The organism is Pseudomonas fluvialis, from assembly GCF_002835605.1.
GTDB lineage: Bacteria > Pseudomonadota > Gammaproteobacteria > Pseudomonadales > Pseudomonadaceae > Aquipseudomonas > Aquipseudomonas fluvialis.
This window is the reverse complement of sequence record NZ_PIYS01000018.1, coordinates 275,602-330,565: the sequence shown is the minus strand read 5'-3', so window position 1 is coordinate 330,565 and position 54,964 is coordinate 275,602. Positions and strand designations below refer to the sequence as shown.

55 protein-coding genes (1 of these 55 cut by a window edge) are annotated in these 54,964 nt (G+C 65.6%); 35 read left to right on the top strand and 20 right to left on the bottom strand.

Going from position 1 to position 54,964, the window contains the following annotated elements:
• The 4 genes from argB to coaBC form a co-directional block, all read right to left on the bottom strand.
• Positions 1-667: the 5' portion of an acetylglutamate kinase gene (argB, locus tag CW360_RS11305; RefSeq protein WP_093986489.1), read on the bottom strand. 236 nt of this gene lie to the left of the window's left edge; 667 of the gene's 903 nt are visible here — the first part of the coding sequence; the start codon lies at positions 665-667; the stop codon falls past the left edge of the window.
• Positions 668-721: 54 nt separating this feature from the next.
• On the bottom strand, positions 722-2,101 hold the full coding sequence (algC, locus tag CW360_RS16965; RefSeq protein WP_425439765.1) for a phosphomannomutase/phosphoglucomutase: 1,380 nt from the start codon (positions 2,099-2,101) through the stop codon (positions 722-724).
• 1,258 nt (positions 2,102-3,359) lie between these two features.
• Complete coding sequence (gene dut, locus CW360_RS11295) at positions 3,360-3,815, bottom strand: dUTP diphosphatase (RefSeq protein WP_101193760.1); 456 nt, start codon at positions 3,813-3,815, stop codon at positions 3,360-3,362.
• Position 3,816: 1 nt separating this feature from the next.
• Positions 3,817-5,025 (bottom strand): bifunctional phosphopantothenoylcysteine decarboxylase/phosphopantothenate--cysteine ligase CoaBC, encoded by a 1,209-nt coding sequence (coaBC, locus tag CW360_RS11290; protein WP_101193759.1) that lies wholly within the window; start codon positions 5,023-5,025, stop codon positions 3,817-3,819.
• A gap of 160 nt (positions 5,026-5,185) precedes the next feature.
• Here coaBC and radC point away from each other — a divergent pair, with 160 nt between their 5' ends.
• Positions 5,186-5,860, top strand: coding sequence for a RadC family protein (radC, locus tag CW360_RS11285; protein WP_093986492.1), 675 nt, complete (start codon positions 5,186-5,188; stop codon positions 5,858-5,860).
• Here radC and CW360_RS11280 read toward each other — a convergent pair whose 3' ends face one another.
• Positions 5,861-6,220: a DUF4870 domain-containing protein gene (locus tag CW360_RS11280; protein ID WP_101193758.1), complete on the bottom strand. Its 360-nt coding sequence runs from the start codon at positions 6,218-6,220 to the stop codon at positions 5,861-5,863.
• A gap of 24 nt (positions 6,221-6,244) precedes the next feature.
• A complete protein-coding gene (rph, locus tag CW360_RS11275) occupies positions 6,245-6,967 on the bottom strand; it encodes a ribonuclease PH (RefSeq protein WP_101193757.1) in 723 nt (240 codons plus the stop codon).
• A gap of 135 nt (positions 6,968-7,102) precedes the next feature.
• Here rph and CW360_RS11270 point away from each other — a divergent pair, with 135 nt between their 5' ends.
• The 6 genes from CW360_RS11270 (at position 7,103) to CW360_RS11245 (ending at position 12,417) form a co-directional block, all read left to right on the top strand.
• Complete coding sequence (locus CW360_RS11270; RefSeq protein ID WP_093986495.1) at positions 7,103-7,966, top strand: YicC/YloC family endoribonuclease; 864 nt, start codon at positions 7,103-7,105, stop codon at positions 7,964-7,966.
• A 42-nt stretch (positions 7,967-8,008) separates the two neighbouring features.
• Positions 8,009-8,626: a guanylate kinase gene (gene gmk / locus CW360_RS11265; protein ID WP_093986496.1), complete on the top strand. Its 618-nt coding sequence runs from the start codon at positions 8,009-8,011 to the stop codon at positions 8,624-8,626.
• Between the two features lie 108 nt (positions 8,627-8,734).
• Positions 8,735-8,998: a DNA-directed RNA polymerase subunit omega gene (gene rpoZ / locus CW360_RS11260; protein WP_093986497.1), complete on the top strand. Its 264-nt coding sequence runs from the start codon at positions 8,735-8,737 to the stop codon at positions 8,996-8,998.
• A gap of 59 nt (positions 8,999-9,057) precedes the next feature.
• Complete coding sequence (spoT, locus tag CW360_RS11255; protein ID WP_101193756.1) at positions 9,058-11,172, top strand: bifunctional GTP diphosphokinase/guanosine-3',5'-bis pyrophosphate 3'-pyrophosphohydrolase; 2,115 nt, start codon at positions 9,058-9,060, stop codon at positions 11,170-11,172.
• Between the two features lie 128 nt (positions 11,173-11,300).
• Positions 11,301-11,684: a RidA family protein gene (locus tag CW360_RS11250; protein ID WP_093986499.1), complete on the top strand. Its 384-nt coding sequence runs from the start codon at positions 11,301-11,303 to the stop codon at positions 11,682-11,684.
• Positions 11,662-12,417 (top strand): hypothetical protein, encoded by a 756-nt coding sequence (locus tag CW360_RS11245; protein WP_245874702.1) that lies wholly within the window; start codon positions 11,662-11,664, stop codon positions 12,415-12,417. Before CW360_RS11250 ends, CW360_RS11245 begins: the two co-directional genes overlap by 23 nt.
• 1 nt (position 12,418) lies before the next feature.
• Here the strand turns inward: CW360_RS11245 and CW360_RS11240 are convergent, their stop codons facing one another.
• The gene (locus CW360_RS11240) at positions 12,419-13,270 is read right to left on the bottom strand and encodes an NAD-dependent epimerase/dehydratase family protein (protein WP_101193755.1); all 852 of its coding nucleotides are present in this window, start codon (positions 13,268-13,270) and stop codon (positions 12,419-12,421) included.
• A gap of 190 nt (positions 13,271-13,460) precedes the next feature.
• On the opposite strand from CW360_RS11240, the gene exbB reads away from it, so the two are divergent.
• The 6 genes from exbB (at position 13,461) to CW360_RS11210 (ending at position 20,316) form a co-directional block, all read left to right on the top strand.
• On the top strand, positions 13,461-14,564 hold the full coding sequence (gene exbB, locus CW360_RS11235; protein WP_245874701.1) for a tonB-system energizer ExbB: 1,104 nt from the start codon (positions 13,461-13,463) through the stop codon (positions 14,562-14,564).
• Between the two features lie 6 nt (positions 14,565-14,570).
• Positions 14,571-14,996: a TonB system transport protein ExbD gene (exbD, locus tag CW360_RS11230; RefSeq protein ID WP_093986501.1), complete on the top strand. Its 426-nt coding sequence runs from the start codon at positions 14,571-14,573 to the stop codon at positions 14,994-14,996.
• Complete coding sequence (locus CW360_RS11225) at positions 14,993-15,766, top strand: energy transducer TonB (protein ID WP_101193754.1); 774 nt, start codon at positions 14,993-14,995, stop codon at positions 15,764-15,766. The genes exbD and CW360_RS11225 overlap by 4 nt, the downstream gene beginning before the upstream one ends.
• 74 nt (positions 15,767-15,840) lie before the next feature.
• Positions 15,841-16,767 carry a hydrogen peroxide-inducible genes activator gene (locus CW360_RS11220; protein WP_093986503.1) on the top strand — a complete coding sequence of 309 codons (927 nt, stop codon included), beginning with the start codon at positions 15,841-15,843 and terminating at the stop codon, positions 16,765-16,767.
• Positions 16,764-18,839, top strand: a complete 2,076-nt coding sequence (gene recG / locus CW360_RS11215) for an ATP-dependent DNA helicase RecG (RefSeq protein ID WP_101193753.1) — start codon at positions 16,764-16,766, stop codon at positions 18,837-18,839. Before CW360_RS11220 ends, recG begins: the two co-directional genes overlap by 4 nt.
• Positions 18,840-18,918: 79 nt before the next feature.
• On the top strand, positions 18,919-20,316 hold the full coding sequence (locus CW360_RS11210; RefSeq protein WP_093986505.1) for an aminoacyl-tRNA deacylase and HDOD domain-containing protein: 1,398 nt from the start codon (positions 18,919-18,921) through the stop codon (positions 20,314-20,316).
• Between the two features lie 28 nt (positions 20,317-20,344).
• On the opposite strand, the gene CW360_RS11205 is transcribed toward CW360_RS11210, so the two are convergent.
• The 5 genes from CW360_RS11205 to CW360_RS11185 all read right to left on the bottom strand — a co-directional run bounded on the left by CW360_RS11205 (position 20,345) and on the right by CW360_RS11185 (position 23,412).
• Positions 20,345-21,067, bottom strand: coding sequence for a hypothetical protein (locus tag CW360_RS11205; RefSeq protein WP_101193752.1), 723 nt, complete (start codon positions 21,065-21,067; stop codon positions 20,345-20,347).
• 25 nt (positions 21,068-21,092) lie between these two features.
• Positions 21,093-21,485, bottom strand: coding sequence for a helicase (locus tag CW360_RS11200; RefSeq protein WP_101193802.1), 393 nt, complete (start codon positions 21,483-21,485; stop codon positions 21,093-21,095).
• A gap of 138 nt (positions 21,486-21,623) precedes the next feature.
• Positions 21,624-21,896 carry an HU family DNA-binding protein gene (locus CW360_RS11195; protein WP_093986507.1) on the bottom strand — a complete coding sequence of 91 codons (273 nt, stop codon included), beginning with the start codon at positions 21,894-21,896 and terminating at the stop codon, positions 21,624-21,626.
• 185 nt (positions 21,897-22,081) lie between these two features.
• Positions 22,082-23,248, bottom strand: coding sequence for an NAD(P)/FAD-dependent oxidoreductase (locus tag CW360_RS11190; RefSeq protein WP_170307384.1), 1,167 nt, complete (start codon positions 23,246-23,248; stop codon positions 22,082-22,084).
• Complete coding sequence (locus tag CW360_RS11185) at positions 23,245-23,412, bottom strand: rubredoxin (RefSeq protein ID WP_093986509.1); 168 nt, start codon at positions 23,410-23,412, stop codon at positions 23,245-23,247. The genes CW360_RS11190 and CW360_RS11185 overlap by 4 nt, the downstream gene beginning before the upstream one ends.
• Before the next feature lie 147 nt (positions 23,413-23,559).
• On the opposite strand from CW360_RS11185, the gene CW360_RS11180 reads away from it, so the two are divergent.
• Together CW360_RS11180 and ubiA are read left to right on the top strand one after the other, a co-directional pair.
• Positions 23,560-24,081, top strand: a complete 522-nt coding sequence (locus CW360_RS11180; RefSeq protein WP_371870516.1) for a chorismate--pyruvate lyase family protein — start codon at positions 23,560-23,562, stop codon at positions 24,079-24,081.
• A 25-nt stretch (positions 24,082-24,106) separates the two neighbouring features.
• Positions 24,107-25,012, top strand: coding sequence for a 4-hydroxybenzoate octaprenyltransferase (gene ubiA, locus CW360_RS11175; protein WP_101193751.1), 906 nt, complete (start codon positions 24,107-24,109; stop codon positions 25,010-25,012).
• A 27-nt stretch (positions 25,013-25,039) separates the two neighbouring features.
• Here the strand turns inward: ubiA and znuA are convergent, their stop codons facing one another.
• Positions 25,040-26,023: a zinc ABC transporter substrate-binding protein ZnuA gene (gene znuA, locus CW360_RS11170; protein WP_425439764.1), complete on the bottom strand. Its 984-nt coding sequence runs from the start codon at positions 26,021-26,023 to the stop codon at positions 25,040-25,042.
• 68 nt (positions 26,024-26,091) lie between these two features.
• On the opposite strand from znuA, the gene CW360_RS11165 reads away from it, so the two are divergent.
• The 13 genes from CW360_RS11165 (at position 26,092) to CW360_RS11105 (ending at position 39,176) form a co-directional block, all read left to right on the top strand.
• Positions 26,092-26,598: a Fur family transcriptional regulator gene (locus CW360_RS11165; RefSeq protein WP_093986512.1), complete on the top strand. Its 507-nt coding sequence runs from the start codon at positions 26,092-26,094 to the stop codon at positions 26,596-26,598.
• Entirely contained in the window at positions 26,583-27,350 is a 768-nt protein-coding gene (znuC, locus tag CW360_RS11160; RefSeq protein ID WP_093986513.1) for a zinc ABC transporter ATP-binding protein ZnuC, read from the top strand. The genes CW360_RS11165 and znuC overlap by 16 nt, the downstream gene beginning before the upstream one ends.
• Positions 27,351-27,355: 5 nt before the next feature.
• Entirely contained in the window at positions 27,356-28,144 is a 789-nt protein-coding gene (znuB, locus tag CW360_RS11155) for a zinc ABC transporter permease subunit ZnuB (RefSeq protein WP_101193800.1), read from the top strand.
• A 102-nt stretch (positions 28,145-28,246) separates the two neighbouring features.
• Complete coding sequence (locus CW360_RS11150) at positions 28,247-29,068, top strand: hypothetical protein (RefSeq protein WP_101193799.1); 822 nt, start codon at positions 28,247-28,249, stop codon at positions 29,066-29,068.
• A 159-nt stretch (positions 29,069-29,227) separates the two neighbouring features.
• Positions 29,228-30,235 (top strand): methionine ABC transporter ATP-binding protein, encoded by a 1,008-nt coding sequence (locus tag CW360_RS11145; RefSeq protein WP_093986515.1) that lies wholly within the window; start codon positions 29,228-29,230, stop codon positions 30,233-30,235.
• Positions 30,235-30,900: a methionine ABC transporter permease gene (locus CW360_RS11140; RefSeq protein WP_093986516.1), complete on the top strand. Its 666-nt coding sequence runs from the start codon at positions 30,235-30,237 to the stop codon at positions 30,898-30,900. The genes CW360_RS11145 and CW360_RS11140 overlap by 1 nt, the downstream gene beginning before the upstream one ends.
• Positions 30,901-30,949: 49 nt before the next feature.
• The gene (locus CW360_RS11135; RefSeq protein ID WP_093986517.1) at positions 30,950-31,720 is read left to right on the top strand and encodes a MetQ/NlpA family ABC transporter substrate-binding protein; all 771 of its coding nucleotides are present in this window, start codon (positions 30,950-30,952) and stop codon (positions 31,718-31,720) included.
• 145 nt (positions 31,721-31,865) lie between these two features.
• Positions 31,866-33,896 carry a TonB-dependent receptor plug domain-containing protein gene (locus tag CW360_RS11130; protein WP_101193749.1) on the top strand — a complete coding sequence of 677 codons (2,031 nt, stop codon included), beginning with the start codon at positions 31,866-31,868 and terminating at the stop codon, positions 33,894-33,896.
• A 179-nt stretch (positions 33,897-34,075) separates the two neighbouring features.
• A complete protein-coding gene (locus CW360_RS11125) occupies positions 34,076-35,173 on the top strand; it encodes an NADH:flavin oxidoreductase/NADH oxidase (RefSeq protein ID WP_101193748.1) in 1,098 nt (365 codons plus the stop codon).
• 127 nt (positions 35,174-35,300) lie between these two features.
• Entirely contained in the window at positions 35,301-36,302 is a 1,002-nt protein-coding gene (locus CW360_RS11120) for an ABC transporter substrate-binding protein (protein WP_101193747.1), read from the top strand.
• The gene (locus CW360_RS11115; protein ID WP_101193746.1) at positions 36,299-37,090 is read left to right on the top strand and encodes an ABC transporter permease; all 792 of its coding nucleotides are present in this window, start codon (positions 36,299-36,301) and stop codon (positions 37,088-37,090) included. Before CW360_RS11120 ends, CW360_RS11115 begins: the two co-directional genes overlap by 4 nt.
• On the top strand, positions 37,087-37,932 hold the full coding sequence (locus CW360_RS11110) for an ABC transporter ATP-binding protein (protein WP_101193745.1): 846 nt from the start codon (positions 37,087-37,089) through the stop codon (positions 37,930-37,932). The genes CW360_RS11115 and CW360_RS11110 overlap by 4 nt, the downstream gene beginning before the upstream one ends.
• A complete protein-coding gene (locus CW360_RS11105) occupies positions 37,926-39,176 on the top strand; it encodes an NnrS family protein (RefSeq protein WP_101193744.1) in 1,251 nt (416 codons plus the stop codon). Before CW360_RS11110 ends, CW360_RS11105 begins: the two co-directional genes overlap by 7 nt.
• On the opposite strand, the gene CW360_RS11100 is transcribed toward CW360_RS11105, so the two are convergent.
• The 4 genes from CW360_RS11100 to CW360_RS11085 all read right to left on the bottom strand — a co-directional run bounded on the left by CW360_RS11100 (position 39,173) and on the right by CW360_RS11085 (position 43,223).
• Positions 39,173-41,215, bottom strand: a complete 2,043-nt coding sequence (locus tag CW360_RS11100) for a site-specific recombinase (protein WP_212633294.1) — start codon at positions 41,213-41,215, stop codon at positions 39,173-39,175. The two genes, CW360_RS11105 and CW360_RS11100, sit on opposite strands and share 4 nt — an antisense overlap.
• 88 nt (positions 41,216-41,303) lie before the next feature.
• Complete coding sequence (locus CW360_RS11095) at positions 41,304-42,191, bottom strand: D-hexose-6-phosphate mutarotase (RefSeq protein WP_101193743.1); 888 nt, start codon at positions 42,189-42,191, stop codon at positions 41,304-41,306.
• A gap of 1 nt (position 42,192) precedes the next feature.
• Positions 42,193-42,594 carry an acyl-CoA thioesterase gene (locus tag CW360_RS11090; protein ID WP_093986526.1) on the bottom strand — a complete coding sequence of 134 codons (402 nt, stop codon included), beginning with the start codon at positions 42,592-42,594 and terminating at the stop codon, positions 42,193-42,195.
• A gap of 110 nt (positions 42,595-42,704) precedes the next feature.
• Positions 42,705-43,223 carry a lipocalin family protein gene (locus CW360_RS11085; RefSeq protein WP_101193742.1) on the bottom strand — a complete coding sequence of 173 codons (519 nt, stop codon included), beginning with the start codon at positions 43,221-43,223 and terminating at the stop codon, positions 42,705-42,707.
• Between the two features lie 137 nt (positions 43,224-43,360).
• Here CW360_RS11085 and CW360_RS11080 point away from each other — a divergent pair, with 137 nt between their 5' ends.
• The 6 genes from CW360_RS11080 to CW360_RS11055 all read left to right on the top strand — a co-directional run bounded on the left by CW360_RS11080 (position 43,361) and on the right by CW360_RS11055 (position 51,246).
• Complete coding sequence (locus tag CW360_RS11080; protein ID WP_093986528.1) at positions 43,361-44,329, top strand: PstS family phosphate ABC transporter substrate-binding protein; 969 nt, start codon at positions 43,361-43,363, stop codon at positions 44,327-44,329.
• Between the two features lie 208 nt (positions 44,330-44,537).
• Positions 44,538-46,823 carry an ABC transporter permease subunit gene (locus tag CW360_RS11075; RefSeq protein WP_101193741.1) on the top strand — a complete coding sequence of 762 codons (2,286 nt, stop codon included), beginning with the start codon at positions 44,538-44,540 and terminating at the stop codon, positions 46,821-46,823.
• 15 nt (positions 46,824-46,838) lie between these two features.
• Complete coding sequence (gene pstA / locus CW360_RS11070) at positions 46,839-48,515, top strand: phosphate ABC transporter permease PstA (protein WP_165765325.1); 1,677 nt, start codon at positions 46,839-46,841, stop codon at positions 48,513-48,515.
• An 86-nt stretch (positions 48,516-48,601) separates the two neighbouring features.
• Complete coding sequence (gene pstB, locus CW360_RS11065) at positions 48,602-49,435, top strand: phosphate ABC transporter ATP-binding protein PstB (RefSeq protein ID WP_093986530.1); 834 nt, start codon at positions 48,602-48,604, stop codon at positions 49,433-49,435.
• 98 nt (positions 49,436-49,533) lie between these two features.
• Positions 49,534-50,250, top strand: a complete 717-nt coding sequence (phoU, locus tag CW360_RS11060) for a phosphate signaling complex protein PhoU (RefSeq protein WP_093986531.1) — start codon at positions 49,534-49,536, stop codon at positions 50,248-50,250.
• A gap of 90 nt (positions 50,251-50,340) precedes the next feature.
• Positions 50,341-51,246, top strand: a complete 906-nt coding sequence (locus tag CW360_RS11055; RefSeq protein WP_101193740.1) for a response regulator — start codon at positions 50,341-50,343, stop codon at positions 51,244-51,246.
• Between the two features lies 1 nt (position 51,247).
• On the opposite strand, the gene CW360_RS11050 is transcribed toward CW360_RS11055, so the two are convergent.
• Entirely contained in the window at positions 51,248-51,436 is a 189-nt protein-coding gene (locus CW360_RS11050) for a PA3496 family putative envelope integrity protein (protein WP_245874699.1), read from the bottom strand.
• Between the two features lie 98 nt (positions 51,437-51,534).
• On the bottom strand, positions 51,535-52,401 hold the full coding sequence (hexR, locus tag CW360_RS11045; RefSeq protein WP_093986534.1) for a transcriptional regulator HexR: 867 nt from the start codon (positions 52,399-52,401) through the stop codon (positions 51,535-51,537).
• Positions 52,402-52,568: 167 nt separating this feature from the next.
• On the opposite strand from hexR, the gene zwf reads away from it, so the two are divergent.
• The gene (zwf, locus tag CW360_RS11040; RefSeq protein ID WP_245874711.1) at positions 52,569-53,996 is read left to right on the top strand and encodes a glucose-6-phosphate dehydrogenase; all 1,428 of its coding nucleotides are present in this window, start codon (positions 52,569-52,571) and stop codon (positions 53,994-53,996) included.
• Between the two features lie 45 nt (positions 53,997-54,041).
• Here the strand turns inward: zwf and CW360_RS11035 are convergent, their stop codons facing one another.
• On the bottom strand, positions 54,042-54,827 hold the full coding sequence (locus CW360_RS11035; protein ID WP_093986536.1) for a gamma-glutamyl-gamma-aminobutyrate hydrolase family protein: 786 nt from the start codon (positions 54,825-54,827) through the stop codon (positions 54,042-54,044).
• Positions 54,828-54,964: the final 137 nt, after the last annotated feature.

The following is a 54,964-nucleotide window of genomic DNA, read 5'->3' as shown; positions in this document are numbered from 1 at the left end:
GGCCGGCGATATTGGTCAGCAGCATCAGTTTTTCCGCCTTGAGTGCCTCGGCCACCTTGCCGGCCACCAGGTCGGCGTTGATGTTGTAGGACTCGCCCTGCTCGCCGACCCCGATGGGCGCGATGACCGGGATGAAGTCGCCGGAGACCAGCATGTTGATCAGTTCGACGTTGACGCCGATGACCTCGCCGACATGGCCGATATCGATGATTTCCGGCTGGGTCATTTCCGGCGTCTGGCGGCTGACCTTGAGCTTCTTGGCACGGATCAGCTGGGCATCCTTGCCGGTCAGGCCAATCGCCTTGCCGCCATGGCTGTTGATCAGGTTGACGATACTCTTGTTGACCTGGCCGCCCAGAACCATTTCCACCACGTCCATGGTTTGTGCATCGGTCACGCGCATGCCGTCGATGAAGTGACTTTCAATGGCCAGACGCTTGAGCAGATCGCCAATCTGCGGGCCGCCACCGTGCACCACCACCGGGTTGATACCCACTGCCTTCATCAGCACGATGTCACGGGCGAAGCCGGTCTTCAGCTCTTCGCTTTCCATGGCGTTGCCGCCGTACTTGATGACCAGGGTCTTGCCGACAAAACGGCGGATATAGGGCAGTGCCTCGGAGAGAACCTGGGCAACTTCGGTGGCAGCGGCGCGGCTGAGGGTCATGGATAACTCCGGTTAAGCGGTAAGGCACCGGGGCGGATGGCCCCGGCAGGTGGTTCAGAACGGTAGTTGCAGGTCCGGGGCAATGCTGTACAGCTGGGCGCGGAACAGCTCCTGAATGCGCGAGAGCTCTTCGGCAGTCTCGGCTTCGAAGCGCAGCACCAGCACCGGCGTGGTGTTGGAGGCGCGTACCAGGCCCCAGCCCTTGGCGTAGTCGACGCGCACGCCGTCGAGGGTGGTCAGGCTGCCCTCGCCCCAGCTGCCGTCGCGCTGCAGGCGTTCGATCAGGCGGAACTTGTTGTCGTCGGTGACCTCGATGTTCAGCTCCGGCGTGCACAGGTCGTTGGGGAAGGCGCTGAACACCTGCTCGACGCTGCGTCGCTCCTGGCTGAGGATTTCCAGCAGGCGCGCGGCGCTGTAGATGCCATCGTCGAAGCCGTACCAGCGCTCCTTGAAGAAGATATGCCCGCTCATCTCGCCAGCCAGCAGGGCGCCGGTTTCCTTCATTTTCTTCTTGATCAGCGAGTGGCCGGTCTTCCACATCACCGGTCGGCCGCCGTAGCCGCTGATCAGTGCGGTCAGGCGGCGGGTGCACTTGACGTCGAAGATCACGTCGGCACCCGGATTGCGTGTGACCACATCCTTGGCGAACAGCATGAGCAGACGATCCGGGTAGACGATGGTGCCGGTATTGGTCACTACGCCGACGCGATCACCGTCGCCGTCGAAAGCCAGGCCGAGGTCGGCTTCTTCGGCCTTGACCCGGGCGATCAGATCCTTGAGGTTCTCTGGCTTGCCGGGATCCGGGTGATGGTTGGGGAAGTTGCCATCGACCTCACAGTACAGCGGAATCACGCTGCAGCCGAGCGCCTCGAGCAGTTGCGGGGCAATCACCCCGGCTACGCCATTGCCACAGTCGACCACCACGCGCATGGGTTTGGCCATGGCGATGTCGTCGCGGATTTCGCGGAAGTAGCGATCGAGGATTTCCACCGCCTCGACACTGCCCACGCCGCTGGCCAGGTCGTTATTTTGCAGGCGCTGATGCAGGGCGGTGATGCGCTCGTTGGCTAGCGTCTCGCCAGCGATGACGATCTTGAAGCCGTTGTAGTCCGGTGGGTTATGGCTGCCGGTGAGCATGACGCCGGAGCGGGCCTGCAATACGTTGGCGGCGTAGTAGAGCACCGGGGTGGGCACCATGCCGATATCGATGACCTGGCAGCCGCAGTCGATCAACCCCTGAATCAGTCCTTGTACCAGCTCTGGACCGGACAGCCGGCCGTCACGGCCGACCACCACGCCGGGCTCGCCACAGGCCAGGCTTTCCGAGCCGATGGCGCGGCCGATCCAGTAGGCATTCTCACGGGTCAGGCTACTGCCGACCACGCCACGGATGTCGTAGGCGCGGAAGATGCTGGCTGGCAGCGTGGCTGGCAGGCTGCTCGCCGGGCGAGAGCTGGCGGATGGCTGGTCGAGGCCGAGCAGATCCTGGTCTTCATCGAGGATGTCGATGTCGAGAATGTCGGTGTCCTGGAACAAGGGGTTGACCAGCTCTTCGTCGAGGATGCTTTTCTCCAGTGGGCCGGGTGCGGAACTGGTCGCCGGCTTGACGGCAACGCTGGGTGCTTCGCTGCGGCGCGGCAGGCGCACCAGCTGGCGGGCCAGGCTGTCGAGTTCGGCAAGGCTGAGCGAAAAGCCCTTGGGGCTTTTCCCGGCGGCAACTTCCTGGAGTAGCTGGCTGAGCTGCGCGCTGTCTTCCTGCAGGCGCTTGTTCCAGGCGCGTTGCAGCAGCAGCAGCCCGGCGAAGGCACCTGCCAGGCCCAGCAGCAGGGCCAGGCCCAGCATGGGCAACGGGTTGCCGCCGGCCTGCGGATAGAGCGCCGGGCTAAAGCGCAGGCGCCAGTGCGGGTTGCTGGTGGTCAGCAGCAGCGCCGGCTGGCCGCTGTCCTGTCCCTGGCTGGCGAGCAGTTGTTCGGGGGTGTTGCTGAATTGCTGGAGCAGCTGCAGCTGGCCGACCTGGCCGTCCAGGCGTGGCCACAGGTCGAGCAGGCGCTGCAGGTCGACTACCAGGAGCAGTGAGCCCTGCACCAGGCCGCTCTTGCCGCGAATGCTGGTGGCGCTGTAGACCAGCCAGCGCTCGCCGACGCGGAAGGCTTCCGGGGAGGGGTTCTGCCCGCTTTCCGCACGGCGGATCAGGTCCAGCGCGGCAAAGCTGATGGGAGCCGCTGCCTGGGCATTCAGCTCGGCCTGTCCGGGCAGGTTGACGGTAACGCTGACCACCTGTGCCCAGTGCTGGTACTGCGCCTGCAGGGCCTGGATGCGTGGCGTATCGCCAGCGAGCAGGGCTTCAAGCCATTGCGGATTGCTGGCGGCGGCCTGGGTATCGGCCTGCAGTTGGCGCAGGCCAGCGTCGATACTCTGCGTCAGCTGCTCGGCGTGCAGTTGGGCCAGCTGTTGCTGGTGCTGTTCGGCAGAGCTGTTGAGGTTGACCAGCCAGAGCAGGGCCAGGCCGAGCAGCAAGCCGCAGGCTGCCACGGCGAGGCCGGGCAGCAGGGCCTGCAGGGGCGGGCGTTGCTCCTGGGCGGGCTGCTCGGGAAGGCCGACAGGGGTTTCCTGGCTATCTTTTTTCTTTTTGCCAATCAGGCCTTTCACTGCGGCTCTCCTTGTTACGCGGCGAGATGGAAATGGAGCGAGTTCAATGGCTGCCCGAGTGGCCAAAGCCACCGGCGCCGCGCTGGCTGTCGTCGAACTGTTCGACCAGTTCGAAATGTGCCTGTACCACGGGCACCAGCACCAGCTGGGCCAGGCGTTCGCCGACAGCCAGGGTGAAGGCGTGCTGACCGCGGTTCCAGCAGGACACCATCAGTTCGCCCTGGTAGTCGGAGTCGATCAGACCGACTAGATTGCCCAGCACGATGCCATGCTTATGACCCAGTCCGGAGCGCGGCAGGATCAGCGCCGCCAGGCCGGGATCGGCGATGTGGATGGCCAGGCCGGTAGGAATCAGCACGGTTTCCCCAGGTTGCAGGGTCAGATCTTCCTGCAGCATGGCACGCAGGTCGAGCCCGGCCGAGCCCGGCGTGGCGTAGCTGGGCAGGGGAAACTGGCTGCCCAGGCGGGGGTCGAGAATCTTGGCTTGCAGGCTGTGCATGTCAGGCTCGCTGGAGTCGGTCGGCAATGAAGGCAATCAGCTGGCGGGCGATCTTGCCCTTGCTGGTCTGTGCGAAGGCGGTGGGCTGCAACTGGCGATCGATCACGGTGATGGCGTTGTCTTCGCTGTTGAAGCCGATATTCGGGTTGGCGACGTCATTGGCGACGATCAGGTCGAGGTTCTTGTCGCGCAGCTTGCGTGAGGCGTAGTCCAGCAGGTTCTCGGTTTCTGCGGCGAAGCCGACGCTGAACGGCCGGTCGCTGCGCCCCGCTAGGGTGGCGAGGATGTCCGGGTTGCGCACCAGTTGCAACAGCAGCCCGTCCTCGCGGGTGGGGTCTTTCTTCAATTTGTGCGAAGCCACCACTTGCGGTCGGTAGTCGGCCACGGCCGCCGCGGCGATGAGCAGCTCGCAGGGCATGGCCGCTTCACAGGCCGCCAGCATGTCGCGGGCGCTGCTGACGTCGATGCGCTGCACCCGCTGCGGTGTGGGCAGGTGGACCGGGCCGCAGACCAGGGTGACTTGTGCGCCGGCTTCGGCGGCAGCCTCGGCGAGGGCAAAGCCCATCTTGCCGGAGCTGTGGTTGGTGATGTAGCGCACCGGGTCGATCGCTTCGCGGGTCGGGCCGGCGGTGATCAGCACGCGCACGCCGTCCAGCAGGCCCGCCTGGAAGCAGTCGGCGGCGCGCTGGGCGAGTTCTTCGGCTTCCAGCATGCGCCCGGCGCCTGTGTCGCCGCAGGCCTGGCTACCTACCCCTGGTCCGAACAGGCGCATACCGCGCTGCTCCAGCAGCTGGGCGTTGGCCTGGGTGGCGGGGTCGCGCCACATGGCCTGGTTCATCGCCGGGGCCAGGGCTACCGGCGCATCGGTGGCCAGCACCAGGGTAGTCAGCAGGTCGTTGGCCACGCCCTGGGCGAGGCGCGCCATGAGGTCGGCGGTGGCTGGGGCGATCAGGACCAGATCGGCCCAGCGGGCCAGTTCGATATGCCCCATGGCGGCTTCTGCCGCCGGGTCGAGCAGATCCAGGCCGACCGGATGCCCGGACAGCGCCTGCAGGGTCAGCGGGGTAATGAATTCACAGCTGGCGCGGGTCATTACCACGCGGACTTCCGCGCCCTGATCGCGCAGGCGCCGAACCAGTTCGGCGCTCTTGTAGGCGGCAATGCCGCCGCCCACGCCAAGGACGATGCGTTTCCGGAACAGCCGCTGCATAGGCCTGCCTTGTCTGAATCTGCGGGAAGCTGCAGGGTCGGCGTACCTCCCCGGTCGCTGGCCCTGCAAAAAATCTGCGCTACGATAGCACAGGGTCTGGCGTGGAGCAGCGCCGGCCGGCCGCCACGGACTGGCGGGACACTGGACAGGGAGTCAACTCATGAGTATCCGCGACTGGCCGGCCGCCGAACGGCCGCGTGAGCGTTTGCTGCAACGCGGCCCGGCGGCGCTTACCGATGCCGAATTGCTGGCGATTTTCCTGCGCACCGGGGTGGCCGGGTGTAGCGCGGTGGAGCTGGCGCGGCGTCTGCTGGCCGACTTTGGCAGCCTGCGCGCGTTGCTCGAGGCCGACTTGCCGGCCTTTTCCGCGCACCTGGGTCTGGGCCCGGCGAAGTTTGCGCAACTGCAGGCGGTGCTGGAGATGGCCCGCCGCCACCTGGCCGAGCGTCTGCGTCGTGACTCGGCGCTGGAAAGCCCGCAGGCGGTGCGGGATTACCTGAAAGCGCAGCTACGCCACGAGCCACATGAAGTGTTTGGCTGCCTGTTTCTGGATACCCGTCACCGTGTGCTGGCTTTCGAGGCGCTGTTCCAGGGCAGCATAGACGGTGCCAGCGTTTACCCGCGGCAGGTCGTCAAACGCGCACTGGCACACAATGCCGCAGCACTGATCCTGGTGCATAACCATCCGTCCGGAGTGGCCGAGCCCAGCCAGGCTGATCGCCTGCTGACCGAGCGCCTCAAGGAGGCCTTGGGGCTGATCGAGGTGCGCGTGCTCGATCACTTCGTGGTGGGTGAGGGTGAGCCGCAATCCCTGGCCGAGCTCGGCTGGCTGTGATCAGAGAATCGGCCGCCAGCAGAACGGATAGCGGTAGGCCTGGCCTTCATTGGCCTTGATGCCGGCGATGATCGTCAGCACCAGGGCGCCGATGGTAACCAGCGCCAGCAAGGGGAAACCGATGAGGATCAGCATCAGCGGCACGCAGACCAGGCCGGCCAGGGTTACGCTGATCTGGAAGTTCACCGCTTCCTTGCCCTGCGCGTCGACAAAGGGGTCGAGGTCGCGCTTGATCTGCCAGACCACCAGCGGGCCGAGCAGATTGCCGAAGGGGAAGACCAGGCCGAAGAAGGCCGCGAAGTGACACAGCATGGCCCATTGCCGGGCTTCGGCGCTGGGCGGTGTTTGCAGGTCTTGCATGGCGGCTTCTCCGTTGAGGGTAGCTCAGTCGTTATGCAGGGCAGCCTGCTGGGCCTCGAATAGCTGCTGCAGGCCCTGGCGGGCGAGCAGCAGCATGGCATTGAGCTGCTCGGGCTGGAAGGGCTCGCCTTCGGCAGTGCCTTGCACCTCGATGAAGCCTCCCTGGCTGGTCATTACCACATTGAGGTCGGTTTCTGCGGCAGAGTCTTCCGGGTAGTCGAGGTCGAGCACGGCCTCGCCCTGGTACATGCCCACGGAAACGGCAGCGATCATCTGCTTGAGCGGTTCGCCCTTGAGCGCGCCGCGCTTCTTCATCACGGCCAGCGCGTCCACCAGGGCAACCATGGCGCCGGTGATCGACGCGGTGCGGGTGCCGCCATCGGCCTGAATCACGTCGCAGTCGACGTACAGAGTGTTCTCGCCCAGTTTGCTCATATCCAGTGCGGCGCGTAGCGAACGGCCGATCAGGCGCTGGATTTCCAGGGTGCGGCCGCCCTGCTTGCCGCGGCTGGCTTCGCGCTGGGTGCGCTCGCCGGTGGCGCGCGGCAGCATGCCGTACTCGGCGGTCAGCCAGCCTTGACCTTTGCCCTTGAGGAAGCGCGGTACACCGCTTTCCACGCTGACCGTGCAGATCACCTGGGTATCGCCAAACTCCACCAGCACCGAGCCCTCGGCGTGCTTGGTGTAGCGACGGGTGATACGGATCGGGCGCAGCTGATCGGCGGCGCGGCCACTGGGACGCTTCATGGGAATACCTTGTCTTGGGGGATTAACTGCCGGTCATTATAGGGCCTGGCGGGCGGCGCGGCATGTCCGATTGGGCGGCATGCGACGGGTGCGCTACAATCGCCCGTTCATTGATTGCCTGCCGAGGTTTGCCCCATGGTGCACAGCATGACCGCCTTCGCCCGCTGCGAGCAGGCCGGCCCCTTTGGCACCCTGTGCTGGGAGCTGCGTTCGGTCAATCATCGCTATCTGGAGCCGCATCTGCGCCTGCCGGAGAGCTTCCGCGAGCTGGAGGGCGCGGTGCGCGAAGCCCTGCGCCAGGGGCTGTCACGGGGTAAGGTGGAGTGCACCCTGCGTTTTGTCGAGGAAGGCGCCGGGCAACGTCTGCAAGTGGATGAAGCGCGCACCCGTCAGTTGCTGGCAGCGGCGCGCCAGGTGGCTGCACTGATTGCCCAACCGGCGCCGCTCAACCCCCTGGATGTGCTGGCCTGGCCTGGCGTGCTGGTTGCCGATGTGGCTGATCCGCAGGCGCTCAATGCCGCGGCGCTGGCGTTGTTCCAGGAGGCTTTGCAGCAGCTGCGCGAAGGCCGGCAGCGCGAAGGTGGCGAGCTGGCGCGGCTGCTTGGCGAGCGCCTGGATGCCATGCAGGATGAGGTCGCCGCCCTGCGCGAGCAGGTGCCGCACATGCTCGCCAACCAGCGGCAGAAGATTCTTGATCGCTGCGCCGAGCTGCAGGTCGAGCTGGATGCGCAGCGCCTCGAACAGGAACTGGTGTTGCTGGCGCAGAAGAGCGATGTGGCCGAGGAGCTGGATCGTCTGATCACGCACATCGGCGAAGTGCGGCGGGTGCTCAAGGCGGGTGGCGCCGCCGGTCGGCGTCTGGATTTCCTCATGCAGGAGCTCAACCGCGAAGCCAATACCCTGGGTTCCAAGGCGTTCGACCCGCGCTCCACGCAATGCGCGGTCAACCTTAAGGTGCTGATCGAACAGATGCGCGAGCAGGTTCAGAACATCGAATAAGCGGTGGCTGCGCACCGCCCAGACTGATTCCGGAGTATTTGCATGGCCAGCACAGGCACCCTGTACATCGTTTCCGCACCGTCCGGCGCCGGCAAGACCAGTCTGGTCAAGGCGCTGCTCGACAGCCAGGCCAACCTGCGCGTGTCGGTATCGCACACCACGCGGGCCATGCGCCCCGGCGAGGTCGATGGGGTCAACTACCACTTCGTCAGCCGCGAAGCTTTCACGGCGATGCTCGAGCGCAACGAGTTCCTCGAACATGCCCAGGTATTCGACAACCTCTACGGAACCTCCCAGGTATGGGTCGAACAGACCCTCGCCGAAGGCTTCGATCTGATTCTGGAAATTGACTGGCAGGGCGCGGAACAGGTGCGTCGTCTGATGCCGCAGGCCAAGTCGATCTTTATCCTGCCGCCGACCCAAGAGGCCTTGCGCCATCGCCTGACCCATCGTGGCCAGGACAGCGGCGAGATCATTGAACGGCGCATGCGCGATGCGGTCAGCGAGATGGCTCACTATGTCGAGTACGATTACCTGGTGATCAACGACGACTTTGCTCATGCCCTGGATGATCTCAAGGCCATCCTGCGCGCCAATCAGTTGCTCCAGCAGCCGCAACAGCAGCGGCATGCCGGCCTGCTCGGCGAGTTGCTGGCCTGAAGCGGAAGGCTCGCCACGGCCGCCTGTAGCCTGTGGCGCAAAGCTGCTTTAGACTATTCAGTCCGATCGCCCACCCGGGCGTCCCCGTTTTAGATGCAGAGGAACACCATGGCCCGCGTTACCGTTGAAGATTGCCTGGACAATGTCGACAACCGCTTCGAGTTGGTGATGCTGGCCACCAAGCGTGCCCGCCAGCTGGCAACCGGCGGCAAAGAGCCGAAAGTAGCCTGGGAAAACGACAAGCCCACCGTGGTCGCGCTGCGCGAAATTGCCGGTGGCCTGGTAGATGCCGAGTATGTTGCCCAGGAAGAGCTGATCGAAGAAGAACCGCTGTTCGTCAGCTTCGAGGACGAGTCCAGCGAGGCACTCTGATTCATGCCGGCTGAAGGTCATGTGCCGCGAGGACGACCTGGCTGGTCGGGGGTAGCCCCATGTCCGGCATAGACGGTCTCGCCACACGACTTTCCAGCTATCTGGGCGCGGATCAGGTCAACCTGGTCCGTCGCGCCTATTTCTACGCCGAACAAGCACATGATGGGCAGCGCCGCCGCAGTGGCGAAGCCTACGTGACTCATCCGCTGGCGGTTGCCAGCATTCTCGCCGACATGCACATGGATCATCAGAGCCTGATGGCCGCCATGCTGCACGATGTCATCGAAGACACCGGCGTTCCCAAGGAAGCCTTGCAGGCACAGTTTGGCGAAACCGTCGCCGAGCTGGTCGACGGGGTCAGCAAGCTGACCCAGATGGACTTCCAGAGCAAGGCCGAGGCGCAGGCTGAAAACTTCCAGAAAATGGCCATGGCCATGGCCCGCGATATCCGGGTAATCCTGGTAAAGCTGGCCGACCGTCTGCACAACATGCGCACCCTGGATGCCATGCCGCATGACAAGAGCCGGCGTATCGCCAAGGAAACCCTGGAGATCTACGCGCCCATCGCCAACCGCCTGGGCATGCACAGCATGTATGCCGAGTTCGAGGACCTGGGCTTCAAGGCCATGTACCCGATGCGCTCGGCGCACATCCGCCAGGCGGTCAAGCGCGCGCGCGGCAATCGCAAGGAAATTGTCGCCAAAATCGAGGAATCGATTCGCCATTGCCTGGAGCGTGAAGGCCTGCAGGGCGAGGTGAGTGGTCGCGAGAAACACCTGTACAGCATCTACCAGAAGATGCGTGGCAAGCGCCGGGCATTCAACGAGATCATGGATGTCTATGCCTTCCGCATCGTGGTCGACAAGGTGGATACCTGCTATCGCGTGCTCGGTGCGGTGCACAACCTCTACAAGCCCTTGCCGGGGCGTTTCAAGGACTACATCGCGATTCCCAAGGCCAATGGCTACCAGTCGCTGCATACCACGCTGTTCGGCATGCATGGTGTACCCATCGAGATCCAGATCCGTACCCATGAGATGGAAGAGCTGGCCAAGCACGGTATCGCCGCCCATTGGCTGTACAAGTCCAGTGAAGAGGATGCGCCGCGTGGCAACCATGCGCGTGCCCGGCAGTGGGTGAAGGGCATTCTCGAGCTGCAGCAGCGTGCCGGCAACTCGCTGGAATTCATCGAGAGCGTGAAGATCGACCTGTTCCCGGACGAGGTCTACGTGTTCACGCCCAAGGGCCGCATCATGGAGTTGCCGAAAGGCTCCACGGCGGTCGATTTTGCCTACGCGGTGCACACCGACGTCGGCAACAGCTGTATCGCCTGCCGTATCAACCGTCGCCTCGCGCCGCTGTCGCAGCCGTTGCAGAGCGGCTGTACGGTCGAGATCGTCACGGCGCCGGGGACCCGCCCGAATCCGGCCTGGTTGAATTTCGTGGTCAGTGGCAAGGCACGTACGCATATTCGCCACGCCCTCAAGCAGCAGCGCCGCTCCGAGTCGGTGAGTCTGGGCGAGCGCCTGCTCAACAAGGTACTGGCCAGCTTCGACAGCCAACTGGAGCGTGTGCCGGCCGAGCGTATCGAGCAGGTGCTGGGCGAGTATCGTTTCGCCAGCCTGGACGACCTGCTGGAAGACATCGGCCTGGGTAATCGCATGGCCTATGTGGTGGCGCGGCGCCTGCTGACCGAGTCCGGCGAAGGTGGCGAGCTGCCGACCAGCGAGGGCCCGCTGGCCATTCGCGGTACCGAGGGGCTGGTGCTCAGCTATGCCAAGTGCTGCACGCCGATCCCGGGTGATCCGATCATCGGTCACCTGTCCGCCGGCAAGGGCATGGTGGTGCACCTGGATAGCTGTCGCAACATCAGCGATATCCGCCATAACCCGGAGAAGTGCCTGCCGTTGACCTGGGCCAAGGATGTGCAGGGCGAGTTCAATGTCGAGCTGCGTGTCGAGCTGGAGCATCAGCGTGGGTTGATCGCCATGCTGGCCGGCACCGTGGCAATGGCCGACGGCAATATCGAGAAGATCGGCATGGACGAGCGCGATGGGCGGACCAGCGTGGTCCAGTTGATCATCAGTGTGCATGACCGCGTGCATCTGGCGCGGGTCATCAAGAAACTGCGCGCCCTCAAGGGGGTGATTCGTATTACCCGGGCCAAGGCGTAACGCCGCCAGCCTAACGGCGCAGGTCAAAGGCCAAGCCGGCTTATTGAGCCGGCCTGTAGCCTGTCCCCCGCTTTTACTTGCAGCTTGCAGCGCACCGCTTGAAGCTGCGTCTTTCCAAGGAGCGACCCATGAGCAAGACCGTCATCAGCAGCGACAAGGCCCCCGCCGCCATCGGTACCTATTCGCAAGCCATCAAGGCCGGCAACACCGTCTACCTGTCCGGGCAGATCCCTCTCGACCCGCAGACCATGAATCTGGTCTCCGATGATTTCGAGGCACAGACCGTGCAGGTCTTCGAGAACCTCAAGGCGGTGATCGAGGCCGCTGGTGGCGGCTTCCAGGATGTGGTCAAGCTGAACATCTTCCTCACTGACCTGGCGCACTTTGCCAAGGTCAATGAAATCATGGGGCGCTACTTCCAGCAGCCCTACCCGGCCCGTGCGGCGATTGGCGTGGCGGCCCTGCCGCGTGGTGCACAGGTGGAAATGGATGGCATCCTGGTTCTTTCCTGAACCACTGCGCCTGGCCCTGGCTGGGCTGGCGCTGAGCAGCCTGCTGCTGGCTGGCTGCAGTGGACGCAGCGTGGACGGCATCTGGATCAACCAGGCGGCGATTGATGCCGCGGTGGCCGACGATTCGCTGCGCGAGGCGCTGCTGGCCTATGGCCCCAACCTGGAGTGGCGCGTGCAGGCAGCGCGTGGCCTGGCCCGCTTCAGCAATGGCTTCGAACAGGGCGAAGGGCGCCTGCAGGCGCTGGCCGAGGGGGGCTGGCAGGTCGACTTTGGCCTCGATGAGCATGAGCAGCTGCGTCGTTCAGGGGCTGAGTTGCTGCAGGGCGAGGGGCCGTCGTGGCCAGCGCAGCGCTTCCGTCGATACGCGGCCAGCGTTGATGACAGCCCGCTGGGCAGCCATTTCGAGGCTGCGCTGTACCGTGCCTACCTGGGGGGCAGCTGGCTCATTACCCAGGGGCTGGGTGAGCGAGGGCTAGTGCTGTTCCATGCCGATGGCCGCGTCGAGGGCCTGCCGGGTGCCGAACGCTATGCCTTGTGCCTGGCGGGTGACTGCGCGGCCATGGCCGGTGAACACGATAGCCTGTGGCTGCAGCAGGGGGCGCAGGGGCAAACCTGGTTGTTTCGCCGCGAAGGCGAGCAATTGCGGATCTTCCAGGCGATCAACCAGTCGGCCGCCGATGAAATGCCCAGCTACCAGCCGGGCGCCGAGGTTTGGCGCTTGCAGCGCGACTGAGTCAGTCGCCCTGCAGGAGGGCGGTATAGCCCTCGCGATAACTGGGGTAGCGCGGCTGCCAGCCGAGCGCGCGCAAGCGCTGATTGCTGCAGCGTTTGTTGCCGGCACGGCGCATCAGGCCGGCGGGTAGCTGCGTGCTGACCTGCAGCTGCGCGCGTAGCCAGTCGACGACCTCGTGTAGCGGCGCCGGCTGGTCGTCGACGCCGAGGTAGCAGTCCGCCAAAGGCAGCCCGCGCCAATCCGCCTGCAGCAGGAAAGCCAGCAGGCCGGCCGCGTCGTCGGCATGGATGCGATTGCCATACAGCGCCGGCTGGCTGGGCGCACGATAGCCCTGGCGAACCTGATTGAGCAGCCAGTGGCGCCCCGGCCCATAGATGCCGGCAAGGCGTACGCAGGTGGCCGGCAAGCCGCTGCGCCAGGCCAGCTGTTCGGCTTCGCGGAGGATTTGCCCGCTGAAGCTGTCGGCGAGCGCCGGACTCTGCTCGTCGACCCACTCACCGTCGCTCTGTCCGTACACCCCGGTGCTGGATACGAACAGCAGGCGGCGTGGCCGTTGGCCGCGGCTGGCCAGCCAGGCGAGCACCTGTTGCAGGCCATCCACATAGGTGGCCCGATAACCCGCTTCGTCGCCGCGACTTGGCGCGGCGCAGAACACCAGGTAATCGAGCTGTACCGGCCAGGCGGCGGGACAGTCGTGCTGGGCAAGGTCGCCTGGCACTGGCAGGGCTGCGACAGATAGTCGCGAGACATCGCGGCGCAGGCCGTGGACTATCCACTGGCAGGCGTGCAGCTGGCTGGCGAGGCGGTTGCCGACATCGCCGCAACCGGCGATCAGCAGGCTGGGATGCTGCATGGCGGGGGCTCCTGAGGTGGGATGCTGCAGTATGGCGTGCACTTCGGCGGATTGTCCGGCTTACCCCAGGGGCTGTGCAACAATGTTACATGGCAGCTTTATCAAACAAGAATTGTTTGCAATAATGCCGGCAATTTGTGTCGAGCCGCGGGCTCGCATGCGGTTTACCCTACTCTTTAGGTTCGGTGCTATGTCTTGCTCTTCCCTTCGTGTCACGCCCAATGCCCTGCTGCGCCTGGCTGCGCGGGTTACCCTGCTGCTGGGGCTGAGCCTGGGCGGCGTGTCGCAGGCCGAACCACTGGCCACGCCGTTGCCGGGTGCGCCCGTCCTGCAGGAAGCCGTCCCGGCAGCTACTAGCACGGCGCCGACGCCGGGCGACGGCGTTGTACCAGCACCCGTCGATGCGCAGCTGCAAGCGCTGCGCGAGCGCCTGCAGGCGTTGCCGGCGGAGGCCGATGAGAGCCAGCGTCTGGCGGCTCGCGAAGCCTTCTATGCCGAGCAGAATCTCACCGCCGAAGGGCGTGCCGAGCTCGAGGCCCGTGAGCAGGCAGCCCTGGCCGCCGAAGAGGCTGCGTTGGCCGGGCAACCGGTAGTCCACGACCTGTCGCCCATGGGCATGTACAACCAGGCCGATGTGGTGGTGAAGGGGGTAATGATCGGGCTGATCATCGCCTCGATCATCACCTGGACCATCTGGATCGGCAAAGGTATCGAGCTGCTGCTGGCCAAGCGCCGTCTGCACCGCGAGTTGCGCCAGCTCAAGGGCGCGCGGACCCTGCTGCAGGCTGCCGAGCAGGCGCGTGCCCAGCACAGCTTTAGCAGCTTGTTGATCGATGACGCCCGCGAAGAGCTGCAGCTTTCGGCCAACAGCCTGGATCGCGAAGCCATCAAGGAGCGTGTCAGCTTCCGCCTCGAGCGCCTGGTGGCAGCCAGTGGTCGCAAGATGAGTCAGGGCACCGGCGTACTGGCCACCATTGGTTCGACGGCGCCGTTCGTCGGGCTGTTCGGCACGGTATGGGGCATCATGAACAGCTTCATCGGCATCGCCAAATCGCAAACCACCAACCTCGCAGTGGTCGCTCCCGGCATTGCCGAGGCCCTGCTGGCCACGGCCCTGGGGCTGGTGGCAGCGATTCCTGCGGTGGTCATCTACAACGTATTTGCCCGTTCCATTGCCGGCTACAAGGCGCAGGTGGCGGATGCCTCGGCCCAGGTGTTGCTGCTGGTCAGTCGTGATCTCGACCCGCAAGCCAGCCCGGCCCAGGCCGAGCGCAAGATGGTCAAGGTAGGTTGAGCGCCGATGGGCATGCACCTCAACGAAGGCGGCGACGAGCTGCAGGAAAACCACGAGATCAACGTCACGCCCTTCATCGATGTGATGCTGGTGCTGTTGATCATCTTCATGGTGGCCGCGCCCCTGGCCACGGTAGACGTGAAGATCGACCTGCCGGCCTCCAGTGCGCAGCCTACGCCGCGTCCTGACAAACCGATCTACCTGAGCATCAAGGAAGACGGCAGTCTCTTTCTGGGTGACGAAGCCATACAGCTGGCTGCGCTGGGCCAGGCGTTGGACCAGGCCAGTGGCCGCGACAAGGACAAGACCATCTTCGTGCGCGGTGACAAGAGCGTTGAATACGCCGAGCTGATGCAGGTCATGGATGGTCTGCGTGCCGCGGGTTACCTCAAGGTTGGATTGGTCGGCCTGGAAACGGTTGGCGCGCAATGACCATGCGCGTGAGTTCACTGGCGCGCTGGGGGCTGGCGCTCTTGCTGGTGCTGGCACTGCACCTCGGGCTGTTGCTCTGGTCGTTGTACTGGAAGCCGCAGGCCATGCCCGCGCTGCTGGCGCCACCGGCCATGCTGGTGGAGCTGGCGCCCTTGCCGGAGGTTGCGCCAGCACCTGCGCCAGCGCAAGCGGCACCGCCGCCTGAGCCGGAGCCGCAGGTCGAGCCCGAAGTGGTGCCAGAACCGCAGCCGCGCCTGGTCGAGGCCCCCAAGCCGAAGTTGGCGCTGGCCCCGCCCAAGCCAAAACCCAAGCCGCGTCCGCCCAAGGCCAAGCCACGCCCGCCCGAGCCCAAGCCCGTGCAGCCGCCCAGTCGGCAGGTTAGTGAAACCGTTAGCAGCGTGCCCAGCCAGGGTGAGCCGGCAGCTGTCCCGAGTCGTTCGCAGCAGGCGGCCGGCGGAGCGCCGAGCCGCGCGCAGATCAATTGGCAGACGCGTTTGCTCAGTCACCTGGGGCGCTACAAACGTTACCCGGAAGACGCCCGGCGCCGGGGCATCGAGGGCGTCAACAAGCTGCGCTTCGTGGTCGATGCGCAGGGGCGCGTGCTGGACTTCGAACTGGTGGGCCGCTCCGGCAATGCCTCGCTGGATCGTGCGACCTTGCAGATGATTCGCCGTGCCCAGCCGCTACCCAAGCCGCCGCAGGATATGCTCAAGGATGGCCGCCTGGAGATCGTCGCGCCCTTCGTGTTTTCCCTGGATCGGCGCCGCTGAGTTTAGCGCGGCGTACTGGTTGGTTCCCTTGAAGACAGCGGCTATGCTTGGCCGCATCTCAATGGACACAGACTATGACCCTCACAGAACTGCGCTACATCGTTACCCTCGCCCAGGAACAGCATTTTGGTCGTGCCGCCGAGCGCTGCCATGTCAGCCAGCCGACCCTGTCGGTGGGAGTGAAGAAGCTGGAGGACGAGCTCGGCGTGCTGATCTTCGAGCGCAGCAAAAGCGCGGTGCGCCTGACGCCCGTTGGTGAAGGCATCGTCGCCCAGGCACAGAAGGTGCTCGAACAGGCCCAGGGCATCCGCGAGCTGGCCCAGGCGGGCAAGAACCAGCTGGCCGCGCCGCTCAAGGTGGGGGCTATCTACACCGTGGGGCCCTACCTGTTCCCGCACCTGATCCCGCAGCTGCACAAAGTGGCGCCTGATATGCCGCTGTATATCGAGGAGAATTTCACCCATGTGCTGCGTGACAAGCTGCGCACCGGGGAGCTCGATGCGATCATCATTGCCCTGCCGTTCCACGAGGCGGATGTGCTGACCAAGCCGTTGTATGACGAGCCGTTCTATGTGCTGATGCCGGCTGGCCATCCGTGGAGCGAGCTGCAGTCGATCGATGCCGGCCTGCTCAATGACAAGAGTCTGCTGTTGCTCGGCGAGGGACACTGCTTCCGTGATCAGGTCCTTGAGGCGTGCCCGACCACACGCAAGGCCGATGAGCAGCGTCACACCACCATCGAGTCGAGTTCGCTGGAAACCATCCGTCACATGGTGGCGTCCGGCCTGGGCATTTCCGTGCTGCCGCTGTCCGCCGTGGATAGCCACCACTATGCGCCGGGCGTCATCGATATTCGTCCGCTGACCCCGCCGGTGCCGTTCCGCACCGTGGCGATTGCCTGGCGAGCCAGCTTCCCGCGGCCCAACGCCATTGAAGTGCTGGCTGATTCGATTCGTCTGTGCTCGGTGGGGCGTCCACCGCAGGCTGTCGCCAAGCCGTGAGCGAGCTGGCCCAGGTCAGCGTTACGGCGCTCAAGGGGGTGGGTGCGGCACTGGCGGAAAAACTCGCCAAGGTCGGCCTGGAAACCCTGCAGGACGTGCTGTTCCACCTGCCGTTGCGCTATCAGGATCGCACGCGTATTACTCCGATCGGTGCGTTGCGGCCGGGGCAGGATGCGGTCGTCGAAGGCGTCGTAGCGGGTGCCGATGTGGTCATGGGGCGGCGGCGCAGCCTGCTGGTACGCCTGCAGGATGGCAGCGGTACGCTCAGCCTGCGTTTCTTCCATTTCAGCCAGGCGCAGAAGGATGGTCTTAAGCGCGGTACGGCCTTGCGCTGCTATGGCGAGGTGCGTCCCGGCGCCACCGGCCTGGAAATCTACCACCCGGAATACCGTGCGCAGAGCGGCGACGAGCCGGCTCCGGTAGAGCAGAGCCTGACGCCCATCTACCCGACGACCGAGGGGCTGACCCAGCAGCGCCTGCGCCAGCTCAGCCAGCAGGCCCTGGCACGCCTGGGCCCGCACAGCCTGCCGGACTGGCTGCCGGCGCAGCTGGCTGAACAGTATCGACTCGGGCCACTGGCCGAGGCCTTGCGCTATCTGCACCGGCCGCCGCCGGATGCCGACCTGGCGGAGCTGGCCGAGGGGCAGCACTGGGCGCAGCAGCGTCTGGTCTTCGAGGAGCTGCTCACCCATCAGCTGTCCCTGCAACGCCTGCGCCAGCAGGTGCGTGCCCAGCAGGCGCCGGTCCTGGCCAAGGCGCAGCGCCTGCCGCAGCAGTTTCTCGGCAACCTCGGCTTTACGCCTACGGGGGCGCAGCGCCGTGTGGCGGCGGAAATCGCCTATGACCTCAGCCAGAGCGAGCCGATGCTGCGTCTGGTGCAGGGCGATGTGGGCGCGGGAAAGACCGTGGTAGCGGCCCTGGCCGCCTTGCAGGCACTGGAAGCCGGTTACCAGGTGGCTTTGATGGCACCTACGGAAATCCTCGCCGAGCAGCACTTTCGCAACTTCACGCAGTGGCTGCAGCCACTCGGCATCGAGGTGGCCTGGCTGGCCGGCAAGCTCAAGGGCAAGGCCCGTGCGGCCGCGCTGGAACAGATTGCCGCCGGTTGCCCGATGGTGGTGGGCACCCATGCGTTGTTTCAGGACGAGGTGCAGTTCAAGCGCCTGGCGCTGGTGATCATCGACGAGCAGCACCGCTTCGGCGTGCAGCAGCGCCTGGCCCTGCGCCAGAAGGGTGTCGACGGTCGGCTGTGCCCGCACCAGCTGATCATGACGGCCACGCCGATCCCGCGAACCCTGGCGATGAGCGCCTACGCCGACCTGGATACGTCGATTCTCGACGAGCTGCCGCCGGGACGCACCCCGGTCAATACCCTGGTGATCGCCGATAGCCGGCGTGCCGAGGTGATCGAACGGGTGCGCGCCGCCTGCCGCGAGGGCCGCCAGGCCTACTGGGTGTGCACGCTGATCGAGGAATCCGAGGAACTCACCTGCCAGGCCGCCGAGACCAGCTACGAGGAGCTCTCCGCGGCGCTCGGCGAGCTGCGCGTCGGGCTGATCCACGGGCGCATGAAGCCGGCCGAGAAGGCCGCGGTGATGGACCAGTTCAAGCGCGGCGAGCTGCAGCTGCTGGTGGCCACCACGGTGATCGAGGTCGGCGTCGACGTGCCCAACGCCAGCCTGATGATCATCGAGAACCCCGAGCGCCTGGGCCTGGCTCAGCTACACCAGCTGCGCGGACGGGTTGGTCGAGGGAGTGCCGCCAGCCACTGCGTACTGCTCTACCATGCGCCGCTGTCGCAGCTCGGCCGCGAACGTCTGGCGATCATGCGCGAGACGTGCGACGGCTTCATCATTGCCGAGAAAGACCTCGAACTGCGCGGTCCCGGCGAAATGCTCGGTACCCGGCAGACCGGCCTGCTGCAGTTCAAGGTGGCCGACCTGATGCGCGATGCCGACCTGTTGCCGGCGGTGCGTGACGCCGCGCAGGAGTTGTTGCAGCGCTGGCCGCAGCATGTCGCGCCGCTGCTTGAGCGTTGGCTGCGGCATGGTCAGCAATATGGCCAGGTGTGAACGGATGCGCAGCCGTGCATAGCAGCCTGCGCCGTGCTGGTTATACTGCAGGCATTTCCACCTGGCAGGACTCTGGGCGATGACCGAACCCGCAGAACACCCTACCCCGCGTGCGCCGCTGCTCATTGAACAGTTGCTCGGCAAACTGGGCGTACCTTTCCAGCTGGCCGACAGCACGTGCGTGCTGCCGGCGGTGAGCCGCCTGCAGGCCGTCTTGCTGGATGATGCGGTGGGGGCCTTGCTGGTGCTGTTCAGCCAGGACCAGTTGCTGGACCTCAAGCGCCTGGCCGAGCTCACCGGCCGGCAGTTGCAGGCGGTCAAGCCGGAACGCCTGGAACGCATGCTCGGCAAGCATCAGCTGCATACCCTGCCGGCGCTGCCGCCGCTGACCAGCTCGCCCTGTCTGTACGATGAACGCATTCTCCAGCAGCCCATGCTCTGGCTGGATTCGGGCGATCCGCAGGTGCTCCTGGGGATTGCCAGCAGCGATTTCCGCAGCCTGCTGGGCAAGGCCAGCGCGGCGCACTTCGCAGAGCCGCTGGCGGCGATCCAGCCGAACCTGCGGCGTCCCGAGGATGACCGCGCGGAGATCACCCTGGCGGTACACACCTTCACCGCGCGGCGCATCCAGCAGCGGCTGGAGGAAACCATCGAGATCCCCCCGCTACCGGAAACCGCGCAGAAGATCATCAAGTTGCGTGTCGACCCGAATGCCACGGTGGACGACATTACCGGCGTGGTGGAAACCGATCCGGCACTGGCCGCGCAGGTGGTCAGCTGGGCGGCGTCACCCTACTACGCGGCGCCGGGCAAGATCCGCTCCGTGGAAGATGCCATTGTCCGGGTGCTGGGCTTCGATCTGGTGATCAACCTGGCGCTGGGCCTGGCCTTGGGCAAGACCCTCAGCCTGCCCCGCGACCGTGCCCAGCACAGTACACCCTACTGGCAGCAGGCGATCTATACCGCCGCGGTCATCGAGGGGCTGACCCGCGCCATGCCCCGGGCCGAGCGGCCTGAGGCGGGCCTGGCCTACCTGGCGGGGCTGCTGCACAACTTCGGCTACCTGGTGCTGGCGCACATCTTCCCGCCGCATTTTTCGCTGATCTGCCGGCACCAGGAGGTCAATCCGCACCTTGGACACAGCCATATCGAGCAGCACCTGCTGGGGATTACCCGTGAGCAGATCGGCAGCTGGCTGATGCGTTTCTGGGATATGCCGGAGGAGCTGGCGGTGGCCCTGCGCTTCCAGGAAGACCCGGACTACGACGGCCCGCTGGCGGTGTATGCCAACCTGCTGTGCCTGACCCTGCGCCTGCTGCGCCAGCGGCAGATCGGCAGCGGCCCCAGTCAGGAGATTCCCGACAGCCTGCTGGCGCGCCTGCAGATCAGTCGCGACAAGGCCGAAGAAGCGTTGGACAAGGTGTTGGAAGCCGAGGCCGCGCTGCGTGAGCTGGCCGCTCAGTTCCAGGGGCACTGAGCGGCGCCTGGGCACCCGGGCGGGCAGTTCAGTGCAGCAGTTCGCTGCGTCGCTCGCGAAACAGCTGCAGCAGCTCTTCCTGGCTGGCCTGCAGCAGCGCTTGCAGCGGCGGTTGGCGATACAGGTCCAGATAGCTCTGTAGCTGCTCGCTAGGCATGCGCCGGTAGGCATACAGCATGAAGCCCTGCACCGCCTGTTGGCTGGCCTGTTGCAGGCGTTGCTGTTGTTCGACGGTGGCGCTGGCCAGTTGTTGCTCGTCGATGCTTTCGCCACGGCTGTGCACGGTCAGCCAGGCCTGGCTCTTGCCGATTTCATAGCGCAGCAGGCTGGCCAGCGCGCTGGTGTGCGCTGCTGCATCGAGTTGCTGGATCAGTTCGACCCGCGCGCCGAGCGGCGGTTGCTCGGCCAGGCGCTGGCGGTAGGCGGCCAGTTGCGGATCGCTGGCCGCGCTGCGTTCGGCTTCGCTGAAAAAGCGCGCCAGCTCGCCACCCAGCAGCACCTGAGCCTGCTCCTGTTGCTCGCGACTCAGCCGCTTGGCGAGGCGCTGCTGCAAGTCATGGCACAACCGCTCGCCGTCAAAGGCCTTGGCCAGGCGTGCTTGCTGTTCAGTGGGCATGCCCTGCTGGGCCAGTGCGCCAGTCTGCAGGCACAACTGCTGGATGCCGATCAGCTCCAGGCTGTCCTGCAGGGGCGTGGCGGCCTGGCTGGCCAGGCTGCACAACAGCAGGGCGAAAAGGCTGATCAGGCGCATGGCAAACATCCTTGTGCCGCAAGGCTCAGGCGGCCTTGCTGGCCGGCTTGGACTTTTTCGGGGCGAGGTACTTGGTCAGGCCCTGGAACCACATGACCAGGGCCGGGTTGCCCTGGATCTGGATGTCCTTGTTCTGGATGCCCTGCATGAAGGCCAGTTGCTTGTTCTTGGCGGTCATGGTGGCGAAGCCGTAGGCACTGTCCTTGAAACCCAGGGCAAAGGCGGGTGCCTCGACACGACCGGACTTGCTGGTGATGCGCTGCTGGCTGACGATGAAGTGACGGGCGACCTTGCCGTCCAGGGTGTGCAGCTGGAAGACCAGGTCCTTGCCGTCGAGTTGCTTCTGGAAGTCGGGATTGCTGCGGCTGGCTTTGGCCATCAGGCGGCCCATCATCCACAGGAGAAAACGGAATTTCATGCGCGAGGCCTCGGCGGTTGGATACAAATGGCCGCGCATTGTAGTGCTTTTCGCCGCAGACTACAGCTGCTTTGCCGGTTGCCGGCGCCACCCTGTGACGCCGGTCAGGCTCTGGGGACATCCTTGTCCCCGCAGGACTCAGTTGACCGCGTCCTTGAGGGCCTTGCCCGGCTTGAAGGCGACGGTATTACTGGCCTTGATGGTAACCGGCTGGCCGGTTTGCGGGTTTTTCCCGGTGCGTGCGCCGCGATGGCGCTGAACGAAAGTGCCGAAGCCAACCAGGGTCACGCTGTCCTTGCGGTTCAGGGCGTTGCTGATTTCTTCGAGCAGGGCGTTGAGTACGCGATTGGCCTGGTCCTTGGTGAGGTCGGCTTTTTCCGCGATAGCGGCGGCAAGTTCGGGTTTACGCATAAATGCCTCTTTGACGGTTTGTTGTTGTTGTGTCCGTGCTGACCGGGGCTGACCCCGATCCCGCGGCAACCGCTCTGCGCGGCGGTAGACCGACGGGAGAATGGCATGCTGGCCTAGGCTGCGCCAGTCTTGTCAGACAGTTTGTCGGCAGCTTAGCCGGGCATATTGGCCATAAGCCACGCTGTTCACGCCAAAAGCGCGGGTAGTTCTCGATTCAGCGTCAGTTTGTCCTGCACCGCGCTGCCGCTCAGTGCATAGCCGAGCAGGCGCCCATCACGGCTGCGGTATTCGCCGCGCAGGTCAGGCGCCTGGCCGGTGAACTGCCATTGGCCGGGCTGCTCGCCGGACGGCGGGGCGACCAGCAGGGGGCACGCCGGTGTCTTCACGGTGATCGGCATGGCGCCGTAGCTGACCTGTGTCGGCTCGCCGGCCAGGGTGCGCGCCAGGGCGCGTGCCGCGGCCATCAGTGGCATGACGTAGAGCAGGCTGTGGCCGGCCACCTCGGCACAGTCGCCGAGGGCGTAGATATGTGGCTGCGAACTACGCAGCAGGCGGTCGACCTGAATGCCGCGGCCCACGGCCAGGCCTGCCTGGCTGGCCAGTCGGGTACGTGGGCGCAGGCCGATGGCTGCGAGGAGCAGGTCGGCATGCAGTTGCCGGCCATCATCCAGGCTGGCGCACAGGCCGCTGCGGGCGTGCTCGAGCCGAACCAGTTGACGTCCCAGGTGGAACTCGGCGCCGGCTGCCGCCAGGGCCTCCTGCACGCAGCTGGCGCTGGGCGCGGGCAGCAGGCCGGGCATGACCTGCGGGGCGGGCGCCACCAGGCAGGGCTGGTAGCCGCCGAGCAGCAGGTCGTTGGCAAATTCGCAGCCGATCAGTCCGGCGCCGAGGATCAGCACCCGCTGCTTGCCGTGCAGGGCCTGGCGAAAGCGTGCGTAGTCCTGCAGGTCGTTGACCGTGAACAGGCAATCGGCGGCATCGCCCGGCAGGTCGGGCCGGAGTGCCTCGGCGCCACAGGCCAGCACCAGGTCACGGTAGGTCAGGCACTCGTTGCCCAGCCACAACTGGCGCTGGGCCGGGTCGATGGCCGTGACCTGTGTATGGCTGCGAATTTGCGCCTGGAGTTGCTCGGCCATCGCGCCGGCCTCGGCCTGCACCAGTTGATCGGCGCTTTTGTCCTTGGCCAGTCCGGTGGACAGCATGGGCTTGGCGTAGGCGCGGGCGTCATCCTGGCTGATGATCAGCAAGGGTGTCTGGCTGTCCAGCTTGCGCCATTCGCGGGCCAGCTGGTAGCCCGCCAGGCCGCTGCCGACAATCACCAGCGGGGCATGGGCGGGCACTGTTGCCGTCATGACAGCAGGACCATCTCAAAGTCATCCTTGCTCACGCCGCAGTCGGGGCACAGCCAGTCTGCCGGGACATCTTCCCAGCGGGTACCCGGGGCGATGCCGTCATCCGGCCAGCCCAGGCGTTCGTCGTAGATCAGGCCACACACTATGCATTGCCATTGTTTCATGCCGGGCAGTCTCATCGGGGGGAGGTGCTGTCGTTTGTACTGCGTGTGTCGCCTGCCGGCAATAGCCGGCACGCACAGGGGGGCGGGCGCGATGGTAAGCTTGCCGCGCTTTTAGCTGCGGAATGAGTTGCCGTGTCCGATACGCCGATTGCCACGCCGGCCTGGCTGAGTGTGGCGCACATGCCTGCCGAGCTGCCGGCCAGCTGGCGCGACTGGCTGTTTTCCTGTGATTCGCTGACCCGTCGGTTGAGCGCATTGGCGGGCGGTCAGTTCAGCGTGCAGCCGCTCCAGGAAGGTTGGCAGAGCCTGCGCGCCGATGAGTGCCGGGCGTTGGGCTTGCCACCTGCGGCACGCGGCTGGGTGCGTGAGGTGTACCTGCGCGGGGCGGGCCAGGCCTGGGTGTTTGCCCGCAGTGTGGCCGCGCACAGCCAGGGCGAAGGACTCGACCTGGCCCAACTGGGTTGTCGCTCGCTGGGCGAGTTGCTGTTCAGCGATCAGGCTTTCCAGCGCGGTGCCATCGAAGCCTGTCGCTATCCGTCGGCCTGGTTGCCGCCGGCCATGCAGGCCGATGGGCTGTGGGCGCGGCGCTCCTGCTTCAGCCGCGGAGCCTTGCAGGTGCTGGTGGCCGAGGTGTTCCTGCCGCGCTTCTGGCAGGATGCCGGCCTATAATCGCCGCCTCGCCCGGAGAACGCGCATGTATCTGAAGCTGCTGCAATCGCTCAATCGCCTGCACCCGCGGGCTTTCGACTTTATCCAGTTGATGCGCCTGGATCGCCCGATTGGCATCTACCTGCTGCTCTGGCCGACCCTCTGGGCGCTGTGGGTGGCGGCCGAGGGTGTGCCCAGCTGGGGCAATCTGCTGATTTTCGTCAGCGGCGTGGTATTGATGCGTTCGGCGGGTTGCGTGATCAACGACTATGCCGACCGGCACTTCGACGGGCATGTCACGCGTACGCACCAGCGCCCGCTGGTGCGTGGGCGGGTCAGCGAGCGCGAGGCGCTGGGCCTGTTCGCCGGACTGTTGCTGCTCAGCCTGCTGCTGGTGCTGTGCACCAACCTGGCGACCTTCTACCTGTCGTTTGGCGCGTTGGCCCTGGCGGCCTGCTACCCCTTCATGAAGCGCCATACCTACTACCCGCAGGTGGTGCTGGGGGCGGCCTATTCCTGGGGGATTCCCATGGCGTTCATGGCCGAGACCGGTGAGGTGCCGCTGGCCGCCTGGCTGTTGTACTTCGCCAACCTGCTGTGGACGGTGGCCTACGACACCTACTATGCGATGACCGACCGCGAGGACGACCTGCAGATTGGCGTGAAGTCCACGGCCATCCTGTTCGGCGATGCCGACCGCGCGATCATCCTTACCCTGCAGGGGCTGGCGCTGTTCTGCCTGTTGCTGGCCGGGGCACAGTTCAAGCTCGGCCTGGCTTTTCATGGCGGCTTGCTGGTAGCGGCGTTGTGTTTTGCCTGGGAGTTCTGGCAGACCCGCTCGCGCGAGCCACAGGCTTGCTTTCAGGCGTTCCTGCACAGCCACTGGGCCGGACTGGCGATTCTCCTGGGGCTGGTCGCGGATTATGCGGGACGGGTGCCGGCGGCGGGTTAGCCGGTGCGTGCCGCAGGCGGCGTGCGCTTACAGTTGCTCCAGGCAGCCGGCCAGGTTGTCGGCGAGATTTTCCAGCAGGCGCGGGTAGCCCTCGGCATCGGCGGCCAGCGCATAGCCCAGGGCGTCCAGTTCGGCCATGCGTACCGGCAGGCCCTCGCCGAGGGTTTGTAGCAGGCGCGGACGCAGCGGCGGTTCGCTGAACAGGCAGCTGGGGCCGGTGCTCTGCAGTTGCTGGCGGATCAGGGCGACATGCCGGGCGCCGGGCTGCACTTCACCGAGCAGGTTGAATACTCCGCGATGTTGCAGGCCATAGGCCTGTTCGAAGTAGTCGAACGCCTGGTGGAAGACGAAGAACGGCTTGCCCTGCAGCGGCGCCAGGCGTGCCTGCAGGTGCTGGTCGAGTGTGCTCAGGCGTTGCGCGAAGGCGTCGGCATTGGCCTGGTAGCGTGCGGCCTGTTGCGGGTCCAGGGCGGCCAGGTCGCTGGCCATGCGCTGGGCGATGCGCTGGGCATTGGCCGGCAACAGCCAGAGGTGGGCGTCCAGGGTGCCGGGCTGATGCTGGTGGTCGTCATGTTCGTCGTGGGCAGACTCATGCTGGTCATGGTCATGGTCATGGTCATGGTCATGGTCATGGTCATGGTCATGGTCATGGTCATGGTCAGCGGGACGGGCAGGCTCGCCAAAGTGGCGCAGCTGCAGGCCATCGAGCTGTTGTACGGCCAGTGTCGTGGCCGTGCGACTGGCCAGCGGCTTGGCGAGGAAGCCTTCCAGGTCCGGGCCGATCCAGTAGAACAGCTCGGCCTGCTGCAGCTTGCGCATGTCCGAGGGGCGCAGGGCAAAGTGGTGCGGCGAGGCGCCCGGCGGCAGCAGCACCTCGGGCTGCCCGAGGCCGTCCTGTACGGCGGCGGCAATCAGCTGCAGTGGCTTGATGCTGGTCAGTACGCGCACGTCAGCCAGTGCCTGGCTGCTGGCGAAAAGGAGGGCGGCAAGGGCAAGGAAGCAACGCACGATGGCAACACCTGGGCTGTAAAGCGTAATAGAATAACGTCTCTTCGCCATTGCCGTCGCCCCCATCGCCCATGACTGCTTCTGCCCATCCCGAGCTGGCTTGCCAGCCGCATGACCATAGCCATTGTGTCAGCCACGCGCTTGAGCAGGCCGAGCAGCTCTGCCTGCAGCAGGGGGTGCGCCTGACTACCCTGCGCAAGCGTGTGCTGGAGCTGGTCTGGCAAAGCCACCGGCCGTTGGGCGCCTATGACATCCTCGGCGTGCTCAGTGAAGTGGACGGCCGGCGTGCTGCACCGCCGACCGTCTACCGGGCGCTGGACTTTCTGCTGGAACACGGCCTGGTGCACCGCATTGCTTCGCTGAATGCCTTTGTCGGCTGCAGCCATCCCGGGCATGTGCATCAGGGGCAGTTCCTCATTTGCCGGCAGTGCCATGCCGCCATCGAGCTGCAGCAACCCGCGATCAGCCAGGCGATCGTCAGCAGTGCGGCGGCCCTGGGCTTTGCCGTGGAGGGGCAGACCGTCGAGGTGCTGGGGCGTTGTCGGGCCTGTCAGGAGTCGCCATGTCCGACAGCCTGATTCGTTTGCATGATGTCACCGTGCAGTTTGCCGGCCAGGCGGTGCTGGAGGGCGTCAACCTGGATCTGCAGGCCGGGGAGATCGTCACCCTGATCGGCCCCAACGGTGCCGGCAAGACCACCCTGGTGCGCGTCGTGCTAGGGCTGTTGCGGCCCAGCCAGGGCAGCGTCTGGCGCCAGTCGCGCCTGCGTATTGGCTATATGCCGCAAAAACTCTCGGTGGAGGCGACCCTGCCGCTCAGCGTGCTGCGCTTCCTGCGCCTGGTGGCCGGGGTCGGTCGTGCCGAGGCCGAGGCGGCGCTGGCCGAGGTAGGTGCCGAGCAGGTACTCAACAGCCCGCTGCAGGCCATATCCGGCGGGGAGCTGCAGCGCGTGCTGCTGGCCCGCGCACTGCTGCGCAAGCCGCAGCTGCTGGTGCTCGACGAGCCGGTGCAGGGCGTCGATGTGGCAGGCCAGGCCGAGCTGTACCGGCTGATCGGCCGCCTGCGCGAACGCTACGGCTGCGGCGTATTGATGGTCTCGCATGACCTGCATCTGGTGATGAGTGCCACTGACCAGGTGATCTGCCTGAACCGGCATGTCTGCTGCTCCGGGCATCCCGAGCAGGTTGGCGCCGACCCGGCCTTTCATGCGCTGTTTGGCCAGGATGCGCGCAGCCTGGCGGTCTACCAGCATCACCATGACCACCAGCACGACCTGCATGGCGGCGTGGTGCTCACCCCCCATGTTCACGGCCCCCACTGCAAGCACTGATGACCATGCCCGACTTTCTCCTGCATGCCCTGTTCGCCGGCCTGGCGCTGGCGCTGGTGGCTGGCCCGCTGGGCTCCTTCGTGGTCTGGCGGCGCATGGCCTATTTTGGCGACACGCTGTCGCACGCGGCGCTGTTTGGCGTGGCCATCGGCCTGCTGCTGGATATCAGCCCGACCCTGGCGGTCACCGTCGGTTGCCTGCTGCTGGCGCTGTTGTTGGTGACCCTGCAGCAGCGCCAGCCACTGGCCTCCGATACGCTGCTGGGCATCCTCGCGCACAGCACCCTGTCGCTGGGTCTGGTGACCCTGAGCTTCATGCCCGAAGTGCGTATCGATCTGATGAGTTATCTGTTCGGTGACCTGCTGGCAGTGAGCCGCGAGGACCTGTATTGGATCGTCGCGGGCAGTGCGCTGGTGCTGCTGATCCTCGTGCCGCTGTGGCGACCGCTGCTGGCGATTACCGTGCATGAGGAGCTGGCGCGGGTCGAAGGGCTGCCGGTGGCGGCCATTCGTCTGGCGCTGATGCTGCTGATTGCCCTGGTTATCGCGGTGGCCATGAAGATCGTCGGGGTGCTGCTGATCACCTCGCTGCTGATCATTCCGGCCGCCGCCGCGCAGCGCCATGCGCGCACCCCGGAACAGATGGCGCTGGGCGCCAGCCTGCTCGGCCTGCTCGCGGTGTGTGGCGGGCTCAGTCTGTCGTGGTTCCAGGACACCCCGGCCGGCCCATCGATTGTGGTCTGTGCCGCAGCACTGTTTTTGCTCAGCTTTCTGCTGCGTCGGCGCGCAGTGTAGAATTTGCCGCGCCATGCGGGTGCGACCCATGAGTCAGCTTTTGACGAGCGGTCCGCCGGGCGCGTGATCATTTCCCCCACTGCGCTGCCCGGTCTGCCTGTCATGAACCTGTCCCGCCTGCTGCTTGTGTCTTTGCTGATCTGCCCGTCGTTGCAGGCGGACAACCTGCCGCCGGTGGATGAAAACGTGCAGGCCCTGCGTGTGCTGGAGCAGCAGCTGGGGGCCGGTCGCCTGGCCGATGCCGAGCGTCAGCTGCAGGGCCTGCAGCAGCGCATTCCCGGGGATACCCGCTTGCAGGGTGCGCGCCGCCTGCTGGCCGCCGCCTATCTGGCGCAGGGCCGCCGCCACCTGGCCTCGGGGGATCTGGCGGCTGCCGGGCAAGCCCTGCAGCAGGCGCGTCGTCACCTGCCCAACGCCGATGAGGATGCCGCCCTGGAGCGCGATATCGGCGCTGCCCGAGCAGCTGCCGAGGCGCGTGCGCAGGCCCAGGCGCTGGCCGCGCAACAGGCCGAGGCGCAGCGTCTACAGGCCTTGCGCCAGGCCGAGCAGGCCCGCGCTGCACAGGCGCAGGCACTGGCTGCCGAACAGGCCCGTGCAGCCGCAGCGGCTGCGGCCGAAGCGGCGCGTCGTGAACCGCAACATATTGACCTGAGCAAGCCGCTGAACCAGATTGCCCTGCCCATGCTGGATCAGCAGGACAACCAGGCGCTGCGTGAGCTGCTCGATGGCGTGGCCGCCGATCTGGTGCAGTTCGACTGCCGCTTGCAGATCCAGGTGCGCCAGGTGCGTGACTACGCCTGGGTGGCGGCCCTGCTGGCGGCGCGGGTTAAGAAGCTGGACAGCCACTATGAGCTGCAGCCCCGGCAGTTGCTGGTGCCCGAGCAGGCCCCGCAGCTGCTGCTGGATCACTGTCGACAGGGTTGATCGGGCAGACAGTTTTCCGACAAAAGGCTATAAGCATAGGTCTATAAAGATTTTTGCGACCTATGCCGCTGCGGGTAGACTTCCCCGCCTGCATCCGTCTATCCGGCTGTCACGTCGCCATCCGCGCTGTGTCTGCCTGCAAGCCCAAAAGGTTTATCCGTGATCGAACTGCACCAGGTGCACAAGGCCTACCAGGTCAATGGCCGAGACATTCCCGCGCTGCACCCCTGCGACCTGCACATTGGCCGGGGCGAGGTGTTCGGCCTGATTGGCCACTCCGGCGCCGGCAAGAGCACCCTGCTGCGCCTGCTCAATCGCCTGGAGCAGCCCAGTGGCGGGCGCATCGTCATCGATGGCGAGGACGTCACCGCACTGGACAGCCAGGGCCTGCGGCGTTTCCGCCAGCGCCTGGGCATGATCTTCCAGCACTTCAACCTGCTGTCCTCGAAGACCGTGGCGGAAAACGTCGGCATGCCATTGCAGCTGGCCGGCGAATTGTCGCGCCGGGCCATCGCCCAGCGTGTCGATGAGCTGCTGCAGCGCGTCGGCCTGGCCGAGCAGGCGCACAAGTATCCGGCACAGCTGTCCGGCGGGCAGAAGCAGCGGGTCGGCATTGCCCGCGCCCTGGCGACGGCACCGAAGATCCTGCTGTGCGACGAGGCGACCAGTGCGCTCGATCCGCAGACTACCGGGCAGGTCCTGCAGCTGCTGGCCGAGCTCAACCGCGAGCTGGGCCTGACCATCGTGCTGATCACCCACGAGATGGACGTGATCCGCCGGGTCTGTGACCGCGTGGCGGTCATGGACGCCGGGCGCATCGTCGAGCAGGGCGCGGTGGCCCAGGTATTCCTGCACCCGCAGCATCCCACCACGCAGCGCTTCGTCCAGGAAGATGAGGCCGTGGACGCCGACGCGCAGCACGCCGACTTCGCCCATGTGCCGGGACGTATCCTGCGTCTGACCTTCCAGGGTGAGGCGACCTATGCACCGCTGCTTGGTCAGGTGGCACGCCGCAGCGGCGTTGATTACAGCATCCTGGCCGGGCGCATCGACCGCATCAAGGACGTGCCCTATGGCCAGTTGACCCTGGCCCTGACCGGCGGCGACATCGACGCCGCGCTGGCCTGCTTCCAGGCCGCCGACGTGCATCTGGAGGTGCTGCGCTGATGGACGCCTTCTTCAGCCATATCGACTGGTACGAGATTGGCCTGGCCAGTCTGGATACCCTGCTCATGCTCGGCGGTTCGCTGCTGTTCACCGTGCTGCTCGGCCTGCCGCTGGGCGTGCTGCTGTTCCTCTGCGGGCCGCGCCAGCTGTTCGATAACCGCGGCCTGTATGCGCTGCTCTCGCTGCTGGTCAACGTGCTGCGCTCGCTGCCATTCATCATCCTGCTGATCGTGATGATTCCGCTGACCCTGCTGCTGACCGGCACTTCGCTGGGCGTGGCCGGGGCCATTCCGCCGCTGGTGGCCGGTGCCACGCCGTTCTTCGCACGGCTGGTGGAAACCGCGCTGCGCGAAGTCGATCGCGGCATCATCGAGGCCACCCAGGCGATGGGCGCCAGCACCCGGCAGATCATCTTCCGCGCGCTGCTCCCGGAGGCGCGTCCGGGCATCATCGCGGCCATCACGGTTACCGCCATCACCCTGGTGTCCTACACGGCGATGGCCGGCGTGGTGGGGGCGGGCGGCCTCGGCGACCTGGCCATCCGTTTCGGCTACCAGCGTTTCCAGACCGACGTGATGCTGGTTACCGTGGTGCTCATGCTGCTCCTCGTGCAGCTGCTGCAGAGCCTGGGTGATCGCCTGGTGCAGCACTACTCGCGCAAATGATCCGGGGCTACCCGCCCTTTTACCGACTGTCCCAAAAGGAAGCCTTGTCATGAAAAAACTGCTGCTCAGCCTTGCCGCCGTTGCCACCTTCGCGGTGCAGGCAGAAACCCTGCAAGTGGCCGCCACGCCGGTGCCGCACGCGGAAATCCTCGAGTTCATCAAGCCCAAGCTGGCTGCCGAAGGCATCGAGCTGCAGGTCAAGGTGTTCACCGACTATGTGCAGCCGAACATCCAGGTGGCGGAGAAGCGTCTGGATGCCAACTTCTTCCAGCACCAGCCGTATCTGGATGAGTTCAACAAGACCAAGGGCACCGAACTGGTCAGCGTGGCCGGCGTGCACATCGAGCCGTTCGGTGTTTACTCGGCGCGCCTGAAGAGCCTCGATGCGCTGCCCGAGGGCGCCAGCGTGGTGATCCCCAACGACGCCACCAACGGTGGCCGCGCGCTGCTGCTGCTGGCCAAGGCCGGGGTGCTCAGCCTCAAGCCGGAAGCCGGCATCACCGCGTCGGCGCGTGACATTCTCGACAACCCCAAGCGCCTCAAGGTGCGTGAGCTGGAAGCGGCGACCCTGCCGCGCGTGCTCAACCAGGTCGACCTGGCGCTGATCAACACCAACTACGCGCTGGAAGCCGGCCTCAAGCCGACCCAGGACGCGCTGCTGATCGAAGGCAGCGACTCGCCCTACGTGAACATCCTGGTGGCGCGTGCCGACAACCAGCACAGTGCGGCCATGCACAAGCTGGTCGAACACCTGCACAGCGAGGCAGTGCGTAGCTTCATTCAGGAGAAGTACCAGGGCGCCGTGGTTCCGGCTTTCTGAGCCCAGCCGACCCCTGAGTTGTCCCACAGAGCCCGCCCAGTGCGGGCTCTGTGCTGTGCGCCGGTGAATCTTGATTCTAATCAAATGATAAAGATTGTTATTTAGATTAGTATCAGTTCACACATCGCACGTCCTCAGGTGTCTCATGCGCTTTCTTCTCCACCCGCTTGCCCTTGCCTGCCTGAGTGCCGCCAGCCTGGCGGCGCAGGCCAATACGCTGAGCCTCGACAGCACCGTAGTGACCGCACGCGGCTATGCCAGCGAAAGTTTCGACACGCCGCAGGCCATCGAAGTACTGCAGCCGGCACCTGGCAGCAGCGCGCCGGCCGGCAGCCTGCTGCGTGGCCAGCCGGGCCTGGCGGTGCAGAGCGATGGCGCCTGGGGGCAAAACCCGGTGCTGCGCGGCCTGAAGAAGGAAAGCGTGGTGGTGATGGTCGACGGCATTCGCGTCAACTCGGCACAGCCGCAGGGGGCGCTGGCCTCCTTCCTCGATCTCGGCCTGCTCGAGCGCATGGAGGTGGTCAAGGGGCCGGGTTCGGTGCTGTATGGCAGCGGTGCGATGGGCGGGGTGGTCAACCTGCTGACCCCGCAAGCCGAGTTCTCCGCGCAGCGTGAACAGGGCGGGCGCTTCGGCGTGGCGGCCAGCAGTGTCGACAAGGGCTTCAGCGGCGCACTGACCGTGCATGACAGCAGCAGCGAGCATGCCGTGTTGCTGGGCCTGGCCGGGCGTGACGTCGGCGACTACAAAAGCCCGCAGGGTCGGGAAAAGAACACCGGTTACCAGTCGGACAGCCTGCTGCTCAAGTATCAGCAGAAAATCGCCGAGGACTATGTGGCGCGGCTCAACCTGCAGCGGCATGTCGACGAGGATGTCTGGTATCCCGGCTCCACCCGTCCGGTGGCGATGCCGCCGACGGTGGGCATCGCCACCATCCACTCGCCCCGCCAGGAGCGCGAACTGTACAGCCTGGGCCTGGATGCGCCGCTGGGCGAGGGAACCCTGTCCAGCGAGGTGTACCGCCAGGAAGTGTTCCGGCAGATTCGTGCCTATTCCAGCCGTCTGCAGCGCAACTACGTGGAGAACGACGTCAGCTTCATCACCCATGGCCTGCGCAGTGCCTGGACGACCCCGCTGGGCGACAACCACCGGCTGACCCTGGGCGCGGAAACCTGGAAGATGACCGGTGACCCGCAGCGCTTCATGTCGCCGCTGCCGAGTGGCGTGCGGATTCTCAACAACCCCTTCGAGGACGGCGAGCTGCGCTCCAGCGGGCTGTTCCTGCAGGATGAGTTCAGCCTGGGGCAGAGCCAGTTCACCGCCGGCCTGCGCTATGACCGCAACCGCGGTGATGCCAGGGTCAAGGGCGGCACGCAGACCAGCGGGCTGGACAACACCGACCACAACCTGTCCTGGTCGCTGGGCGTGGTACAGCCGCTGAGCGCCACGCTCAACCTGTATGCCAACCTCGGCCAGGCCTACCGCACCCCGGACATGCGTGAACGCTTCGAGGACTCGGCGCGCGGTGATGGCTACTACCATGTTGGCAACCCGCAGCTGGAGGCCGAGCGTTCCAGCAGCTTCGAGCTGGGCCTGAAGGGCCGTGACGCCGGGCTGAGCTACCAGCTGGCGGCGTTCCATACGCGCATCGACGATTACATCGCCGGCCGGGTGACCGGGCAGGTTACCCCGCAGGGGCCGGTCAAGCGCACCGAGAACCTCGACCAGGTGGTGATCTACGGCCTGGAAGGCGGCCTGCAGCTGCCGCTGGGCGCCTTCACCGTGGATGCCGGCTTTACCTGGCTGCGCGGCAACAACCAGCAGGATGACGAGCCGCTCTACCAGATGCCGGCCAGCGAGTTGCGCCTGGGCATCGGCCAGCCTGCCGAGCAGGGCCTGTACTGGCACGCCGGATTGCGTGCGGTGGCGGCGCAGAACCGCGTCGCCACGCGCTTCAGCAATGGCACGGAGAACAAGACCGACGGCTTCGTCACGGCCGACGCCAGCCTGGGCTACGGCTTCGGCGCGCTGGGCGTGCTGAAGACCGCCAACCTCGACCTGCGCCTGAGCAACCTGGCCAACAAGCAGTACCACGAGCACCTCACCGACGGTGTCAGCGGCCAGGAGCTGGCGGCTCCCGGACGTGGCGCGATGCTGGCCTTCAGCGGCAGCTTCTGAGTGCCCGACCGCCCCGGGCCTGGCTGTGCAGGCAGCCCGGGGCGGTATGCACGGCATCGATAGTTGCCATCACGGCATTCGAATTACCCTCGCAGGCCCGGCTGGCTAACATGCCGCCTCGTCGTTCGCTGCCCGGTGTGGTGGCGAACCTGCTCTGTGCTTGCCCGCGAGGAATCCGCATGTCTGCCCTGTTCAGCCCGTTGCAGGTAAAAAGTCTCACCCTGCGCAACCGTATTGCCGTGGCCCCCATGTGCCAGTACTCGGCCAGCGAAGGCCTGGCCAATGACTGGCACCTGCATCATTACGCCGGTCTGGCCCGCGGAGGGGCCGGCCTGGTAGTGGTCGAGGCTACGGCGGTGGCGGCGGAGGGGCGTATCAGTCCGGCTTGTCTCGGCCTGTGGAACGACCAGCAGGCGCAGGCCCTGGCCGGTGTGGCCCGAGCCATCAAGGCGGGTGGCGCCGTGGCGGGCATCCAGATCGCCCATGCCGGGCGCAAGGCCAGCGCCAACCGCCCGTGGGAAGGCGATGACCACATCGCTGAAGATGATCCGCGCGGCTGGCCGACCCTGTCGCCTTCGCCGCTGGCGTTTGGTGGTCATCTGTCGCGCCAGCCACAGGCCATGCAGCTGGAAGATATCGCCCGCGTCCAGGCAGATTTCGTGGCAGCCGCGCAGCGTGCCCTGGCGGCGGGTTTCGAGTGGCTGGAGCTGCATTTTGCGCATGGCTACCTGGCACAGAGCTTCTTCTCGCGGCATGCCAACCAGCGTACCGATCAGTACGGTGGCAGCCTGGAGAAGCGCAGCCGCTTTCTCCTGGAAACCCTCGCGGCGGTGCGTGAGGTCTGGCCGCAGCACCTGCCGCTGACGGCACGCTTCGGGGTGATCGAATATGACGGTGATGATGAGCGCACCCTCAACGAATCCATCGCGCTGGCCAGGGCGCTGCGTCAGGGCGGGCTGGATCTGCTCAGCGTAAGCATCGGCTTCTCCACCCCGCAGGCGGACATTCCCTGGGCGCCGGCTTTCCTCGCCCCGCTGGCCGAACGGGTACGGCGCGAGGCCGACATGCCGGTGGCCTCTTCCTGGATGCTCGACAATCCGCATGACGCCGAACGGGTGATCGCCAGCGGGCAGATGGACCTGGTGATGATCGGCCGCGCCCTGCTGGCCAATCCCCACTGGCCGTTGCAGGCGGCCCGCGCACTGGGTATCGAACGGCCCACCTGGGTATTGCCGGCGCCCTATGCGCACTGGCTGGAACGCTACCAGAGCGCCTGAGCGGGTCGACAAAAAACGCCGATCTTGATTTGAGTCGCTGCAGCGAATTTGAGAAGCGTTACCATGTACACAAACGCCGCCTGGCCTGCGCGAGGCGGCGTGGTCCTTGTCCATGGGAGCTTTCCTCATGCCGCGACACGCGCTTCTCGCCGGATTGATTCTGGCGCTGTTTTCCAGCCTGCTGCCGGCTGCCGACAAGCTGCCGCGCCTGGTGCTGGCCGGCCCCTACTCGGCGGTGTCCAATCCGCTGGTGCATATGGTCGACTCCGGTGCGCTGGCCGACCTGGCCGAGCAGGTTGAGTTCGTCAGCTGGCGCGACCCCGATCAGCTGCGCCTGATGGCACTGGACGGGCAGGCTGATGTGCTGGCCATGCCGGTCAACGTGGCGGCCAACCTGTACAACCGCGGAGCGTCGCTGCGCTTGCTCAACGTGTCGACCTGGGGCCTGTTGTGGATGGTCTCGCGTGAGCCGGGGCTGACCCGTATCGAAGACTTCAAGGGCCGCGAAGTGGCCATGCCGTTCCGTGGCGACATGCCCGACGTGCTGTTCGGCCTGCTTGCCGAACGCGCCGGGCTCAACCTGCGCGAGGACGTGCGCCTGCGCTACGTGGCCAATCCGCTGGACGCCATGCAGCTGCTGCTGATGCGCCGCGTCGACCATGCCCTGCTGGCCGAGCCGGCGGTATCCATGGCGCTGCGCAAGAGCGGCTCGTTTCCCCTCGGGCTGATCGCCCCGGAGCTCTATCGCAGCCTGGATATCCAGCAGGCCTGGGGGGTGAGCTTTGCCCGTCAGCCACGCATCGCCCAGGCCGGTATCGCCCTGGTTGGCGCGCAGCGTGACAACCCGCAGTTGGCCGCGCGCATCGCCAGCGCCTATGCCGAGTCGCTGAACTGGTGCCAGGTCAACGCCCAGGCCTGTGGCGAACTGGTGGCCGCGCGTGTGCCGGCGCTGAGTGCCGAGGCGGTGGCCGATGCCATGGCGGTCAGCCAGATGCAGGCGGTGCCGGCCCGCGAGGCCCGTGAGGAGGTGGAGTTTCTCCTTGAGCAACTGCTGCAGCGCAACCCCGCGCTGATCGGCGGACGCCTGCCGGATGCGGCCTTCTACCTGGATGGAGGCGCCCAGCCATGAGGCTGTTGCGCAGCGTGCTCGGCGAACTGCCGGCCTACCTGTGGAGTGGCTGGGGCGCGTTGTGCAGCCTGTTGTTGTTGCTGGCCGCCTGGCAGCTGGCCAGCGAGCACTATGGTTCGCTGGTGCTGGCGCAGCCGCTGGAAACCTTTGCCGCACTGGGCCGTTTCGCCGCGGACGGCAGCCTCTGGCAGGAGCTGCTGGTCACCGGGCGCCGCGCCCTCAGTGGCCTGGCCCTGGCGCTGCTGGCCGGCAGCCTGCTGGGCCTGGCGGCCGGGGTGTCGATGACCGCTTCGATGATGTCGCGGCCGCTGGTCACCGTGCTGATGGGCATGCCGCCGATCGCCTGGCTGGTGCTGGCCATGCTGTGGTTCGGTGCCAGCGACGGTACGCCGGTGTTCACCGTGTTCGTCGCGGCGTTTCCGGTGGTGTTCGTCGGTGCGCTGCAGGGCACCCGCACGCTGGACAACCAGCTGCGCGAGATGGCCCTGGCCATGCGCCTGCCGGCGCGCCTCAAGCTGTTCGATCTGTACCTGCCGCACGTGTTTTCCTACCTGTTCCCGGCATGGATCGCCGCGCTGGGCATGTCCTGGAAGATTGTCGTGATGGCCGAGCTGCTGGCCACCCAGGATGGCGTGGGCGCCGCCCTGGCGGTGAGCCGTGCACACCTCGACAGCGCCGCCAGCATGGCCTGGATCTGTGCTGTGGTGGTGTTGCTGCTGGGCCTGGAGTACCTGTTCCTCGAACCGCTCAAGCGCGAAGTGGAACGCTGGCGGGAGAGTGGCGCATGAATAACCCTTCGTCTGCGGCGCGCCTGCGGGTGCGCGGCCTGGGCCACGAATTCGTGCGTACCCGGGTACTCGATGACATCCACTTTGAACTGGCGGCCGGCGAGCTGTGCGCGCTGGTCGGCCCCTCGGGGTGCGGCAAGACCACCCTGCTGCACCTGTGCAACGGCCTGCTGGACGTGCAGGACGGGGTAATCGACAACGACTTCGCCAGCCAGGCGAGCATGTTCCAGCAGCCGCGCCTGCTGCCCTGGCAGAGCACCCTGGACAATATTGCCCTGGGCCTCAAGGCGGCCGGTGTCGCGCGCCGCGAGCGGCAGCAGCGGGCGCGTGCCTTGGCCCTGCGCCTGGGCCTGGCGGCCAGTGACATGGACAAGTTTCCGCGCCAGCTGTCCGGCGGCATGCAGAGCCGCGTGGCGCTGGCCCGCGCGCTGCTCCTGCAACCGCAGCTGCTGCTGCTCGACGAACCCTTCTCGGCGCTGGACATCGGCCTCAAGGCGGAGCTGTACCAGTTGCTGCTCAACGAACAGGCCGAGCGCGGCATGGCGGTGCTGATGATTACCCACGACCTGATGGAAGCGGTGCGCCTGTGCGACAGCATCCTGCTGATGGCCGCCGAGCCGGGGCGTATCGTCGCCCGCTACCAGCTGGCCTTGCCGGCCCTGCAGCGTGACGATGCCTGGGTCTACCAGCACACCGCCGAGCTGCTCCAGCAGCCGGCGGTGCGCGCCAGCTTCGGTCTGCCGGAACACCCTGCCCGGCCGCCGGCCGACGGCCTGGCCGGCGGTCTGCAGGTGCAGGCGCTGCCCACCTCGCCGGGACTACCGAGGGCTGGCCGATGCTGAGCTCGCGTTTGCTGGCGCCGCCGTTGCTGCTCTGCGCGTTCCGCCCGTTCTTTCTGTTCAGCCTGCTCTGCGCGTTGCTGGCGCTGCTGCCGTGGCTGGCGTTTCTCGCCGGCTGGGGCTGGCTGCCGGCGGTGCCGGGTGGCGCGCTGGTCTGGCATGCCCACGAACTGCTGTTCGGCTTTGCCATGGCGGCGGTGGCCGGTTTCGTGCTTACCGCGGTGCCGGAGTTCACCCGCAGTGCGCCGGTGCCGCGCCGGCTGTTCGTGGCCCTGGGCCTGCTCTGGCTGCTCGGTCGTCTGTGCTTCTGGGCCAGCGGCTGGCTGGGCGTGTGGCCCAGCGCCCTGAGCAATGCCGGCTTCGGTCTGCTCCTGCTTGGTCTGCTGACGCGCCGCCTGCTCGGCGATGCGCCGCGGCGCCAGTGGCCATTCTTCTTCGGTCTGCTGGCCATGGCCTTGCTCGGTGTGGGTTTCTACAGCGACCTGTTGCGCGGGCTGTACCCGATGCGCTGGCTGTATGCGGCCATCGGCGCCCTGATGGCGCTGGTGGTGGTGGCCATGAGCCGGATCTCCATGCGCATCGTCAACGATGCGCTGGAAGCCCTACCCCTGGCCGAGGATGGCGAGCGGCGCGTTTATCGCAGCCTGCCGCCACGCCGCAACCTGGCGCTGTTCTGCATTGCCCTGTACAGCCTGGTCGAGTTCTACCTGCCGCACAGCGCGGTCAGTGGCTGGCTGGCGCTGGCGACGGCCGCCAGCCTGTGCAACCTGCTCAATGACTGGCATGTCGGGCGGGCGCTGTTCACGCGCTGGGCGTTGCTGCTGTACACGGTGTACTGGCTGATGGCGCTGGGTTACCTGCTGCTGGGTCTGCACGGACTGGGCATAGCGCTGCCAGCGAGCAGCGGTCGGCACCTGCTGACCATTGGCGGTATGGGCTTGTCGATCCTTGCCGTGCTGTGCATTGCCGGGCGCACGCACAGTGGTCATGCCCTCGATGAACGTCCCTGGGTGCCGCTGGCTGCCGGCCTGCTGGTGCTTTCTGCGCTGCTGCGTGCCCTGGCCGGTTGGCCGGGAATGCCGCTGGCGGCGCTGCAGCTGCTCAGCGGCCTGGCCTGGCTGGCGGCCTTCGGCCTGGCGCTGGCCTACCTTGGCCCGGTCTTCCTCGGCCCGCGTCCCGACGCGGGGCAGGGTTGCGAGGAGCCGCTGGATGCCCGCGGCGAGGAGCCGCCGGCGCGCTGTGGCTAATGCGGCGCTGAGTCCGTTTCCTGGTCGGCGGCGGGCAGCGGAGGTGGTGGCAGCAGCAACAGGCGTGGGGCGCTGCGGACCTGCTGGATGAAGCTGGTGAGCAGCGTACCCAGGCTGCCGACCTGTACCTGGCGCGCCTTGAGCGCTACGCGCAAGGCCAGGGTGAAGCTCACCAGCAGGTTGACCAGGCCGATCAGCAGGACCATGCCCAGCGCCTGCGCGCACAGCGCCACGCTGAGTGAACCGCTGGCGGCGCTATAGCCGATGTTCGCCGAGGAAAACGCCACGTGGCGAATATCCAGCGGTAGCCCCGTGCTATGACCGATATAGCCGGTCATGCCAAGCATCACGCCAAACAGGAAATTGCCCATCAGCGCGCCGTAGTTGTCATGCAGGTAGTCGGCAAGCCGGCCGCGCAGCGTCGCGGAAGGTAGCAGGCGCTTCAGCAGGGGATGCTGCAGCAGGCGGGCGCGCAGGTCCAGGCAGGCCGCGCGGTTGTCGAAATAGCCCGCCAGCAGTCCGGAACAGAACAGCCAGACCCCGGCAATCGCGGCATACCACAGGGCCAGACCATCGATGGGCGCCACGGCCTTGAGCTGGTAGGCGACCTGTGCGCTGGACAGCAGGGCCTGGCCCTGCCACAGGGCATACAGCCAGGCCAGGGCAAAGGCCAGGCTGACCGCCACCAGCACGTTGCCCAGTACGGCGGCGAGCTGCGAGCGCGTCAGGTCCACCAGCATCATGGCCAGGCGTTTCTGGTTGGCCTTGCCGCGCTCGCCACGCTCGATGTCCTGGGCCAGGCGCGCGGCGGTCATCGCCGGCTGCTTGGTGGCAATGGTGAAGTGCAGCAGGTGCACTAGGACAAAGCCCAGCCCGTAGTTGAGGCTGACCAGCACGGCGCTGCTCAGCGGTGCCAGGCCCAGGTTGCCGATCTGGATCTTGATCAGGGCGAGCAGGGCAATGATGATCCCGGCGCCGCCGGCCGAGCGCAGCAAGGCCAGGTAGCCGCTGCGGTCGCGGGTGATGTAGTGCTCGCCATGATCACTGGTGTTTTCCGTGATGCTGCGTGCCAGCAGGCGTGTATTGCGCCGCCACAGCGCGCGAATGCCGCGCCGCTCATGGCCAGCCTGGACCAGTTCGAGGAACAGTTGCGCGGCCTGCCCGGCGGCCTGCTCGCGGTGTTCGGCGAAGAGGATGTCGAGCAACTGCTGCAGGCGCGCCAGGGTCTGCTCCAGGCGCTCGAGCAGGTGTGTTAGGGCAATGCTGCTGCCGCGGCTGACCATGCGTCGGCGCAGGCGCTGGATTTGCTCGGCGCACTGGGTCAGCAATACCTCGATATGTGCCAGGTCGCAGGGTGGCGGGCTGGGCTCGTGCAATGCCTGCATCTGCTGGGCGATGCACTGGGCGATTTCCCGCTGCAGGGCGACGAATGCCGAGTCGCGCTCTACCAGGCTGGGCTCCAGGCGCATGAGGTCGCGGTCCAGCTCCTCGGCAGCCACCCAGATGGCCAGCATTTCCAGGGCGTACAGGCATTCGGCACGCGCATGGCGGCGCAGGCTGGCCAGCGACTCCGCGCTGAGGGCGCGGCACAGTGCCTGGAACAGCGCAGCCCAGCGGCTGCCGCCGAGGGCCTCCAGCCAGTCCAGATCGCTGGCTCTGGGCAGCAACAGGCGTAGCACGTCGCGGGCATCCTGCAGGTTGAGGGGGGCAGGATTGAGGCGCTCGTAACAGCGTTCGATGCACTCGCGGGCAAAGCCGCGCCGGGAGAACAGGCCCAACTCGACCAGCGCCGGATACAACTGCAGGCGGCACAGCCAGGCGTGCAGGCGTTCGGCAAATGGGGCGATCAGCGCGGCCTGCTCTGGCAACACGGCGATCAGGCTGTCCATGCGCTGGGCCGTGCTGAAGCGGCTGCGGTTGGGACGCAGCCAGGCCACCAGCTGTTGCAGGGCGGGCAGGCAGTCGTCGCTGTCGGCCTGGACCAGCGATTGCAGCAGGGCAATGGCCAGGTGGTGTTCGGCGCTGGTCTGGTCGGTCACGCGGAGACTCCCGGGCGGGCAGGGGGCGGCTGGGCGCTATTCCTGCAGTGTGCCCAACGCCAGGCTGGTCGGGCAATCGTCCATTGACTCAGCGGGCGGGCAGCGCTTGGCTGCTCAGGCGCAGCTGCAGGCTGTGTTGCGCGCCGGGGGCGAGGTGCAGGCAGTCGTCCCAGACATTCGCGGTTTCGATGCAGAGCATCTGCTGCCAGGCCTCTGCGGGGAACTGGCTGAGTCGCTGGGCCTTGTCCTGCCAGGGGTTCCAGAGGATCGCCGAGCGTGAGCCCTGGCTTTCCAGGCACAGGCGGCGCTGCCAGAGCGGGTCGTCGAGGTACAGGCAGTCCGGCAGGCCCAGGTAGATACGGTCGGTTTCCCCGCTGAAGCGCAGCGCACCCTGCTGCTGGCGCAGTTGCCAGTCGTCGAGGGTTTCCAGGTAGTGGCAGTCGTGCAGGCCGCTGACCTGTACCTGCTGGATGTCGCTGACCGCAAAGTAGCTGTGCAGGGCCTGGCTGATGGCCAGTGGCTGTGCGCCATGGTTGTGGTTGTGCAGGCGCAGGGTCAGGGCGTCGTCGAGCTGCAGGTGCAGGCTCAGGCTGGCGGCATGCGCCCAGCCCGGCAACGGCCCGCTCAGCTGCAAGCTCAGGCTAACGCCGCGCTCATCGCAAGCGCTGTCGAGCAGTTGCCAGTCACGGCTACGCGCCAGGCCGTGAAAGGGCGCACTGCCTTCGACCATGGCCTGTACGTCTGGCGGGTTGCGGCCCAGATCGCCGAACCAGGGCCAGCACACCGGCACACCACCGCGCACACTCTGCCCGGCCTGGTAGCTGGCCTGCGGGCTGCACCACAGCAGTGGTGGCTCGCCAGCACGCTGGTAGCGGAGGATTTGCGCACCCTGGGCGAGGATGTCCAGTTCGGCACCGGCATGCTGCAGGCGCCAGCCGGGCAGGTCGCCGAAGCGCCAGGCCTGCAGGCGAGTCATTTCAGCGCCGTGGCGGCAGCGGGCGGGTACGGCCGCTGCTGTCGATGGCGACGAATACCAGCATGGCCTCGGTGACCTTGCGCCATTCGCTGGAGTGCAGTTCATCGCTCCACACTTCGACGCGCATCTTGATCGAGCTGCGGCCGATCTCCAGGGTCTGGGTATAGAACGACAGCTGGGCGCCCACCGCTACCGGTACCAGGAAGGCCATGCGGTCGATGGCCACGGTAGCCACCCGGCCGCCGGCAATGCGACTGGCCATGGCGGTGCCGGCGAGGTCCATTTGCGAAACCAGCCAGCCGCCGTAGATATCACCGAAACCATTGCTTTCACGGGGCAGGGCGGTCAGTTGCAGGGCCAGGTCACCCTGGGGTGTGGGGTCTTCCTGTTCGAAGTCGTTCATCAGTACGGCATGCTCACGGCGCGTTGTTGTTATGGGCGCTACCACCGCCTGCCGGCGGCGCGTGGCGAGTATACGCGACCCATGGGTCGCACGGCGACCGTGCGTGCGGCTCAGGGTTGTTCGACCCAGATCAGCTGTTCGGTGGCGAAGCCGTGCGCGCGGGCCACCGCGACAAAACGCTCGCGCAGGGCTGGGGATACCTGCGGGGTGCGTGCCAGCAGCCACAGGTAGTCGCGGTTTGGCCCGGCGACGAAGGCGTATTGGTAGTCCTGCTGGTCCAACTCGAAGATCACGTAGCTGCCGTAGAAGGGCCCGAAGAACGAAACCTTGAGGTAACCCTGGTCGCTGCTTTCGACGAAGCGCGCCTTACCCACGGCCTCGCGCCAGCGGCCGCTGGCCGCGTCATAGCCGCGGTTGACCACCTGCACCTGGCCGTTGGCCTGCAGGCTGTAGTCGGCACTGACCCGGCTCAGGCCGCGCTCGAACGAGTGGTCGAGCCGCGCCACTTCGTACCACTGGCCGAGGTAGCGTGGCAGCTCGAAGGGCTGCACCGGCTGCATGCCCGCCGGCATGCCCAGGCAGCCAGTGAGTAACAGGGTGCAGCAGGTGATCAGCAGCAATTGACGCATGCTGGCGTTCCTCGTCAGTGGGCGTGTACGGGCTGAGCGCGTCACGCAATTGTCATAATCGCTTCATAGAGTGTTCACACCGGCTGCCGATACTGGCCACCGAACCAACCAACCTCGATCCGTTCCAGGAGTAAGGCATGAAACTCAAGCGTTTGATGGCGGCCATGACCTTTGTCGCCGCTGGCGTTAGCGCCGTAAGTGCGGTAGCTGCTGTCGATCCGGCCCTGCCGAGCTACAGCAAGGTCTCTGGTGTGTCCGGCAACCTGTCCAGCGTCGGTTCCGACTCGCTGGCCAACCTGATGACCCTGTGGGCTGAAGAGTTCAAGAAGAACTACCCCAACGTCAATATCCAGATCCAGGCCGCCGGTTCCTCTACTGCGCCGCCCGCGATGACCGAAGGCACTGCCAACATGGGGCCGATGAGCCGCCCGATGAAGGATAGCGAGATCCAGGCCTTCGAAGAAAAGTATGGCTACAAGCCGACCGCCGTGCCGGTGGCTATCGATGCCCTGGCGGTGTTCGTGCACAAGGACAACCCGATCCAGAGCCTGTCGATCGAGCAGGTCGATGCGATCTTCTCCAGCACCCGCCTGTGCGGTGGCGAGAAAGACATCACGACCTGGGGTGACGTTGGCCTGACCGGCGAGTGGGCCGCCAAGCCGTTGCAGCTGTTCGGCCGTAACTCGGTATCCGGTACTTACGGTTACTTCAAGGAAGAAGCCCTGTGCAAAGGTGACTTCAAGGCCAACGTCAACGAGCAGCCGGGTTCGGCCTCGGTGGTGCAGTCGATTTCCAGCACCCTGAACGCCATCGGCTACTCGGGCATCGGTTACCGGACCTCCAGCGTGCGTGCCGTGCCGCTGTCCAAGAAAGGTGGCGAGGCCTTTGAGGCCAACGAGCAAAATGCTCTGGCCGGCAAGTTCCCGCTGTCGCGTTTCTTCTATGTGTATGTCAACAAGGCGCCGAACAAGCCGCTGAGCCCGCTGGATGCCGAGTTCATCAAGCTGATGCTGTCCAAGCAGGGCCAGGAAGTGGTGATGAAGGACGGTTACATTCCGCTGCCTTCCAAAGTGGCTGAGAAAACCCTGAAAGAACTGGGCCTGTAAGCCATTCGAAAAAACGCTGGAAGCTGGACGACGTTCAGCCTTCCAGCGCTTTTTTCGACTTTTGGCTACGCCGAAGCCCGGTGCTCGCCTGAGCGCCGGGCTTCGTCATGTCAGCCGCTTGTAATCTTTCTGTCATACAAGCTCGCTAGATTGGCAATCCTGAGCAGCCGTGTGCGCTGCATCTGTAGGTAGCGCAGAGACCTTCCGCATGAATGACCTGGCAAAAGATCGCCTGCACAGCCCGGGCAACCCCCTGGGACTGGACTTCAACACGCCGGCGCTGCAGCGCAAGCGCCGCCTGCGTGCGCTCAAGGACCGTTTGGCACGCTGGTACGTGTCCATCGGTGGCCTGGCGGTGTTGGCCGCCATCACCCTGATCTTCTTCTACCTGGCGCATGTGGTGCTGCCGCTGTTCCAGGGCGCCGAGTTGCAGGCGCGCGACGTGCAGCAGCCGGCCTGGCTGGCGGAGGCAGACAAGCCGCTGCTGTTGGCCATGGAGGAACAAAACCAGGTGGCCATGCGTCTGGCCGCGGATGGTCGGGTGCAGTTTTTCCAGGTGAAGACCGGCGAAGCGCTGCAGGCCCTTGACCTGCCGTTGCCGCAGGGCGTGGCCATTCGTACGCTGGCCGAGGACCAGCCGGGTAGCCGCCGCGTGGCGCTCGGCCTGGACAACGGTCAGGTGCTGGTACTGCAGCACAACTACAAGGTCAGCTACCCGGACAATGTGCGAACCATTGCACCGATCATCGAATACCCCTTCGGTGACACGCCGATCAGCCTGGACCCGCAAGGCCGGCCGATCGAGCACCTGGCGATCAACCTGAACAGTGGCACCCTGCTGCTGGCCGGCGCCACCGGGCGCGAATTGCACGTGCTGAGTTCCTCCCGCGAAGAGAACCTGTTCACCGGCGAAGTCAGCCTGGAGCAGCAGCGTATCGAGTTGCCGGCGGTATCCGAGGAAGTCCACGGGCTGTTGCTGGATCCGCGTCAGCTGTGGCTGTACGCCCGCAACGGGCGGGCCATGGTGGATGTCTTCGATCTGCGCAAGGCCAACCTGAACGGTCGCTATGAGCTGCTCAAAGATGCCGACAACCGCATCACCACGGCCACCAGCCTGTTGGGTGGCATCTCCATCCTGTTTGGTGATGCCAAGGGTGGCATCCAGCAGTGGTTCATGGTGCGCGGTAACGAAGGTAGCCCGAGCTTCCAGAAGGTGCGCAGCTTCCAGCTGGACAACGCGCCGGTGCTGCAGATTCTCCCGGAAGAGCGCCGCAAGGGCTTTATTGCGGTGGATGCCGCAGGCACGCTGGGTATCTTCCACAGTACCGCACAGCGCACCCTGCTCAAGCAGTCGGTAGCCGACAGTGCCACGCTGGCTGCGCTGTCGCCGCGCGCCAGCCGGGTGCTGCTGGAGCATGCCGGCGGCTTGCAGAGTTTCCTCATCGACAACCCGCATCCGGAAGTGTCGTGGAGCGCGCTGTGGGGCAAGGTCTGGTACGAAAGCTACCAGGAGCCTGATTATGTCTGGCAGTCCACCTCGGCGAATACCGACTTCGAGCCCAAGCTGAGCCTCTCGCCGCTGGCGTTCGGCACCCTCAAGGCGGCTTTCTACGCCATGCTCCTGGCGGCGCCACTGGCGATTGCCGCAGCCATCTATACCGCCTACTTCATGGCGCCGCGCATGCGTACCAAGGTCAAGCCGGTGATCGAGCTGATGGAGGCGCTGCCCACGGTGATCCTCGGTTTCTTCGCTGGCCTGTTCCTCGCGCCGTTTTTGGAGAACCACCTGCCGGGCATCTTCAGCCTGCTGCTGTTGACGCCGATCGGCATCCTGCTGTTCGGCTTTGCCTGGACCAAGCTGCCGGCCAGCCTGCGCCATCGTGTGCCGGAGGGTTGGGAAGCCGCCCTGTTGATCCCGGTCATCCTGCTGGTGGGCTGGTTGTCGCTGGGCCTGAGCGGGCACCTGGAAAACCTGCTGTTCGACGGCAACATGCGCCAGTGGCTGACCAATGACCTAGGCATTCCCTTCGATCAGCGCAACGCCCTGGTGGTTGGCCTGGCCATGGGCTTCGCGGTGATTCCGAACATCTATTCGATCGCCGAGGACGCGGTGTTCAGTGTGCCGAAAAGCCTGACCTTCGGCTCCCTGGCCCTGGGCGCCACGCCCTGGCAGACCCTGACCCGCGTGGTGATCCTCACCGCCAGCCCGGGCATTTTCTCCGCGCTGATGATCGGTATGGGACGCGCGGTGGGCGAAACCATGATCGTGCTGATGGCTACCGGCAATACGCCGATCATGGATATCAACATCTTCGAGGGCATGCGCACCCTGGCGGCCAACGTGGCGGTGGAAATGCCCGAGTCGGAGGTCGGTGGAACCCACTACCGGGTGCTGTTCCTCGCGGCGCTGGTGCTGCTGCTGTTCACCTTCGTGATGAACACCCTGGCCGAGCTGATCCGCCAGCGCCTGCGCACCAAGTATTCGTCGCTCTAAGGTTTTGGAAGGTATATGTCCGTGAAACAGAACAACCTGAAATCCTGGTACAAGAGCGGCGCGCCGGGCGTGTGGATGAGCGGTGGCGCCGTGGCGATTGCCATCATCATGACCCTCGGCCTGCTGGCGGTGATCGCCACCCGTGGCCTGGGCCATTTCTGGCCGGCCGATGTGCTGGAGGCCGACTACCAGGTGCCGGGCGAAGCGCCCCGGGTACTGGCTGGCGAAGTGGTACAGGTCGAAGAAGTGCCGCGTGCACGGCTGGCCGCGGCAGGCCTGCCGGTGGCCGCCGAGGGTGGCGAATTCATGACCCGCGAGCTGTTCAAGGTAGGTAACCGTGAACTACTCGGTGCCGACTTCAGTTGGATCGTCGGCGAATGGTTGAGTAACCCGCGCACCCCGGAAGACATGATGGTGGTCGAGCGTCGCGAGTGGGGCAACCTGTACGGCTACCTGTTGCGTGTCGAGGAGCAGGGTCGCCTGGTGGCCGAGGGCGCCGATGCCTGGCCGGTGTTGCAGCAGCGTATCGCGCGGGTCGAACAGCTACACGGACAGCTGGCGCGCCTGGAGAAGAAGGAAGTCGGGCGGATCAACCACGGCCTGGAGCGCCTGCGCCTGGAAGCCCGCAAGCTGGAGCTGCAGGGTCAGCTGGATGCCGCCGCCCAGGCCGCACTGGATGCCCGGCGTGCCGAACTGGACGCCGAGTACAAGGTGCTGGAAGGGCAGATCGTCGAGCTGTACCAGCAGTTCAACCGTGACAGCATGGTGGTGCGGGTCAGTGATGGCCGGGAAACCCGCATTGAGCTGGGCAAGGTGGTGCGTGCCTACCGACCCAATGCCATGGGACCGCTGGACAAGCTGGGCTTCTATGGCCTCAAGCTGTGGGAGTTCGTCAGTGACGAGCCGCGCGAGGCCAACACCGAGGGCGGTATCTTCCCGGCCATTTTCGGTACCGTGCTGATGGTGATGATCATGGCGGTGATCGTTACCCCGTTCGGCGTGATCGCCGCGGTCTACCTGCGCGAATACGCCAAGCAGGGGCCGTTGACCCGGGTGATCCGCATCGCGGTGAACAACCTGGCCGGCGTGCCGTCGATCGTCTACGGCGTATTCGGCCTGGGCTTCTTCGTCTACGTGCTGGGCGGCTCCATCGACCAGCTGTTCTTCCCCGAGTCGGCCCCAGCACCGACCTTTGGTACGCCGGGCCTGATGTGGGCTTCGCTGACCCTGGCCATCCTCACCCTGCCGGTGGTCATCGTGGCCACCGAGGAAGGTCTGGCGCGTATTCCGCGTGCGGTGCGCGAAGGCTCGCTGGCCCTCGGCGCGACCAAGGCCGAGACACTGTGGAAGGTGGTGATCCCCATGGCCAGCCCGGCGATGATGACCGGTCTGATCCTCGCCGTGGCGCGAGCCGCCGGCGAAGTGGCGCCGCTGATGCTGGTGGGTGTGGTCAAGCTGGCGCCCAATCTACCGCTGAATGGCAACTACCCGTACCTGCACCTTGACCAGAAGATCATGCACCTGGGCTTCCATATCTATGATGTCGGCTTCCAGAGTCCCAATGTCGAAGCGGCGCGGCCACTGGTCTACGCCACCGCACTGCTGCTGGTGCTGGTGATCGCCCTGCTCAACTTTGCTGCGGTGTATATCCGCAATCACCTGCGCGAGAAATACAAGGCGCTGGATCATTAACACCCGATAAAAGCGCTTGAGGCTGCATGCTGGACGATTTTGTCCAGCCTCTGGCCTGAAGCCTCCAGCGGATCACGGAGAATTTTATGCAACATGACACCCATACCCACGGCATCGACATGGCGGCCCTCGGTCGCAGCAAGCAGGGCCTGAGCCTGGCGGACGAGACCACGGCGATCGAAGTGCCGGGCCTTAACCTGTACTACGGCGACAAGCAGGCGTTGTTCGATGTCCAGCTGAATATTCCCAAGCAGCGGGTGACCGCTTTCATCGGCCCGTCCGGCTGCGGCAAGTCGACCCTGCTGCGTACCTTCAACCGCATGAACGACCTGGTCGATGGTTGCCGCGTGGAAGGTGCGATCAACATCGATGGTCGGGATATCTACCGCAAGGGCGAGGACGTCGCCGAGCTGCGCCGCCGCGTGGGCATGGTGTTCCAGAAGCCCAATCCGTTCCCCAAGAGCATCTACGAGAACGTGGTCTATGGCCTGCGTATCCAGGGCATCAAGCAGAAGCGCGTGCTCGACGAGGCGGTGGAGTGGGCACTGAAGAGCGCGGCGCTGTGGGACGAAGTGAAGGACCGCCTGCATGACTCGGCCCTCGGCCTGTCCGGTGGCCAGCAGCAGCGTCTGGTGATCGCGCGTACCGTGGCGGTGCAGCCGGAAGTGTTGCTGCTCGACGAACCCTGCTCGGCGCTGGACCCGATCTCCACCCTCAAGGTGGAAGAGCTGATCTACGAGCTGAAGAGCAAGTACACCATCGTCATCGTTACCCACAACATGCAGCAGGCCGCGCGGGTTTCCGACTACACCGCCTTCATGTACATGGGCAAACTGATCGAATTTGGCGACACCGACACGTTGTTCACCAACCCGGCGAAGAAGCAGACCGAGGACTACATTACCGGTCGTTACGGCTAAACAGCGGAAAAGACGATTGACAGTGCTGGAGGCTGAAGGCTGAACGAGCGGCCTTTTCGTCCAGCCTTCAGCCTTCAGCGGTTTTTCGGAGCTTTTACATGATCAACAAAGACAACCTCACGCAACACATCTCCGCCCAGTTCAACGCCGAGCTGGAAGAGGTACGCAGCCACCTGCTGGCCATGGGCGGGCTGGTGGAAAAACAGGTGAATGACGCGGTGACCTCGCTGATCGAGGCTGACTCCGGCCTGGCCCAGCAGGTGCGCGAAATCGACCAGCAGATCAACCAGATGGAATCGTCGATTGACGAGGAATGCGTGCGCATTCTTGCCCGTCGCCAGCCGGCCGCCTCCGACCTGCGGCTGATCATCAGCATCTCCAAGTCGGTGATCGATATCGAGCGCATCGGTGATGAAGCCACCAAGATCGCCAAGCGCGCCATCCAGTTGTGCGAGGAAGGCGAGGCCCCCAAAGGCTATGTCGAAGTGCGGCATATCGGTGACCAGGTGCGCAAGATGGTTCGTGAGGCACTGGATGCCTTTGCCCGCTTCGATGCCGACCTGGCCCTGTCGGTGGCGCAATACGACAAGCAGATCGACCGCGAGTACAAGAGTGCGCTGCGTGAGCTGGTCACCTATATGATGGAAGACCCGCGCTCGATCTCCCGTGTGCTCAGTGTGATCTGGGCGCTGCGTTCGCTGGAGCGTATCGGCGACCATGCGCGCAATATCGCCGAGCTGGTGATCTATCTGGTACGCGGCACCGATGTACGGCACAGCGGCCTGGCACGCCGCGGCAGCGACGCGGCCGAGTAATCCGTGCGCCCGGCAGACTGGGCGCACGACAATTTGCCCAAGCGGGGCGTGGGCCGGCTATGCTTAGAGGCATTCTGCAAGGAGTGATCGATGAGCAAAGTCAGTGTGCTGGTGGTAGACGATGCCACCTTTATCCGCGACCTGGTGAAGAAAGGTCTGCGTGATCACTTCCCTGGCATCCAGCTGGAGGAGGCGGTGAACGGGCGCAAGGCCCAGCAGCTGCTCAATCGCCAGGCGGTCGACCTGATCCTTTGTGACTGGGAAATGCCGGAGATGTCCGGCCTCGAGCTGCTTAGCTGGTGCCGTGGCGAGGAGGCTCACAAGGGCACGCCCTTCATCATGGTGACCAGCCGCGGCGACAAGGAAAACGTGGTGCAGGCCATCCAGGCTGGGGTCTCTGACTATATCGGCAAGCCCTTTTCCAACGACCAGTTGGTGACCAAGGTCAAGAAGGCGTTGAGCCGTACCGGCAAGCTCGCCCAGCTCAGTGCGCCGACGCCACAGCGCATCAACAGCGCCGGCGCCTTTGCCAATGACTCATTGAATGCACTGACCGGCGGCAAGGCCGAGGTGGTCAAGTCGGCGCCAGCAGCAGCGCCTGCGCCTGCGCCGGCGAGTCGCCCAGCAGCCGCGCCACGCGCCGCTGCGCAGGCGCCTGGCGGACGTGGCCAGGGCCAGCTGCGCCTGGCCAATGGCAGCATGGGTTGTGTGATCAAGGCGCTCAGCCTCAAGGATGCACAGCTGGTGGTGCGCCGTGCCGAGCTGCTGCCGCAGGTGCTGGAAAGCGCCGTGCTCGATCTGGAGCAGGGCGAAGGCGGCGAAGTGGCCCGCCTCAATGGCTACCTGCATTCGATCGCAGCCATGGAGGCCAAGCCGGACAGCGACTGGTTGGTGCTGGTCTTTCGTTTCGTCGACCGCGATCCGCAGAAGCTCGACTACCTGTCACGCCTGATTGCCCGCGGCACTGCACAAAAGCATTTCGTCCCGGGCGCCTGACTCAGGCGCGGCGACGGCTGTTGTCCAGGTAGTGGCTGGCCAGCTGCTCCGCGTCGAGGCTGTATTCGGCGGCCAGTCGGCGACTTTCCGAGCGTTCCTCGATGGCTCTGCGAAAAGCCATGCGGCGCTGGTCTTCCAGTTTGCGGCGGGTCTTGCTGTCGAGCGGCGGGTTTGCCTGCGGATCGTTCATCATGCGGCTCCATGGCGTGTGGCAGGAGCCTGTAGCCTGTCGCATTGGCCATGACAGTTTGGCAACGCGCTGATGAATTTGCCGTGAAGCGGGTTGCTTCAATCCTCGTTGTGCTTGTGCGCCTTGGGTGACAGACGCAGGCTGCGCAGGCTGCGCTTGACGCTCTTGAGGTGGTTGACCAGGTCCGGGCCACGCGCCATGGCGACGCCCATGGCCAGCACGTCGATGACCACTAGATGGGCAATCCGCGAGGTCAGCGGGGTGTAGATCTCGGTGTCTTCCTGCACGTCGATGGCCAGGTTGATGTCGGCCAGGTCAGCCAGCGGGGTTTGCCCTGGACACAGGGTGATCAGTGTGGCGCCGGAATCGCGTACCAGATTGGCGGTGATCAGCAGGTCCTTGGAGCGCCCCGACTGGGAGATGCAGATGGCGACGTCGCCCGGTTGCAGGGTGACCGCGGACATCGCCTGCATGTGCGGGTCGGAATAGGCGGCGGCGCTGAGCAGCAGGCGGAAGAACTTGTGCTGCGCATCGGCAGCCACTGCCCCGGACGCGCCGAAGCCGTAGAACTCCACCCGCTTGGCCGCCGCCACGGCATTGATGGCCCGGCTCAGTGCGGCGCTGTCCAGGCGCTCGCGGACCTCCATCAGGGTGTGCAGGGTGGTGTCGAAGATCTTCAGGCTGAAGTCGGCCACCGAATCTTCTTCGCTGATCGCGAACTGGCCAAAACTGGCCCCGGCAGCCAGGCTCTGGGCCAGCTTGAGCTTGAGGTCCTGGAAACCGCTGCAGCCGATGGCCCGGCAGAAGCGTACGATGGTCGGCTCGCTGATGCCCACCGCGCCGGCCAGGTCGGCCATGGAGCTGTGCATCACCGCGGCCGGATCGGCCAGCACATGATCGGCCACCTTGAGCTCCGACTTGCGCAGCAGATGGCGGGATTGGGCGATGTGTTGCAACAGGTTCACAGGCGGCGGCTCGGCTAAAGGAGGGGCAGGAATGTAGTGTTCATGTAGTTATACTACATAGCAGCTGCCAGCGCACCGGCCGCTGCTCCCAGGGTGTGCGCTGGCCACCTTTTATGTCGTGATTGCGTAATTTCTTGTGGAGATCGGCCTTGACCCTTTCCTGCGACATGCTGGTATTTGGCGGTAGTGGTGACCTGGCCCTGCACAAGTTGCTGCCGGCGCTGTACCACCTGCATCGTGATGGCCGCCTGGCCGCCGACATGCGCATCATCGCGGTGGCGCGCAGCCCGCTGCAGCGTAGCCAGTACCAGGCACTGGCCGAACGGCATTGCCGGGCGCAGGTGGCGCGGGCCGATTTCACCAGTGACAGCTGGCAAGGCTTTGCCGAGCGTCTCGACTACCTGGCCATGGATGCCGCGCAAAGTGCCGAGTATGGCCGCCTGGCGCGTCTGCTCGGCAACCCGGCGGGACGTCTGCGCATCTTCTACCTGGCTACCGCCCCGGCGCTGTTTGCGGCGATTGCCGAGCACCTGGCCACGGCCGGGCTGGCCGACGCGCGGAGCCGCATCGTGCTGGAAAAACCCATCGGCCATTCGCTGGCTTCGGCTCAGGCGATCAACGCGACCATCGGCCGGGTGTTCAGCGAAGCACAGGTGTTTCGTATCGACCATTACCTGGGCAAGGAGACCGTGCAGAACCTGATGGCGCTGCGTTTTGCCAATGCGCTGTTCGAGCCGGTGTGGCGCAGCGGGCACATCGAGCACGTGCAGATCAGCGTCAACGAAACCCTCGGTGTGGAAAACCGTGGTGCCTATTACGACCGCGCCGGCGCCATGCGCGACATGCTGCAGAATCATTTGCTGCAGTTGCTTTGCCTAGTGGCCATGGAAGCGCCGATGCGCTTTGACGCGGAATCGGTGCGCAACGAGAAGGTGCGCATCCTCCAGGCATTGCGGCCGATCAGCGGCCTGGATGTGCAGGATCGTACGGTGCGTGGCCAGTATGTCGCCGGGCAGATCGCCGGCCAGGACGTGCCGGCCTATTACTTCGAGAAGCAGGTGGACAACGACAGCGACACCGAGACGTTCGTCGCGCTGCGCGCGGAGATCGACAACTGGCGCTGGGCGGGCGTGCCCTTCTACTTGCGCACCGGCAAGCGCATGGCCAGAAAGTGCTCGCAGATCGTCATCCAGTTCAAGCCGGTGCCGCCGCGCCTGTTCGACAATGACCAGGCCAACTGCCTGGTCATCCGCCTGCAACCGGAGGAGCGCATCAGCCTGCAGCTGATGGGCAAGAGCCCCGGCAAGGGCATGCGCCTGACGGCCATGGAGCTGGATCTCAACCTGGCCCAGGTATTTCCGCAGAAGCGTCGCTGGGATGCCTATGAGCGCCTGCTGCTGGACGTCATCGAAGGTGACTCGACGCTGTTCATGCGCCGTGACGAGGTTGAAGCGGCCTGGGCCTGGGTCGATCCGATCCTGGATGGCTGGCAGCAGTACTACCAGAGCCCGCGTCCCTATCCGGCTGGTCGCAACGGCCCGGAGCAGGCCGACAGCCTGCTCGAGCGCAGCGGTCACCAGTGGTTCGAGGGCTGAGCGTTACCGGCCGTTGCAAAGCGCCGGTAGCTTTTCAACGCCCTGTTAGCGCTGCGCGCTGAACTGCCGGCAGGCCTGGCCAAACGCCTGGAAGATGGCCACGGATTGCGGGTTGCTGGCAGCCTGCCATTCCGGGTGCCATTGCACGCCCAGGGTGAACTGCGCCTGCTCCGGCAGGTGAATGGCCTCGATCACGCCGTCCGGGGCATGGGCCAGCGGCGCGACGCCGCGCCCCAGGGTACGGATGCCCTGGCCATGCAGGGAGTTGACGGCAATCTCCTCCTCGCCCAGCAGTTCGGCCAGCCAGCTCCCCGGCACGCAGTGGATGGCGTGGCTGGCAGCGTATTGCACGGCCACCGGGTCTTCCGGGTTTTCCCGATGATCGTTGCAGCCCGGCACGCTGTAGAGCTTCTGGTGGATATCGCCGCCGAGCGCCACATTGAGCTCCTGCATGCCACGGCAGATGGCGAACAGCGGCAGGCCACGGCGCAGGGCCGCATGGATCAGCGGCAGGTCGAACAGGTCGCGGTCGCGGTCTTGCGGCTTTTCCGGGGTTAGGTTGTCTTGCCCATACAGGCTGGGGTCGATGTTTGAGCCGGCACCGGTCAGGTAGACGCCGTCGACCATGTCCAGGTACTGCTCGATGTCATCGCTGCCGCAACAGGTCGGCGTCAGCAGGGGGATGCAGCCGGCGATTTCCACCAGCGGCATGATGTATTTGTGGGTCATCACCTGGTAGGCGTGGCCTTTGCGTTCCTGAGCGCCCATGGACATCAGCACCACCGGCTTGCGGGCGCTGGTGGAGCTGTTTGCGATCTTGTTATTGGACATACATCACCTTGGGGCAGCGGGTAGCTGCCGTTGCTTGTGCAGGCCGACCGCAGGGTAGCGATGCCGTGCCTGTAACGGGCGTGCCAGCCCCTCTGGCCATGACACTGCCCTGTGGCCAGTCTGCCAGTGATGTAAAA

Excerpts from the sequence above, each read along its gene's own strand:
- CW360_RS11075 (WP_101193741.1), top strand. The coding sequence starts at position 44,538 with ATGAATGACCTGGCAAAAGATCGCCTGCACAGCCCGGGCAACCCCCTG.
- CW360_RS11250 (WP_093986499.1), top strand. The coding sequence starts at position 11,301 with ATGAGCAAGACCGTCATCAGCAGCGACAAGGCCCCCGCCGCCATCGGT.
- CW360_RS11185 (WP_093986509.1), bottom strand. The coding sequence starts at position 23,412 with ATGAAACAATGGCAATGCATAGTGTGTGGCCTGATCTACGACGAACGC.
- radC (WP_093986492.1), top strand. The coding sequence starts at position 5,186 with ATGAGTATCCGCGACTGGCCGGCCGCCGAACGGCCGCGTGAGCGTTTG.
- exbB (WP_245874701.1), top strand. The coding sequence starts at position 13,461 with ATGTCTTGCTCTTCCCTTCGTGTCACGCCCAATGCCCTGCTGCGCCTG.
- znuB (WP_101193800.1), top strand. The coding sequence starts at position 27,356 with ATGCCCGACTTTCTCCTGCATGCCCTGTTCGCCGGCCTGGCGCTGGCG.
- rpoZ (WP_093986497.1), top strand. The coding sequence starts at position 8,735 with ATGGCCCGCGTTACCGTTGAAGATTGCCTGGACAATGTCGACAACCGC.
- CW360_RS11135 (WP_093986517.1), top strand. The coding sequence starts at position 30,950 with ATGAAAAAACTGCTGCTCAGCCTTGCCGCCGTTGCCACCTTCGCGGTG.
- pstB (WP_093986530.1), top strand. The coding sequence starts at position 48,602 with ATGCAACATGACACCCATACCCACGGCATCGACATGGCGGCCCTCGGT.
- CW360_RS11245 (WP_245874702.1), top strand. The coding sequence starts at position 11,662 with ATGGCATCCTGGTTCTTTCCTGAACCACTGCGCCTGGCCCTGGCTGGG.
- exbD (WP_093986501.1), top strand. The coding sequence starts at position 14,571 with ATGGGCATGCACCTCAACGAAGGCGGCGACGAGCTGCAGGAAAACCAC.
- pstA (WP_165765325.1), top strand. The coding sequence starts at position 46,839 with ATGTCCGTGAAACAGAACAACCTGAAATCCTGGTACAAGAGCGGCGCG.
- CW360_RS11125 (WP_101193748.1), top strand. The coding sequence starts at position 34,076 with ATGTCTGCCCTGTTCAGCCCGTTGCAGGTAAAAAGTCTCACCCTGCGC.
- ubiA (WP_101193751.1), top strand. The coding sequence starts at position 24,107 with ATGTATCTGAAGCTGCTGCAATCGCTCAATCGCCTGCACCCGCGGGCT.
- CW360_RS11105 (WP_101193744.1), top strand. The coding sequence starts at position 37,926 with ATGCTGAGCTCGCGTTTGCTGGCGCCGCCGTTGCTGCTCTGCGCGTTC.
- coaBC (WP_101193759.1), bottom strand. The coding sequence starts at position 5,025 with ATGCAGCGGCTGTTCCGGAAACGCATCGTCCTTGGCGTGGGCGGCGGC.
- CW360_RS11095 (WP_101193743.1), bottom strand. The coding sequence starts at position 42,191 with ATGACTCGCCTGCAGGCCTGGCGCTTCGGCGACCTGCCCGGCTGGCGC.
- CW360_RS11090 (WP_093986526.1), bottom strand. The coding sequence starts at position 42,594 with ATGAACGACTTCGAACAGGAAGACCCCACACCCCAGGGTGACCTGGCC.
- spoT (WP_101193756.1), top strand. The coding sequence starts at position 9,058 with ATGTCCGGCATAGACGGTCTCGCCACACGACTTTCCAGCTATCTGGGC.
- CW360_RS11280 (WP_101193758.1), bottom strand. The coding sequence starts at position 6,220 with ATGCAAGACCTGCAAACACCGCCCAGCGCCGAAGCCCGGCAATGGGCC.
- znuC (WP_093986513.1), top strand. The coding sequence starts at position 26,583 with ATGTCCGACAGCCTGATTCGTTTGCATGATGTCACCGTGCAGTTTGCC.
- CW360_RS11225 (WP_101193754.1), top strand. The coding sequence starts at position 14,993 with ATGACCATGCGCGTGAGTTCACTGGCGCGCTGGGGGCTGGCGCTCTTG.
- CW360_RS11190 (WP_170307384.1), bottom strand. The coding sequence starts at position 23,248 with ATGACGGCAACAGTGCCCGCCCATGCCCCGCTGGTGATTGTCGGCAGC.
- zwf (WP_245874711.1), top strand. The coding sequence starts at position 52,569 with ATGCTGGTATTTGGCGGTAGTGGTGACCTGGCCCTGCACAAGTTGCTG.
- CW360_RS11140 (WP_093986516.1), top strand. The coding sequence starts at position 30,235 with ATGGACGCCTTCTTCAGCCATATCGACTGGTACGAGATTGGCCTGGCC.
- CW360_RS11270 (WP_093986495.1), top strand. The coding sequence starts at position 7,103 with ATGGTGCACAGCATGACCGCCTTCGCCCGCTGCGAGCAGGCCGGCCCC.
- CW360_RS11050 (WP_245874699.1), bottom strand. The coding sequence starts at position 51,436 with ATGAACGATCCGCAGGCAAACCCGCCGCTCGACAGCAAGACCCGCCGC.
- CW360_RS11085 (WP_101193742.1), bottom strand. The coding sequence starts at position 43,223 with ATGCGTCAATTGCTGCTGATCACCTGCTGCACCCTGTTACTCACTGGC.
- CW360_RS11240 (WP_101193755.1), bottom strand. The coding sequence starts at position 13,270 with ATGCAGCATCCCAGCCTGCTGATCGCCGGTTGCGGCGATGTCGGCAAC.
- dut (WP_101193760.1), bottom strand. The coding sequence starts at position 3,815 with ATGCACAGCCTGCAAGCCAAGATTCTCGACCCCCGCCTGGGCAGCCAG.
- CW360_RS11150 (WP_101193799.1), top strand. The coding sequence starts at position 28,247 with ATGAACCTGTCCCGCCTGCTGCTTGTGTCTTTGCTGATCTGCCCGTCG.
- rph (WP_101193757.1), bottom strand. The coding sequence starts at position 6,967 with ATGAAGCGTCCCAGTGGCCGCGCCGCCGATCAGCTGCGCCCGATCCGT.
- CW360_RS11080 (WP_093986528.1), top strand. The coding sequence starts at position 43,361 with ATGAAACTCAAGCGTTTGATGGCGGCCATGACCTTTGTCGCCGCTGGC.
- CW360_RS11165 (WP_093986512.1), top strand. The coding sequence starts at position 26,092 with ATGACTGCTTCTGCCCATCCCGAGCTGGCTTGCCAGCCGCATGACCAT.
- CW360_RS11110 (WP_101193745.1), top strand. The coding sequence starts at position 37,087 with ATGAATAACCCTTCGTCTGCGGCGCGCCTGCGGGTGCGCGGCCTGGGC.
- CW360_RS11195 (WP_093986507.1), bottom strand. The coding sequence starts at position 21,896 with ATGCGTAAACCCGAACTTGCCGCCGCTATCGCGGAAAAAGCCGACCTC.
- CW360_RS11035 (WP_093986536.1), bottom strand. The coding sequence starts at position 54,827 with ATGTCCAATAACAAGATCGCAAACAGCTCCACCAGCGCCCGCAAGCCG.
- CW360_RS11200 (WP_101193802.1), bottom strand. The coding sequence starts at position 21,485 with ATGAAATTCCGTTTTCTCCTGTGGATGATGGGCCGCCTGATGGCCAAA.
- CW360_RS11115 (WP_101193746.1), top strand. The coding sequence starts at position 36,299 with ATGAGGCTGTTGCGCAGCGTGCTCGGCGAACTGCCGGCCTACCTGTGG.
- CW360_RS11120 (WP_101193747.1), top strand. The coding sequence starts at position 35,301 with ATGCCGCGACACGCGCTTCTCGCCGGATTGATTCTGGCGCTGTTTTCC.
- CW360_RS11210 (WP_093986505.1), top strand. The coding sequence starts at position 18,919 with ATGACCGAACCCGCAGAACACCCTACCCCGCGTGCGCCGCTGCTCATT.
- CW360_RS11130 (WP_101193749.1), top strand. The coding sequence starts at position 31,866 with ATGCGCTTTCTTCTCCACCCGCTTGCCCTTGCCTGCCTGAGTGCCGCC.
- phoU (WP_093986531.1), top strand. The coding sequence starts at position 49,534 with ATGATCAACAAAGACAACCTCACGCAACACATCTCCGCCCAGTTCAAC.
- gmk (WP_093986496.1), top strand. The coding sequence starts at position 8,009 with ATGGCCAGCACAGGCACCCTGTACATCGTTTCCGCACCGTCCGGCGCC.
- CW360_RS11055 (WP_101193740.1), top strand. The coding sequence starts at position 50,341 with ATGAGCAAAGTCAGTGTGCTGGTGGTAGACGATGCCACCTTTATCCGC.
- CW360_RS11220 (WP_093986503.1), top strand. The coding sequence starts at position 15,841 with ATGACCCTCACAGAACTGCGCTACATCGTTACCCTCGCCCAGGAACAG.
- CW360_RS11205 (WP_101193752.1), bottom strand. The coding sequence starts at position 21,067 with ATGCGCCTGATCAGCCTTTTCGCCCTGCTGTTGTGCAGCCTGGCCAGC.